Raw genomic sequence first — 57,671 nt, forward strand, 5'->3', positions numbered from 1 at the left:
TTATAAGGCTACGGTGTACACACAAGTCGAATTACCCCCCTTAATCCCCCCTTGTTAAGGGGGGAAACAAGAGAATTTAGTTCCCTCCCCTTTACAAGGGGAGGGTTAGGGTGGGGTAAAAGGCTAGTTGCTATTTCAGACTTGTGTCTATACAGTAGGCCTCCTGCCTCAAAACCAGTGAATTTGTACCTCATGCACTTGAAATATGCTGTAGTTAATGTACGTGAGAAGAATTTACTGATTTACCAATTAGTATAAAATTGTTTTGGCAGTAGCGATCGCCCGCTCTACACTCTCCACAATATAAACATTTTCTGGCGACAATTTTTTAAAGAAAAGTTTACTTTCTTCATCATTAGTCAACAAAATTACTTGCTTATTTGCTTTCAAAGCTAGAGCAATTTCTGAAGCAGTTCCTGCACCTATACCGCAAGCAATCACCAAATCGCTGCTAAGAACATTAATATTGTTTCTAGAATTACCCATGTCTGTGAAAATAGCAATATCTACCCAAGAGGACATACCATCCTGATTCTTACCTGGAAGAATACCAATAGTTAAACCATCAGCAGATTTTGCACCTTTACTTACTGCATCCATTACCCCTACATTTCTACCACCAGTGAGTAAAATCCATCCTTGTTTGGCAATAAGTTGACCTAATATATAAGCATTTTGTAAATCATTTGCTGTCGCATTTTCTCCCCTACCCATAACCCCAATAATAATTCTTCGCATAAAATTTCGGATGATACTGGTTTTCAACCACAGTTGAAAGCGGTTTCCCTGAAAAGGCGATTGCCTCTTTTGATAATGTCAGAGTTCATCATCTGTAACATCTGCGATTCAACACTCACCGAAGGAGCTACTTTTTCCTGAAACTGCAAGCGTCTCCAGTTCCTCTGCACTCTTTCGATCCTGTATTGCCTCACTTTAATAGTTTTTTGCCTGCTCATCCAAAAAACACCATAACCACTGTTCTCCTAACTCAGCCGAGCTAATTACTGAATGTCCAGTTTCTTCATAATGCCGTCGGGCATGTTGATGAAGAGAAGAATCACAGCACAGCATCTTACCGCAACTTTGACAAATACGGAGATGTACCCAGCGACCGTTTATTTTAATACACTCTTCACAACGAAATACTAGGTAGTTTGCTTTAGAAATCAGAGTCTCCGCAGTCAGATTATCTAAATGTTCGCAGCTCATAGGAGTTTGAATGAGAGGTTAATCAGAGTATATATTAGTGCAGCGAAACACAGCTAATTTTGTCAGTTAAGTAATAAACCTGACAACCTTCGATATCACCAGCCAAAATTCGGTCATGCGCTTTGTAGTCGCAGTAGTACTCAGTCGCTTCGAGTATATTAACAAAAATTAGTATTGTACAAATGGTCGAAGAAAGAAAAATTTTGTCAGAGTAGAAGTAAGGCTTTTGATATTTACTTGTGTGTAAATTAAATGACTCAAATATTTAAAGAAACGACCAAGAAAGACAATTATACCCGTGTTGCTCAACTTACAGATGTTCAGGCAGCAGGCAGTTTGGTAATCCGCAAAGAAAAGCATACTATTGTCTTGTTTTACTCAGACAATAAAGTTTATGCAATTGATAACCGTTGTCCCCACATGGGTTTTCCCCTACAAGGTAGCACTTGCAAAGATGGTATTGTTACCTGCCCTTGGCATTATGCCCGCTTTGATATAGCTAGTGGTGGAACCTTTGACTCTTGGGCAGATGATGTGCCGGCATTTCCTGTAGAAATCCGTGATGGTGAAGTTTGGGTGAATTTAGCACCGCCAGCTAATTTTCATGCCCACCACCGCCAACGCCTTGAAGATGGTTTAGAGCAGAGTATTTCCTTGGTGATTGCCAAATCAACGATCGCACTGTTAGATATAGGAGTAAATCCGGCTGAACCATTTCAAATCGGGCTACAATTTGGCACTCGTTATAACAAAACAGGTTGGAGTGCAGGTTTAACTATCCATACCTGCACGATCAATCTCTTACCTTATCTCGATGAGGAAGACAAACCTCGTGCTTTATTTCACGGACTTTCGGCAGTCGCTAATGATAGTGCAGGTGCGCCGCCTCTGTTTGTCGTTCAGCCGTTGCCCAACTCTACAGTTGATTTTCCGACTCTTAAAAGCTGGTTTTGCCAGTTTATTGAGGTACGGGATGCTGAAGCCGCACAAAGATGTCTGGTATCTGCGATTCGCTTAGGGGCTAATTTAGAGCAAGTTGCGGATATGCTGTTTTCATCGGCTACAGATCATCGTTATCTCGACATCGGGCATACCCTTGATTTTATTAACAAAGCACTGGAAGCACTTGATATTGTTGGTTGGCAAGCTGCGGAATCTGTTCTACCTAGCTTAGTTTCGGGTTTAGCTAGTGCATCCCGGATGGAAGAATCTAATTCCTGGCGCTACCCTGTAGATTTGGTAGCAATATTAGAGTCGGCTTTTGAGCAATTACCCAATATTTTAAATGCGGGAAAATCTCAACGAGGAACTTGGGCAAACTCAGAGCAATTAATACCAATTTTATTAGGTGAAGACCCACAAGCGATCGCCGACTCTCTACTGAATGCCCTAGAAGCTGGTTGTACAGAAGAACAATTAGCAAGTGTAGTTACTTATACGGCAGCACTGCGTGTAGCTCGTTTTAATACTAACAATGACTTTGGAGATTGGAATTCCGCACATCATCCATTCACTTTTGCAAACGCTGTGCATCAAGGTTTACGACGAGTGCCAACAGTAGAACTACTCAGAGGCGTGTTTGATGCGGCGATGAGTGTTTATTTGAATCGTTTTTTGAATGTACCACCAGCACGACTTCCAGAACCCAAAGACTCCGTTGCAAATCCCGAAGAATTGCTCCAGCAGCTACCCGATTTATTAAATCGTCAACAGCAAGTTAACCAGACAGGTCAATTAGTGGCTAATTATTTATATAGTGGTGGCAAGCCTGAAAGACTGATGGCGATGCTAGGGAAAATGATGCTCAGAGAAAACCGTGATTTTCATGTTATTCAAGAAATAGAAGCCGCTTTTCGTCAGTATTCTTTATTAGGTGACACTCCTGCTGGGGTTCATGTATTAGTTGCTGCTGCTCGGTATTTAGCAGCCCATTCTCCCACAATGCGATCGCAAGCACAAACCTATCAAATCGCTTATCGTTTACATAAAGGCGATCGTTTATTTGAGGAATGATGAGTAGAAAATATCGAAAACCATTGATTGGGATTACAACTTACGGTCGCCTTGCACCATTACCATTTTCTCTGCCAAGTGAATATATAGATGCAGTCCGTAAAGCAGGTGGCATTCCCATATTATTACCACCAGGAGAAATTGAACTTGGAATACTTTTAGATTCTTTGGATGGTTTAATCATTTCTGGTGGTGGAGATATTCACCCTGCTTGCTACAATGGTTTTGCTCATCCGACTATTTATTCTGTCGATCGCGAACGTGATGCTTTTGAATTGCAGCTTGGCAAGTTAGCTCTTGAACGTCATCTGCCGATATTAGGTATTTGTCGGGGTTTACAAATTCTTATCGTTGCCAGTGGAGGTACTCTAATTCCTCACATTCCAGATGTTTACGGTACATCTGCATTACATCGTCTAGAGCCTGAACCTGGACGACGTTTACATACAGAACATCTCGTCACGATAGATGGAGAAAGCCTTTTAGCTGAGTGTTTACAAAATTCTCGCATATCTGTAGTTTCTTGGCATCATCAAGCAGTAGATAAAGTACCGCCTGGTTGGCGGGTTGTTGCTCATGCCTGGGATGATGGAGTCATTGAAGCTGTGGAGCACGAACATCATCCTTGGGCAATCGGTGTACAATGGCATCCTGAGCTTTCAATTCTCGATCCCAGTAATCAAAAACTTTTTCTAGCTCTCGTTCAGGCTGCACATATAAGACAGGAATGCCACTAAGATATTCAAAACCAATACCTTTTCCCTTTCCCCTTTCCCCTTTAACCGAACCGTATTGAGTGTTGTTCTTCTTCGGTTGATACTTTCAAGTAATATCATGTCCGCCAAATTACCCATAATAAAAGAACCCCACCCCCAACCCCTCCCCGCCTGCGGGGAGGGGAGACAAAGCACAGCTTTGGCGGGGTGGGGTTCTTCGGCTTTAATAAGCAATCAAGCGGACATGATATAACACCGCCAAGAATTAAATCTCTACTGGCTCCTGATCGAATTTCCGCATCAATTCTACAAGAGCATTTCGGTCTTGAGTCTGTCCTTCCTTGAGCAGTTCGGCTAACCCTTCAAAATACTTTTCGCGTTCTCCTGCTGGACAAAACATGATTAATAATTTTGCAGGCTGAGTTCCTCGGTTAGCGAATGTATGAGGCGTATTACGTGGAACTAATACAAATGCCCCTGGTTGTCCCTGCACTATCTGATTACCAACTTGAATTTCTACTTCTCCTTCTAATACATAAAACATTTCTTCCATTTGTCGATGAATATGCAGTACCGGGGCAGTTCCACCTGGTTGTATTAAGTTTTCAAACAATCCCAAGTGACCATGAGTATCAGCACCAACTACTTTAAATGTTATTTCGCTATTACCAGTAGTTAGATGATTACCTTCTCCTGGCATTAACACAATTTCTTGAACTGGTAAACTCATCAATACTCCTAGTTATAAAAAGTTATTTTTAAATCTTTAATTTAGAGGCTTAAGCGTTTCTTCAATCAATCACTACTAGATTATATTTGTATTCTGTAAGAATTTATAAACTCAAACATCCCTCAATAGATAAGTTTTTTACAATACAATCGTAGTCTCGCCATACGTGTCAACTTAAGCTAGAAATGGCTTCACTGTTGGCTTCATCACCCGCCTAGAACTAAAGTTCCAGGCTAACAGCTCAAGTCATCTAAAGATGACTAAAGATTTTCCGGGATATTTAGTCATCTTTTAGATGACTTTTGCTATGAGCAAGGAACTTCAGTTCCTTGCGGGACATCGGTTTTACGTTAAGTTGACACCAATGGCGTCTCGCCCGCCCAATATATGCAAGTTAAATGTGGAACAGCTTATTTGCCAAAACTAGAACTGCTCCTCCATCATAAGAAAAGTATGACAGTGCTTTTAACCCAATAAGGGCTTTTGATAAACTAAAAGCACCGCCATACATTTTGCTGAGGATCTTGTTATATTTGAAATTATTCAATGCGCTCAAAAAAACCAAAACTTCCTACTTTAATAAATCGGATTAAAACCGAATAAGTCCGTAATAAGCACTTGCAGCAACTAGAACAATTGTTAATACTCCCAAAGTTATGCTAAGTACAAATTGGATAGAGGTTTTTTGATTTAGAGCTTCTTTGCTTCCACCTTCAAGTGTTGTCCGTTCGGTGTTGTTAGAATTGTTTATGTTGTCAGTTTTCATGGTTTTATCCTGTTTGATTATTTATTACAATTTTGCCTTGAATCCGAAAAATTACATCTAACTTTAGGATTAACAAAAAAGGTAGAAATAACTAGATGGAATTGAACCTAATACCAATTCAAAATTAAAAATTCATGTATTAAGAAAGTCAGACAGAACAAAGGTATGTCCGTATGTATCTGTCGCATTCTTTTTTCAAATTGGTATAACTTTCATGGGCCTGATTTCAAATCGGCATCTCAAGCATCTCGCAAATTCCTTCTCACATCTGTTTTTCTTCGAGCCAATAGATCGTACCTAAGAGGATGTTTGAAATGTTTGAAAAAAAGCGCTAATTTGCCCCACCATTTGAAGCCTGCGGGGAATTATAAACGCCCCAATATTCAATACCCCGATCGCGTAATATGGGTTCAACGCGATGAATTTCTTCTTCTGAGCCTTCTAGTATGAGCAAATAATAACTCTGCTGGAGGCGATCGCTATAAACTCTGGCTCTTTCTTCAGGGATGCCTAAATCACCTAATGCCTTCAGTAAATTCTGATTTGCTGCGGCTCCCACAGCAACACCTGCGACGCTACTAACCAATGCTACACCTACAGAACCTGCTGCGAGTACTGCTCCTAAACCGGGAAGTGCTAAACTACTCAAACCAACTAACACGCTACCCCAAGTAGCTGCTGTCAGTGTGTCTCCTACGGCTCCAGTTGTATCGACATCTCGATCGCCAATGCGATCGCTTATCTGCGCCTCACCTAAGTTTTCACCTTGCTCTACATCTTTAGCAATAACAGAAACTTTTTCCATAGGAAAATTTGCAGTTTTCAATTCATTAATTGCCTGCTCTATTCCTTGAGAATTCGCAAATACTCCTAATGCATGTATTGTGTTTTTAGTTATCATATTTTTCTCCTTTAGATTATTGTATTCGTGCGTCCATATATAACCTCGGCATTAGACTCTAATTCACGAGTAAGTTTATTACAACGCTTCTAACTAAATTGTTATTTCTTGAATTATTTCCCCAAGGGGGGATAAATCATTAGTGAAGAATTAGCGAACCAAGTGGAGTACGTCACGCACTAAGCTATAACCAGCTAAATCCCAAAGTACGTAAGAAATAAAGCCAATCATCGCTAAACGCCCGTTCCACAACTCTTGTTGCGGATTCCATCCAAAAATCCAAGCATTGCGATCGACACCGTTATAGGCTTTAGCTTCAGTAGATAATTCAACCACTTTGTTAGTTTCAGTTGCCATTGCAAATATTCTTTAATAACTTTCCTACATCCACATGTTAGTTACTATTACGGTTTCAGTTCTCTGTCTATTGGGGAATCTGAAAGCGTCACGGGAAGTATCTCAGGGCATTGTCTAGACTTTTGATAGTTTTGACTAAAAAGCATTAGTAACTTGCATCAAAAAGCTTACCAAACCTTATCTGTAGCCGTTTCACTACTTCAGAATCAACTTTCAAATGACGCAATCTCCTAATGCTATTTACTTTTTTTATCAACAGTCTCTTAGTCTGATTCACTCCTTAAGACAGATGTAAGAGCAGATTTGATTGAACCTCCGGCTTCCTTGATTTTCTGGGCAATGGGTTGCTCATTATGCAAAAATACACGCGCACAATTGCGTCCCGGCAAACCGGAAATCGAACCACCCGGATGAGTTCCAGCACCAGTAAGATACAAGTTATCAATTGGTGTTTTATAGTTAGCTAATTCCGGCAACGGACGGAAGCAAAGCATCTGCTCTAAAGTCATATCGATGTGGTAATAATTACCTTTGTAAGTCCCTAACCGTTCTCCCAACTCAGCCGGACTTTCTACATGACGGGCGATGATTGAATGTTGCAGATTGGGCGAATATTGCGCCAGTTTATTAATCACTTTGTCTGCAACTTTGTTTTTCAGTTCATCCGTCCAACCCGTACCTTTTAACCCTGTACCGTCTGCACCAGCAATTTGATAAGGAGCAAAAAACTCTATCCATAATGTGTGCTTGCCTTCCGGTGCCATCGATGGATCGAGTCCGGTAGGCATTACCACATACATCGATGGGTCTTCATCAGGAATTTTACCCAGAGTAATCAGACTATGAGCTTGTTCTACATGATTGACAGAATCAGCAATCAGAATAGAACCCATCAGATAATTATCTTGATGATTGTGGTGGACAAAGCGCAACGGTTCAGATAAAGCACAATCAATTTTGAGGATAGTTTCATTGTTGTTGACGATGCGGCGGTCTAACCTTTCGCGCAAGTTGCGATCGCTATTATCGACATCGCTACTATCCATTAGTTGCAAGAATAGGCGCTTGGCATCAATACTTGAAATTACACCTTTATTCGCACGATATTCCTTGCCACCAGCAACCCGCACACCAACTGCTTTACCATTATCTACCAATACTTTTTCTACCTTTTGGTCGGTGAGAATCGTACCACCTTCACTTTTTACCATTTTCACCAAAGCTTCCACAAGTCCACCACTACCACCACGCGGTCTTGCCATACCGGGATTATGACGTAACATCATCATCATCGCCCCAAAGGACATAGCTTTTTGTGAGGGAGGGGAACTCAGTTCCGCTGAGAGTCTAGCCAGAGGTGCTTTGACAAACTCAGAATCGAAGTACTCGTTAATATTATCTGTGGCACTGCTGAGTAAGGTACGGAGTAAATCAAGGGTTGTGTTAGAGCCACCTAGAAGGGAAAATAAGTCTTGCAGACTATTGAGATTGTAATTACCAGCAATATCAACAATTGATTTGGGTGGTGCATTGAACAAAGGAGCAATCCCTGTGATAAAGCGCTGCCAAAAATCGGCATATTCAGCGTATTTTTGGGCATCACGCTGACTGTAACGGGCAATTTCCGCACAAGTCTTTTCCACGGATTTGTGAGCTAAGAAGTACTTCCCATCTGGATGAGGGCAAAAGGCAACTGGATCGCAGCTAAGATATTCCAAGCCGTACTTATGTAGTTCCAACTCTTGGATGACTGGCCCTAAGAAAATAAACAGATGGTTAATGGCGCAAGGACTAAATTTAAAACCAGGTGCTTCATCAGGCATAAGTTCTTCAGTTGTAGAACCGCCGCCGGGGAGCGATCGCCCTTCCAATAACAGAACGCTGTAACCAGCTTTTAGTAAGTAGCCAGCACAAACTAAGCCATTATGACCAGCGCCAATAATTACAACGTCATACGATTCCATGAGTGCAATGGGGGGATTAAAGTATATTCCCTGATATTAGAAAGTGCTGAAGATATCTAAATCTTTCGTGGGTTATAAAATATTTATATATCTAGTAGTAGTGTTTTGATCGCCAAGAAGTAAATTTATTTTTAACCCACTTTATTGTACGCAACCAAGAAACACTATAAATAAATCCAGAGTTCATATTATTTATAGCTAGTATCAGTTTTTACCTATATTCTTGTAGTCATTTCTTCTAGTTCTTTAAGGTGCTGTGCGTTCACAAGCCATTTCTCTTCATAGTTAGATTTATCTGTACCATATTGACTTTGTTGCTCTTTTAGTATTGCAATTTCATGATTAATTATTGGTAACGCTTTCCCTTGGGTAATTACTTTTTTTAGCAACTCAAACCGTGATGTTTCATTAATTTGACGCAAGAGTTGAGAGATACAACGACTAATAATAACTTCATTGCTAAAAGCAAGAATGCTATGAGATTCATCATCTTGAGATAATAATTGCTCGCTGACATCAAACAAAGCTTCTACAACTGAAGGGATGTAATTTACAGGAATTTCTTCAGTGGAATTTTCTAGCTGTTCTATAAACACCCTGGCTTGCGTTGTGCCGTTTGGAAGCTTTTGTTTAGTAAGTTCTATCAAAGAATTTCTAAACTTCTCTCTATTTTCAACCAAACCAAGGATAATTTTTATCTGAATATTAGACAATTCACTTGCTGATAACGACAGACGAAAATAAATAGGAAATATTTCTAAACTACACACACGTAGCTGTTCGCGCCATTCCAATTGCTTTTCATCTAAAGAAGTATTACCCAAAATGAATTTTAATTTAGGAAAAAGGTGCATTAGCAGGTTTTTAATAGGCTGCTTGTCTTCATCTCGCAGTTGAGCAATCCAGGTATTCAGAAGATTCTTGAGTTCGTCTATTGAAAGGTTTATCTCTCCTACAAAAATATGAGGATTTTGATGGATTATACTATAAATTTTTGGACAAAAGACTCGCAAAGACTCAATGGCAAGGAAATCAACAGGATTTACTTCATCTTTTACTGCTGGATACGTCACCATTAAAGTATTAATAAAACGAGTAATATCGCGAATGTTAGTAATAAAGTGTTCTATTCCTTGAAAGTAAATATCACCCCAGCGACTTTGGTTTATTTGTTGTTTTGGAGTTTCCGCAAATATATGATCGAGCTTTTCAAAAAGCAGCCTGCGAAGTGAGGTTTTATCAGCAATAGGTAACTCAAAACTAACTTGAATAATTTTTTCTAAGTATGTTTCTTCAGATATTTCTTTAGTATCTGCAATTTTTCTCATGATAATTTCTTTATCAAAAACCAGAAGATAGACAAGATTAGTAAAATTTCGCATTGCTTTAAAAATACGAAATAACTGCTTGATATCTTCCGCAGCCAACCGATCGATATCATCAATTGTTACAACTATTCGCCTCTGCTGCTGTACTAGCGTGTCTTCTACTTCTTCTTTTAATTCGCCAGCTTCTTTGTCCCTATCGTCCAATAATGCTGCTAATGCCTTGCCAGTTTGAGCATAAGGTAGAGGAATATCTGAAATAATGGCGGCAAAATCAGCTACTCTCTCCCTCAAACCTTTTGGCACAGATGACTCTTTGCTTAAAACGTTTTTTAATTGGTCAAAAAAGCGCCTTGTAATATTTTCGTGTCCAGAGAATAACCACGGATTAAAAGGAATGATGATTGGTTTCTCCTCCTCTGGCTTTTGCTGAAGATAGTGAACTACAAAGTTTAATAATGTAGATTTGCCAGAGTTCCAAGAACCGTAAACTGCAATAATGAAACCTTCAGGAAAGCTCATTTTACAAATGCTGTCTGCTAGATGCTTGGCAAAGTTCGCATTTCCTAGCAGGTCTTTTTCAGGATCGACTAAGGAGCTATCTGCCGATATATCGTTAATTTCTGTCTGTGCCATAAAAGAGTTTTTGATTCATGTTGCGATCGCCTCTATCGGGGCGTAGCTCATCGTGACACATTCAGTAGCATGAGCAATGATACCTTAGGATAGAAATTTTCAGTGAAATAATTTCCTCAAGACTTATGCAATTGGTTTTAGATTACTTATTTGGCATCACTGAAATTAAAAGGTTAAATAGACAAACAGCGTATATGGTAAATTTTATCTCCACATTATCTAAAAAGAGTACTTAAATAATTTGAATTTAACCCCAATCATAACTATTGGCTAGATAAATCAGCATTCTTTATGTCTATGTGTACTCGTAGAAGCTAAATTTTTATATCTTTCTGTAAAGGTATTAATCCTCAAGAATGATTTTGAAAATATCCTATTATTTTGTCCTCACAAAATAATAATTAACTGCTAAATTTACTACACTAAAGCTTATATAGCAATCCGAATTGAAACGTGAGAAAACACTGAGATTAAAAGTGGGTGTTTTAAAGCCTTTCAGCGATTTTCTCTCTCACGAATGATTTAGGATTGCTATAGGAAAATCGTATTAACTTTAGGCCAAAGAATTTACTTGTGAGATAGAAGCCTAACCACAGTTATATAGCAAAGTGCTGTTAGCGTCAGCGGGGCGTTTAGCCCGTGGTGAGTAAAAACCCAGTCAATTTAAGGCTTTGAGCAATTAACACTGTCCTAACCTATATGACTACGGCTATATGTTAGTTATTTCTGTTCAAGCAGTTTATAGTCAACACTTACTATAGACTAGTTCTTCAGGATAAGTAAGCAATTGCAATGCTTTAGAACTTATTGATTAAATCTTATATAAATTTTACTAATTGTGGGTAATAGTAGCTATAACAATTTAATTCTTTAAATATTGACTAAATAATATGGTTCAGCCCCAAGAAGATGACATTTCAGTAGAAGCTAGTTCTCTTCCCCCTGTCCCCATTCAAGAAATCTCAGAGGATAGGGCATTAACAGAGACGGTACTTTTCCCAACTCCAAAACTGTTTCTAAAAATTCCTAAGCCAAAAATTCGCCAAAGTCTCAAGGCGTTAACTTTTGAAAGTGTCTTTGCTGCGGTTCTTTATAGTATCATCGGCGGCGCGTTGCTCAGTAATTTCTTGCTAGAGTTAGGCGCTGGGGCAGCCGAAATTGGTCTACTCGCGGCTATCCCTCAGATGGTGAATCTACTCCAACCACTGGGAGCGTATTTGATAAATCGAAGTACCAGCTTCCGTTGGTATTTCATGTGTATTTTCATCCCGTCGCGGCTGCTATGGTTGATTCTTCTACCAGCGATTTGGTTGGTTAGTTCATCTCGTATTACTGGATACCAAGTAGTACAGTTGACATTGGCAATTCTCTTAGTAGCTAATATCATCGAAGCTTTTGGTCGTGCGCCTTGGCTTGGGTGGTCAGCTGTGTTAGTACCTCAACGGTTGCGGGGGCGATATTTCGGCTTTCGCAATAGTATTCTCGGCTTGACTAACCTTGTTGGTGTGCCTCTGCTAGGTTTAGCGGTATCAGCTTGGCCTGGTGGAACCCTTCAAGGTTATGGTGCAGTCTTGATTCTAGGAATCATTTTAGGGCTAATCAGTGTGGGCTGCCAGTTGTGGATGACTGATATAAACCCGCAGCTTTTAAAAGTTGGAGATTCAGACACATCACACCCACAGCCCCAAGGAATAGATTTGAGCTTGTTTAAAGATGCTAATTTTTTGAAGTTTGTGCTTTACCTGAGCATCTGGTGCTTTGCTGTTAACATCAGCAATCCTTTCTTTAACCTCTATATGCTGGATAATCTGGATATAGATATTAGTATAGTAACGATTTATCACGGCTTAGGAACTGGCGCGAATATGCTAATGCTGCTTTTGTGGGGCAAACTAGCCGACCGAATTGGGAATCGTCCACTACTACTATTAGTGGGAATCTTAGTGGCGGTGACACCTCTGCTGTGGCTTTTGGTTGGAAGCGATCGCATTTCTTTTTGGATCTGGCTACCCTTGTTACACATACTAGCTGGCGCAACGTGGGCAGCAATTGATTTGTGTACCAACAATTTGATGATGGGAATAGCACCGTTGGGTCATCAGTCGAGTTATTTTGCGATCGCAGCTGCAATTGCTGGTATCACTGGAGCAATGGGTATTACTGTCGGTAGCTTTTTAGCAACTCTGCCCGGTATTGCGGGTTTGCTGGGGTTATTTGTTCTCTCAGGCTTACTACGCATGGCTGCACTTGTACCCTTAGTTTTTGTTCAGGAGCAACGCTCTATACCACTAGGCCAGCTAATGCGATTCTTATTCCCAATGAAGCAGTCAACCGATCTGATAGAAGTGGAATAATAAGTTTTCAATTATGTATTTCAACAACATCCCAGCAAACTATAGAGTCGTTGAGCATCACGAATAGCGTTTCCATCGGGGTCGTTGTTGAAATACATGTAAACGTCAATCTCCTGCATTAGAAATAAATGGATACGTTCAACCCATGTAGATAATTCTTCATCGGTATAACCTACGTTCCATTGCCCACTGTGCATACGGATATAAGTCCAAGGGGCAGTCAAACAGATATCAAGAGGAACTGTTGGGCTGACAGGTAGACAAAGAGCTACACCTGCACTTTCTAATAGTTGGTAAATTTGTGGAATCAGCCAACTTGAATGACGAAATTCAACTGTAAATCTTTGTTGAGGGTAGGTTTGCAGTAATTCTAAAAAGGGCTGAAGACGTTCAATATTAATCTGCCAAGTATGAGGAAATTGAAATAAAATAGGGCCGAGCTTTTCTTGCAATCCAGATGCGCGTTCCATTAGGCGAGATAGCGGCTCTATCGGGTCTTTTAATTTCTTCATGTGGGTGAGATAGCGGCTACCTTTAACAGCAAAAATAAAGTTAGATGGTGTTTGCTTGCACCAAGTTTCAAAGACAGACCGTTCTGGCAAACGATAAAAGGAAAAGTTAATTTCTACAGTGGAAAAATGTTGAGCATAAAATGATAATTGCCGATCGCTAGGCAAATGTGGTGGATAGAAAATATCCATCCAATGCTTATAAACCCAACCACTAGTACCAATTTGTAGCTTACTCATTCAGTTATATTATTCTTTTGATGTTATACAATGTAAAATTAATTAAATTTGTTCGTAATAAGCGGCTACAGCCATATTTTAAAGGCTACAGCCGCTTACTATAAAAATTTGATATCCTTAAAATAATTTTCAAGTTAGTAGTTGATGGCTGAATTTTTGGAGTTGAAGTTGAACCCAATCACCACCTTTACTTATACATTGATGGCATATATCTCCATAACCTTCGCCTTGGTCATTGCATACAATTAACCTGGCTCGATCTGTCTGAGAACTTTGCTGGCAAATTAAACATATTTTACTAGTTTTTCCTGTATTACATTCTATTTGGAATTTCATGTCTATTTTCCTAATTAAATATATTTAAATAAAGTCTAAATTATGTATTTTATATTTATACTTTTTGAATACTTTTTTATAGGAAAAAGTGCATTAAAAATAAATTTTATGCTTTATTAGTTTGTTTTAACTGTGTGACCAATGTAGCGACTAGAAGTATCATTATTGATTTTTATCTCAAATAATTCTGCTTTTTAACCTTTAATTTGATTATTTAAACCCTGAAACAGGATATTTTGAAATATTTTATAGCCGTAGTCACACAAGTTAGGACATTTGGAAAGAGTGAATGCTAGAGTTAGCAATAGTTTTACCTCCTGCCCTCTGCCTCCTGCTATAAAGCTACTCCCAAATTTCTACGATAAATGAAAATTGATAATGCCAGATATCAACAGAGGCGGTGTTTAAGGGAGCCATTGTAATCCCTTATCCTGTAATTTCTGCTCGATATGCTGCATTTCCTGGATAGTTTCTCCAGTCACGATCGCATAAATATCTGTGTAGATTTTTCCGTATTTGATTTTCTCTAAAGCCGACAGAACGATTAAGTCTTTGCGATCTAGTTCTGGTTTTAAAGTGGCTAAAATTGAATCCAACGCTCCTTCCATGCGGTAGTCACTGGAATATTTAGCTACTCCCTTTCCTAGCCCCAGTAGGGTATTACGCTGCAAGCACAATGGAGTCGAGCCATTGACTCGGAAATTGGCATCGATCGCATAAAATTGTCCGTCTCGATCTTCCAGCACATCAAAGCCAATCACGCCGAAATAACCCTGTTTGTGAGCATACTGACCAACGTTAGCAATCATCTCAAAGAACTTGCTCATGTCAGTGTTGCGGTAGTCAATCAGTCCACCTAAATAGTTACCTTCTGGAGTGACGAGTTGGCCGGTAGTGCCAATAAGGGTTATCTCTCCTAGCTTGTTGACATAGAATTGTACGCAGTAATTTTGCACCTCATTCTTGACGAACTCCGAGACAATAATCGTATTGAGCAACTTAATATCAAGATACTTCCTAATTTCTTCAAGGCAGTAGTTCAAATCGCTGGGACTTTTGATGATATAAGTGCCTTCTCCTGAGAGTCCGTGGGATGTTTTAATTAAGTAGGGATATTGTGGTAACTGAATGTCTTCAATATTTACTTGGTGCAGATTGTAGCTTTCGTATTTTGGACATTGCACCCCCAATTCGGCTAGGGTTACTTTGCTGAGTAAGCGGTAATGAGTGTCTGGATCAACAGCGTGTTTTTCAGGTTTGAGGCGATCGAAGGGAAATAGACTAATGAGTTTGTCAAAGCGTTCGCTGTGGCTAAGATCATCCAGATAAGTCGAGCAATCCATCATTTCAATATTGGACTGGCTGAAGCCGAAATGCTCTTGCCAGTATTCAAGCAGCGACTTTGGCGGCGGAATAATCACAATTCCAGGAATGCGATCGCCTAATACAGCCAGATTTTTCCACGGTTCCTTCTGACAAATCTTGTCGAAGGAGGTTTTGGTGGCTTCACTACTGCCATCTTGAATAAAATATTTTTTTCGGTTAGGATAAGCAGCCCAACTGGCAGTTGCAGGGTAATTTAAAATAAACCCATAAGATGCATCTGTGATATCTTGAGCAAACAAGTCAGAAAGAGAATTCCCTTGAAAGTATTGAAAGTTATATTTTGAATTCATTTAGTCCTCCGAGAAACCGCATCCCCAAAGGGGATGCGGTTGTTTATAGAAAACGATTCTCCTGCATTTCCAAATAATACCAACTTTAAAAAATAAAGCTGTATATTTAAACTTGAAAACTCAGATGTAATTTGGCTTCATTAATTACGCATTACCTGAGCGTAGCCCATTCCGAATTGGTATGAGTTATTTCTTAGTAAAGGCAGCCACCTTATCTTGTCCTACAGTCATATAAGCACAAGCCATGTGTGATGAGTTATACGCCCAGCCAACGCGTCCTTGACGGTCTATGAGGATGCACCCCGCTTCACCTTTAACCTTAGAAACCAAAGCGTCAATTGCCATTTGTGCAGCTTCATCTGGATGGCGATCGCCACTCAAAAAATCGATCGCAGTTTTAGCCAAAACCACCGGGATAATCGACTCGCCATCACCTGTTGTTGAGCAACCGCCGATTTTATTATCAGCATACAAGCCACAACCAACAAGTGCAGTATCACCGACGCGACCTTGTTGCTGCTTGGTAGTGCCGCCAGTTGAAGTGCCAGCAGCTAGGATGCCGCTAGCATCCAAAGCTACACAACCTACGGTGTTGGGGCGATCGATTACTTCTCGATCTTCCTTCCACTGCTCCAACTGTTCCTCAGCTATTAAGTCTTCTTTTTTGCACATTTCAGCCCCGGAATCTATGGCGAAGCGTTCTGCACCCCGCGCTACTAGTAGTCTGGGTTTATCATCCATAATGTTCCGTGCAACCGAAATTGGATGACGGATGCCCTGAGCTGCTGCAACTGCTCCCCAACTTAATGAGCCTTCCATAATCGCCGCGTCTAATTCCACTTCTCCATCACTATTGAGAGTTGCACCGAGGCTAGCGTTAAATGTCCGATCGGATTCCAGAACTCGAATCGCTGCTTCTACAGCTTCTGCGGCCGTACCTCCACTGATTAGCACTGCCCAACCAGCCTCTACTGCTGCTGTACAGCCTGCATTGTTGGCTGCAACCTTGTCGTCCGTGATGGTTTTTGCTCCACCGTGAACAATGATAGTCGGTGTCATATAATTCCTTCTTGTTTAGTATGAATTTTGTGGGACTGCAACTGCTTCAACTCTTTCGTCAATTAGTTGCAGCGATCGCATTTTGAAAGTCTCTAAACCCAAGCGCTGGGTTGCTGATATAAACACAGCTTCGGGATACTCTTGTTGAACTCTAGCCAAGGTTTCGCTATCTACTTGGTCAACTTTGTTAAAAGCAATCAAACTTTTTTCTGGAATCTCAGGCATTTCTTCGAGTATTTCCAGCACACTTGCAATATGACTTTCCCAAGCTGGATGGGACAAATCCACGACATGAATCATCGCATCAGCCTCAACTACTTCCTCCAATGTGGCGCGAAACGCATCCATCAGTGGTGGTGGAAGTTCGTGAATAAACCCTACAGTATCCGTGAGCAAAATCGATCTGCGTTCGTGTGTTTCTGGTTCTGTAATTACCACCTTGCGGGTTGTTGGGTCGAGGGTAGCAAATAGTTGATCTGCGGTGAAAACCTCCGCATTGGTTAACACATTCAGCAAAGTAGATTTACCAGCATTGGTATAGCCAACTAATGCCAGAACCGGAATTTCTTGCTGTTGTCGTTGTTGTCTAATTCGGGCGCGATGTGCTTGTAATTGATTTACTTCTTCCTGTAGTTGAGCAATTCGTCGTTGAATTGTTCGCCGTTCCGTCTCTAGTTTTGTTTCACCAGGGCCTCGCGTACCAATCCCCGCACCTAATCGAGACATTTCCTGACCGCGACCGCGCAACCGAGGTAACATATATTCGAGTTGCGCCAGTTCTACTTGTAATTTACCTTCTTGAGTACGAGCGCGTTGAGCGAAAATATCCAGAATTACTTCTGTGCGGTCTACAACTCGGATGCCAATCTCTTGTTCTAAATTACGGGCTTGAGATGCAGAAATATCTCGGTCAAAAACGATTAGATTAGCTCTTAGTTTGTGAGCTAAAAGGGTGATTTCTTCAATTTTTCCCTTACCGACCACTGTTTGGGGATGGGCGCGCTCGCGCTTTTGCCGCATTGTATCAAGTACAATTCCTCCAGCACTTTCAACCAAACGCATTAGTTCTGCAAGTCCATCTTCAAATCGTTGAACTGAGACATCTTCTGTCTGCACTCCTACCAGCAGCACTCTATCTTGGTCGGAGACAATTTCTTGAGATAAGAATATTCCATCCCCTGCGTCAACAATTTCTCTTTCCCATTCTTCAACTAGTTCATCAAATTCCTGTTCGGTTATATCGTCCAAACTTAAAGGAGGTGAAATTACCCAAGGACTTTCTGAGTCAGGGAAAAGGTAAGCTAAAAAAGCTTCTTTTACTTCACCATCAATTGCGGTTAACATGACAAGAGCATCTAAGCGCTGACGTATCATTGCAACCAACGCGGCTTCATCAAGTGAATTTGATTTAAGTTGAGTAGCAACACAACGGATTCCGCTCAAACGTTCTGCACTGCGGCGGGGTAATTCTTCAGGTGGAATTTGAGTTTGACTGGGTGTTCCGACAGCAATTCGGATAATTTGCCCACGCCGATTGATATAACAACAAATCGGGTGATGAATTTGTTGACTAATTGTAGCTAAGGCTTGAGCAAATTCTGGCGTAAGAAATCTATCTGCTGGTTGATTTTGCTCATAAAGCTCTTGCAGTCGTTTAATCTGACTAGCTTTTATTCCCTGAACATTGCCATAAATTTTTTGCATAAAACTAATAATTTACAGGTTATTTTTATCTCTGTATATTTTCATTTTGGTCTTTTTAAATTTTGATTTAATCTACCAATAGAAATAAGCAATTTAGCTATAGATAATCACATCAAAATCAAGCTTCTATAAAATGGTTTATAGACCAATTAAGTGAGGTATTAACCATAAATGAGGCTGTAAACGTGTAAGAGATTGTTTGAAAAGTGGTTATGTGATATTTAGGCACTAACTGATCCCCCTAGCCCCTCTTTTTAAGGCTACGGTGTACACACAAGTCTCTTGATCTGCACCTTTGTTGCATCGTCTTGCACCTTTGTTGCATTGACCTGCACCTTTGTTGCATCGTCCTGCACCTTTGTTGCATCGTCCTGCACCTTTGTTGCATCGTCCTGCATCTTTGTTGCATCGTCCTACATTTTTGTTGCATCGTCCTGCATTTTTGTTGCATCGACCTACAAAAATTAACCCACCCTACGTTACATAGCAACTTTAAAAGACTTGTGTGTATACTGTAGCTTTTTAAGGGGGAACCGGAATCAAACTCCCCCAATTTATTGGGGGATTTAGGGGAATCTAGAACGTTTTGTTACCGAGAATAAAACTTTTCAAACATCCTCTAAGTTTCACTGTGGTTAACCCAGACACAACACCAGAGGTGCAGACAACATAGACTAGATGTCTCTAATTTATGTACAATTATTGTTCATTAGCCACCCAGAACGCAAAAGTGCGATCGCTTCTTCTTTTTGTTTGGCTTCGACTTCGATCCACGGTGCTTGGTAGTAAACGTTAGGCATATCGGTAATCAAATCGCTGTGTTTTCGGTCATTGAAAGCTTGCTCACCATTGGAAATATGCACTAATTGCCAATCTGGATTTTTCCAAGTTTCTCGCGCTGCGTAAAACATGGATGCTACACTCGGATGATCGTAGCTATCCAAATTTTCGTGGCAAATATGGTGATGGGCATCAAATACCATCGGCACACTAGCTTGCTGACATACTGCTAAAATTTCATCGGCACTATAGGCGTATTCATCGTTTTCTAAAGTCAAGCGGCTTTTGATATTTTCTGGTAGTTCGGAAATTACTTTTACTAGTTGTTCAGTCCGTTGAGATTTGCCACCATGAATATTCATCAATGACCAAGACGATCGCGGTAATCCCAGTAAGTCAAGTATACGTGCATGTCCTGCTAGATTATTAATACTTGCCTGTACTACTTCAGGGGAATCAGAACTTAGCACTACAAATTGATCTGGATGCAACACCATTCTGATGTTCAATGCATTTGCTCGTTGACCAATTGCTGCTAAATCAGCGCTCATTGCTTCTAATATATTTGCGCCGATTTCGTCTTCTAAGTCACTTAGGGGAAATAAATTAGAAGACATCCGATAAAGCTGAATTTTATTTTGCTGACAAAAGGAGAGGGCATCATGTAAGCGTTGTAAATTATGGCGATACAGTTCACTCAGGGCACTTTCGCGATCGCTAAGGGAAAGTTTTAAGTATCGGGTGCGTGTCATTGTCCGAAAGCGCACTTGTTTGTCTGAGGTGATGCAAACTAGCCCTAAAGAGGGCAGTGTACTTTTTTGGCACTGCTGTGCATTAGGTAAATTTTGAAACTCGATTACGCTCATTAACTAATACTGACTGATACTTGTTTTAAGCCATTCTTTAATTTAAACAAGTTCTTTCATTAGCTTACGAGTACCGAAAGAATGAATTTCTAATCCTTACAGGATGTTTTAAATTATAGGACTCATATTTGATTGCGTGAAAAAAACTCAGTACACCTTTATTCCTTCTTCCCAGTCCCCAGTCCCCAGTCCCTAGTCCCTAATCTCTACGAGTAATTCTCCGAATCAAATCGGATTGCTATAGTCTTTACTTATGTCGTTGTTGATGCCATTGCCAAGCATGGGCGATAATTTCGTTCAAATTAGGATACTCTGGATGCCAACCTAAAACTTTAGTTGCTTTGTCACTGCTGCCAACTAAAATAGGAGGATCGCCTGGTCTGCGATCGCGTTCTTCTATTTTAATTTCTTTGCCTGTTATCTCTTTAGCAGTTTCTATCACTTCTCTGACTGAAAAACCACTGCCATTTCCTAGATTAAATACTTCGCTCTCTCCCCCTTTGAGCAGATATTCCAAACCTAAAATATGAGCTTGTGCCAAGTCAGTCACATGAATATAATCGCGGATACAAGTACCATCTGGGGTAGGATAATCAGTGCCGAAAATCAAAATCGATTCGCGCTTACCAAAAGCAGTTAGCAGTACTAATGGGATGAGATGAGTTTCAGGTTCGTGGTCTTCACCCAACAACCCATTAGGGTCAGCACCTGCGGCGTTAAAGTAACGGAAACGTACAGACTTTAAATTGTAGGCTGTATCAAAATCAGATAAAATTCTTTCTACCATCCACTTGCTAGTAGCATAGGGACTAATGGGATCTTGCGGATGGTCTTCGGTAAGCGGAACAAACTTTGGTACACCATAAAGAGCGCAAGTAGAAGAAAAGATAAATTTATTAACTGATGCAGCAATCATTGCTTCTAAAAGCGTCAGAGTACCTGCAACATTATTATGGTAATATTTGGCTGGATTTGTGACAGATTCACCGACTGCGATATAAGCAGCAAAATGCATAACCGCAGCTATTTTGTGAGTTGAAAATATGTCATCAAGAAGAGTGCGATCGCTCATATCTCCAATAATCAAATTTACCTGCAAAACTTCTTCTACAAGTTCTCTATGTCCGTTCGATAGATTATCTAAAACGATTACTTTATAACCTGCGTTTTTCAGAGCTAATACAGCATGGGAGCCAATATATCCGGCTCCTCCCGTGACTAAAATAGTTGCCATAATTTTCCAATCGAGAATTGGGAACTTGTACTGAGCGCAGTCGAAGTATGGGGAATGGGGCATTGAGAAGAGGCAGAGGCGCAGGGGGAAGGGTGCAGAGGAGAGGACTTTTTCCCCTGCTCCCCTTAAAATTAACGTGAGTTCAACAGACCTCTCACTCCCAGCCTCCCTTTCTTAAAAGGCGAACGCGTTGCGTCTGGGTAAGGAGAGGGAGGAGTAACGGAGTAAGGAGGGTTTTTGCTCCCCTCTCCTACCAGGAGAGGGGCTGGGGGAGAGGTCAAAATAGCACTCGTCGAACTCACGTTAAAATTAGATTGCCAGCCAACTAATTTCTTTCTTCCAAGTAGCGAGAAATTGCACTGTCAAGGTTTGGCATTAATTCACCTCGATTGCTACCGAGAACGCTGTAAGCTGGGCGGGGAGCAATTAAACCAAGCTCTTGCGTCGGACGAGCAATTAGACTGCTGACACTCACACCTGCTTTTTTCGCTGCTAATCGGGCTAAGTCAGCCCAAGCTACAGCACTTTTGTTAGCCAAGTGCCACAAACCTTTCTCGCCATCAATCAATAAATCAAGACTGGCATGAACAAGATCGGGTACATAAGTAGGCGAAACGATCGCATCTTCGGCAGCAACAAAAGTATTTCCAGCAGCTAATTGCCGCAGGGCGATCGTCACAAAGTTGTAATCATCCCACGGGCCGAAAAATGCACTGGTGCGAATTATTAGTGATGCCGGATGAGCCTGTAATACTAGCTTTTCTGCCAAAACTTTGCTGCACCCATATATATTGAGGGGCGCAACGGTATCAGTTTCGACATAAGGATTAGACTCAGCACCATCGAATACCAAATCTGAAGAGAAAGTTACCAGCGCCACATTATGTTGAGCGCAAGCAGCAGCTAAAATCGCTGCCCCTTCAGCGTTTACCTTTAAACAAACATCGGGTTCGCGTTCGGCATCGTCTACTCGCACGTATCCCGCAGCGTTCACAACTGCCCACGGTTGCAATTCGGTAAGTACTTTATTGACGGAAGCAGGATTGGCAATATCCATATCTTGGCGTCTTAGCAGACAATATGAAATTCCTCGGACTTCACACAACCGAGCAAAAGCCTTGCCTAGAGTTCCTGTGGCTCCGACGATCGCCAAGGGACGTACCAATTTTGGATTTTGGATACTTCGACTTCGCTCAGTACAAGTTTTGGATTTTAGATTATTGCTTGACTCATCAGTTTCCGATATTTTGTAATTATTGCTACGACAACTGACTGCTGGATAGACCAAACGCTCTTGTCGATGCCACCATCCTGGTGTATCAAGTAGTGGATGGTTGGGTTTATGCCCAGTGGCTAAATCTCGCACCATTTTAGCGATCGCAGTCTGTCTAGGCTGTGGAGAGCGCAAATCAAATACGCCTGACTCGTAGTATCCTGCCGAGCGAGTCACTAAACTATTCCAATCGTAGCTGCCCAAAAGTGCCCAAGCAGTCACAGCCCGAACATCTGCGCCTTGGTCTCGTAATTCTTGGGCTGCATTCCACACTTCATTGAGCCAACGTAGCTGTTCCTCACGGGTACAACTCAAGTGAACTTCAGTGACAGCAAAAGGTAGTTTGTAGCGTTCCCATGTCTCTTTGAGCAATGTCCGGGGGCCTGCCAAACCCTCAGCACAAACTCGCACTGCCTCTACATCTACATACTTGTCCCGACCATTACCACCATGCGTCCAAGCTGGATAGTTTTCTAGGTTTTCATCTAAAAAGCGTTCGCTTGTCAGGTAATGGTTAATGCCGATAATGTCAGGTGGACAGGTATATTGTAAAAATTCTTCAAGTTCAGTCTCGCTGATACCACAGTCGCGCAAGTAATCCCACATGGGATGAGTTGGGTTGATTCGGCCGCATAATAAATCCAAACTCAACCAGCGACGTTCATTCTCAAATTCTGCTTGATAAGCCAGCTTTGGCGTACTATGAGTTTTACCCAAATCCTCAGTTTGTAGGAGTTGGGCGTTGGGATTGACTTCTCTGATTGCCTGCATTGAAAGAGCGATCGCTTTGCACTCTCCTAACAAAGCACGAGCGAAGGTTAAATCGTCCCGTCCGTGAGGATACCAGTGACCATACATCCCACTAAATCGTGCTGTTGTCAATGGCTCGTTGATGGGTGTGTAATGTGTTACCCAAGGATAGCGTTCTGCAACCGCACGAGCAAACACTGCTAGTTTCTCAGGAAATTCTGGATCTACTAAGCTGGTATCACGCGGCCCACTACCATGATGCACTAGCCCCACAATCGGACGGATGCCGAGTTCGCGCAAGCGTCCCAGCCGTTCATCCGCCCACGACCAATCAGCATTTTTCAAACCATTGGGCGCTATCCTTTCCCAAAGTACTGGATAGCGGATGGCGTGTATGCCAAGTTCAGCGAATAAATCTAGGTCATCTAAGCGGGTTGCATGACCATTGCGTTCTAATTGATCGAAATACTCTTCACCCACACGATTAACCGTACACTCTACACCAGCCCACACTTCTAGAGGAAGTTGTGCTTTGTTAGTGTTGAGTGTCGAGTTGAAAGCAGAAGTCATAATTTACAACTCAAGCTGATATTTTATTTGATGCGTTCTTTTTCAGTTGTGTAAGGTGTGTTATGCCAGAGGCTAACGCACCGCACCATCCTAGATTTTTAGTGCGTTAGGGTAACGCACCTTATTAAATACAGTGCAGTCCTAATTACGAATTAACGCGAGGTGCAACTTCTTCTTAGAATCCCGCTTCCATACCTCTCCTCCACAGGGAGCTACGATCAACACACAAGTCTGAAATAGCTGAAAAACCCAAGAACCTATCCCACTAATAATATTTGTGCTACAAAGCTTAAGTTAATTGAGAACTGAAAACGAAAAATCAAGGTTTTACCCCACCCTAACCCTCCCCTTGCAAAGGGGAGGGAACCGGATTTTTCTTTTTTCCCCCCTTTATAAGAGGGAGGATTAAGGGGGGTAATTTGACTTGTGTATACACGGTAGCCCAATATATCGGGGGGATTAAGGGGGGTAATTCGACTTGTCTGTACACTGTAGTCCTCTACGGGGAGAGAGGCTTTGATTCTTGCTCCCCTTCCCTACAAGGGAAGGGGCTGGGGGTTAGGTTTGAAAGAAAGTTGTACGCGGACGGCGTGAATTACGAATTATTTAAGCCTTAACCGCAATTTGTTTGTACACAGCTAGAGCCTGAGCAACACATTGATCCATGTTGTAGTACTTGTAGGTCGCTAATCGTCCGACAAAATAGATCCCTGGAGTTTCATCTGCCAGCACCTTGTATTTCTTGTAAATTTCCTGATTCTCAGAACGCGGTACAGGATAATAAGGGTCTCCTTCAGCTTTGGGAAACTCATAAACAATACTTGTTTTAGAGTGTTCCTGACCAGTTAAGTATTTAAACTCTGTCACACGAGTATAAAGCTGTTCATTGGGATAGTTGATGACTGGCGCTGATTGAAACACACTCGTGTTATGCGTCTCATGCTTGAAATCAAGCGAACGATATGGTAGTTTGCCGTAGCGATAATCAAAGAATTCGTCAACTGGCCCGGAATATACCATCTCGCGGCAAGGTATAGCTTTTTGAATTTCCTGATAATCAGTGTTAAGCATTACCTTGATGTTCGGATGATTTAGCATATTGTCAAACATCCGGGTAAAGCCGTGTAGCGGCATCGCTTGGTAGCTATCGGTAAAATAGCGATCGTCACGATTGGTACGGGTGGGAATTCTGGCAATTACTGATTTGTCAAGTTCTGATGGGTCGAGTCCCCATTGCTTACGGGTATAATTACGGAAAAACTTTTCATACAGTACTCGACCAACTTTGCTGACCACCACATCTTCACTAGTGCGGATGGATTCTACGGGTTCAGCAAGCGATTTGTAAAACTCTTCCACCTCAAATGAATTGAGATTCATCCCATACAGCTTGTTGATGGTGTCGAGGTTGATCGGAATCGGGACAAGTTGCCCGTCTACACTGGCAAGGACACGATGTTCGTAAGACCGCCACTGAGTAAAGCGCGAGAGGTATTCAAAGACTTCGCGGGAGTTGGTGTGAAAGATATGGGGGCCATATTTGTGTACAAGAATGCCATCATCGTTGTAATGATCGTAGGCATTGCCGCCTATGTGGTTGCGCTTGTCTACAACCAGCACTTTTTTACCTTGAGTTGCCAAACGTTCTGCAATGACGCTACCAGAAAAACCAGCGCCGACGACTAAGTAATCGAAGACAAAATCTCTGGTAATGACATTTGGTGCTTGTTTACCAGCCGCACCTGTGGAGTTAGCTTTGTCTTCACCATCACGCGCTGCAATGGCAGAGTCAATTAGCTTCATCATGGATGCCCAAGTGCGATCCCAAGAAATTTTTTCTAAAAAGGCATCTACTCGACTCAGCCATTCTGAAGTTGGAGTATCCTCTTGCATTGCAAGTTCTGCGGCGGTGACGAACTCAGAAATTGTGTCTGCAATTCGCACCAGTTTTGACTCTCCATAAGGACGTACCACATCTCGAATCGAAGTAGATACTACAGGTCTACCTGCGGCAAGATACTCTGGAGTTTTGGTAGGGCTAATAAAGCGTGTTGACTCATTACGCGCAAATGGCAACATTGCTAAATCCCACCCTGCTAAATAAGCAGGTAGCTGTTTATAGTCTCTGCCACCGAGATAATGGATATTTTCATGCTGTGGCAAAGCTGCGGGATCGATTTTGACAACTGGCCCAATAATTACTAAATGCCAGTCGGGACGGGCTTCGGCAATACCAGCAAGCAGTTCAATATCCATCCGTTCGTCAATTACGCCAAAGAATCCAAGGCGAGGATGGGGAATATGAGCTTGATCTTCTGGTTCTTGAAGATTTCTCGCCTGGCCAAAGTGGGGGACATCTACACTACTGGGAAAGGCATAAACGTTGGGATGCTGGTTCACTTTACTTTCGTAAAGGCTTTGTCCCCCTGTAAATACTAAGTCTGCACGCTTGAATAGTTCGGCTTCGTAATTCTTTAAAGTAGGTGACGCGCCGTGGAATGCAGACAATTCATCCATGCAATCGTACACCACGGCTTGGGGTTGCAAGTGGCGCGTGAAAGCGATCGCCATTGGTGTGTAATACCAACAAATGTATTTGTTGATATTATGCTCTGCAAATAAATTATTAATTAGTACTTGTAAATCTGCGTTGATTGCTTCTTCGCTTAAACCTTGTTGTAGGTGTGGCACAACCACAACTACTCCATTAGAATCTTGGTTTACATCTAACCTTGCCAACGGTTCTTCAGAGAAAATTGCCTCCTCAATAAAGAAGACTCGCTTTCCTTGAGCGCAGCGACTAAGAAGATGTTGTGGCCTTTGATAGACGAAATTCCAACGTAAATGAGATAAGCAAACTATATCAGGTGTATCTTTAAAAGTTTCTGTTGATTGAACTTTTTTATTAGACGAAGTTAAATCCAACAGTGATGTACTCGATGATTGCGTTTGGGCTAGCTGCGATCGCTTTGTTTTACGCTGCTTCGACGAAATAACATTGCTGACACCGTTGTTTTTGACTTGAGATTTTTCACTTGCCATAGTTTGTCTCGTTATTTAAATTATTAATTCTGACTAGCTAAACGCTAATACCTTTTCTTTGTAAGGCAGCATCAAGCTTACTTTCAGGCAAAAGCTTGCAATATATTTTGCTGCTTTTCAATATCGAATCGGTATAATCAATACTTGGCTTGACTGGTTCACTACTTAAGAAAATACTGTTTTATGTCTAATTTTTTCATCTACCAAAATAAATATAAAATTACTTTCTTGATTAAGTCTTAAGCACTATATTTTTATTTTATCTAAAATAGATTATTAACTTATGTAACACAAATAAATATTTATATTGAAAACCATGCAAATATAGTTGTTTTTGTCTGTTCGGTTTCGTACACAAGATAATTAAAATAATTATTAATACTATTAAAATTAATCAATTCAGCTTATTTGGTAACTTAGAGTAAATATTTAACGCTAAATTTATATAACAATTGCCTGGTTTTAAGTATTAAAACAGTATTTTTCTAAAACAAAATATTAATTTGTTATTTAGAATACATATTATTGTAACAACTATTTTATAAATCATAGTAGCAGAACTAATTTCTTTGATTGTTAGTTTTGGTAAATAAGTATTATAAATTTCACTCTGATGATATAGATATTATCTCAACCTTGGGTAGGATAAAAGCTTTTTGATTATGTGTAAGATTGATAATAATTCAATTCATAAACCTCACGCGATCGCTTTTAATGATGGAGCGATCGCGTTTTCTATCTCAGAGTTTTTCCAATAAAATAGGTAGTGCGATAAGTGTAGGCATTGGAAATAAATTAAGTAGTAAAGTTTCTGATTTTGAAAGTTTTTTTTGAAAAATTTAATAGATTTAATGAAAATTCCGACTTTAGATATAAAAAGTCAAACTTACTATTAAAACGACTGACAGAGAATACATTGAAACCTGTGACGGATAACCACAAGTTTTATATTAGCTATAAGGTTATTTATTACTCTATTAGTCGAAGGAATTACGAGTAATGAATGCAAGTCTTTTATCACTACCTAAGTTTCATAGCGGTCAAAAGGTAGAGTTTATCGGCAAAGAAGGCATCATCAAAAATTACCAGCCTCAGTCAGGTAGCTGGGTTTATTTACTAGAGATGCCTATGGGTTTAGAGCCAGAAATCGGTCGGGTTGGTTATGAAACTATGATTTGGCTATCCGAGGTAGATATCTATTCGCCCTTCAATAATTCTTTTCATAATAAAACTATAAATCCTGAACGAAAAATGCCATTTCTACAAGTAGCTAAAGCAACGGAATATCACAGCAATGAAAAGAATTAGTTAGTAAATATTTTTTAATGAAGATCAAACCCATAAGCCTAAAATTCAATTTAAATTATAAGCCTTTTTAAGATAGCGCTTCTTACCTTTGATAGAGTGAAATATATGAAATACGAAGTTGAATTAAAAATATTATGTTGAGATAGTTAACTAGCTAGAGACGATCTATTTATATCTATTAAGAAATTAGATTTTGATGATTTATCAGCTAGGAGTTACTATTTCCTAAACATCTACACACTTACCAAGAGAAACAAGATGGAAAACATTAACCAGGCAAAAATGATCGAGCGTTACATTGCTTTGGCTATCGGAATCAGTTATTTACTTTTAGGTTTAGCTGGATTTGTACCAGCTTTGGTTTCATTACCAGGATCGAGCGAATCTTTTGTTCCACTCGATCAATCTGCTGGTGCTTATTCTGCGGGTTTTGGTTATATCTTTGGTGCAATTCCCACCAATTTTTTGCATAATCTTGTTCGCTGTGCCGTCGGATTGTTAGGAATTACTTCTTACAACAATACTACCACAGCGCGTCTATTCAATCGTGGTTTTGCAGTTTCTTATGCCTTGCTGGCCATCATCGGATTGTTGCCTTTGGGTAAGACATTTTTTGGTTTAATGCCATTGTTCGGTGCTAATGTTTTGCTTAATGCATTAGCAGCGATCGCAGCTGGCTACTATAGCGTTGTTATACCAGCCAAAGTTAGCGGTGTTAATGTATCGCAAAATCTTTAATAGTTGCTGATAGTCTGCGGTGTCCAAGTAGGGCCATTGCAAGATGGCCCTTCTGGTTTCCAGATCAGCATATCTAAACAGATTTGCCGCATATCCATGTTTTTCGTCCAAGCATGGTAGACAACATACTCAGTCTTACCATCTGGCCCAAGAACAATAGAATTATGTCCCGGCCCGATAACAAAATTAGGAACAGACTTTAGCACCCGTGGCCCAGTTTCGTTACCTGCATCAGAATAAGGCCCCATCACGTTGTCAGCAACGCCATAATCTACGCCGTAGTTTTCAGTTTCCCAGCGTCCACCACTATAAAAGCAATAGTATTTACCTTCATGCTTACGAACGCAGGGGCCTTCTAAAGTATGCCAATCATAAATTTCACCATACATCAAACGATTGGCTAAAAACCGTTGCCAATCGGATCGCGCACGTAAAACCACTTTCCCTTCACCAGCAAGCTTAGTCATGGTTTGGAGTTTGTCTACAACTAATGCTGTGCCAGCACGTACTCCATTCGATGTATCCAGAAAGTCACGGGCGTAAAATAAATACCACTGTCCATCGTCATCCTGAAATGGGTGTGGATCGATCGCAAAAGGACAGGACTTTGGATCTACAAGTGTTTCACCAACATCTTGATATGGCCCTAACGGAGTATCGCTTGTAGCTACACGTAACTGATGATTCTTGTCTTCATGTCCTACAGAGTAGTAGAGATAAAATTGGCGATCGCAATAAGCAACTTCGGGGGCCCAAAAATTATCGCCAAGGGCGGGATCTGGCCGTTGTAGCGCGTTACCAACATAATCCCAATTTACAAAATCGAAGGAGCGTAACAGAGGAAAGACACGCGATTTGTTATCGGAGTTAACATTTGGTGCGTCCGCTATTTCGTCTACCGTTCCTTCTGCTTCTGCTGCACCAGTACCGATCGCATAATATACGCCTTCGTGTTGCCAAACAAAAGGATCGGCAAAATAACCTTTGTAGACTGGATTAGTATAGGTTTGCATCTTAATTATCTATGGAATGACAAAAATCCTTCTTCCACTAGTGGTTAGTCAAGTTAAGTTTGCCGGGTTTGTAGTGAGGGCTTTAACGCTTAAATCAAGGACTAAAGTCCTGACTACAAACTTATTTACCAAGCATTGTTGCCTTGAAAAACTACTAGTATTTGAAATTCACGTAAGTCTCGACTTTGTTCTTAGGTAAGCTTTCTACTAGCTGACACCGTAGCATCTGCTTTAGTTTTTCTGGGAGACTATCATAATAGTCTTGTGGGAGAGTCAAATCTACCTTTGGTGTGTGCAACCAATGCATGGCATACCCCATGACTACCATCGGCCTTGGATGGTTTGTCCGATTTGGGGAACCCCGATGTAGTGCTAAAGGCGATCGCACCATCACGTCACCAGGCTGCATATAAAAAGATTCCATCGGAATTTCACCACTGGCAACTTTTTCTAATCCTTCTTCACGCGGTATAACATGGGTTCCACGCGCCATTTGGAACGGGCCGTTTTCTGCGGTTACTTCCACAAGGGGAAAGTTAACTGCTAGGGCGTAAAGTGGGGTAACAATGCGATCGCTAAACAATGGGCGAAAATCCCGATGGGTTTCCTGATAATCTGAACCTTGGAATGGAACATCAACTCCCATCTGAACCATCACGTATTCTTGGTAAAACACGCGATCTAAAATACCCATAATCACTGGATTGGCAAAAACTAACTCATTAGCAAATGGGTAAATCCAAGGCAAGGTTAGATAGTAGCGGGAAACTTCACGAGGAGCCAACCCACCTGGTTGATTTTGACGCTCGTGAAATAATTTTTCAAAAGCTTGTGCCCACTCGTCAATTAATTTTTGCTCAAAAACACCGGGAATTACACAAATTCCGTCTTGATTCAGTTTTTGAGCAAATCGGTCTAGGTCGGTAGCTGAATATTTCGCTATACCGCCTATACTTTGAACCATCTTTTTTATCCTCTTCAACTTATAACTAGAGGCGTATTAATATCAGACCTCTAGGAGATTTTTTATTGCTTGTCGATAGTAGCGCACTATTTTTAAAATTGGTGGCTTATGCCAATCCTCTGTAACAATTAATTTATATTAATTATAACGAATTACTTAACATAACCAAACTCTTTGACACTCCAGACAATGCAACGCGATCGCCTGGCTTTGAAGGGCATCTAACAGTCGCAATGCAGTTGAACTCAGCAAACCATCAATAGACACACCTGCATACATCAGCACATCGGCAGCTTCACGGGCGAAGGTAAGTGCGACTACCCGCTCAATTCCAGAGTTACCACTTGTGAGTATGGCGGTTTTGCCTTGCAGTTTTCCAGAACCGCGATCGGAATTTTTGCTATTGCTGTTAGTTCTTGTCAAAAAATTGTCATAAATTTTCTCGATCTGTACTTGAGTGAATAGCTTTGTTCAAATCCCGCAGCAATTCTTCTTCTGCATCCCGCTCTTGTTTGAGTTCTCGAATCATTTCTTGACTAGAACCAATCAGCAAGCCAGCAACTGCACCAACGACCGCATATTTTTGCTCTAAATCTTTATACATTTGACTTGTGTAAGGACAAGGAAGTAAATTAGCAATAATAAAGCCAATTCCTGCACCTACAAATGCTGTCACAAAGGCAGAAAAAACGATTAATTTAGCGTTCATTTGCTTCGCTCCAATGCTTATAGCTTTGCTAAATTATCAGGAGATACTCTACATTGTGTCAGTGGTTCCCAAAGTTACAGCTTAATCTTTACCTCTTGTAATAATACCGATTCTGGGTTGAGTTGGTACTGAACCCCACCCCCAACCCCCTCCCCGCTCTTCGAGAGTCCAGGGTGGTTTCATACAAGCAGAGGAAAAATGAAACTATAGCAAGGGACTGGGGACTAGGGACTGGGGACTGGGTGAAAAGCCTTTTTGTGTCTAAATTTTATCATCTGTTAATGTTCTAACCATTTTGGCTGTTGCTATAGCTTTCTAAGTACAGCTTTGCGTAAAAGCGTAGTGTTTTTAATACAAGCCGATGTATTAACAAGGCCGCGGCCGCATTCACAATACAAGCCGATGCATTAACAAGGCCGCGGCCGCATTCACAATACAAGCCGATGTATTAACAAGGCCGCGACCGCATTCACAATACAAGCCAATGTATTAACAAGGCCGCGGCCGCATTCACAATACAAGCCGATGTATTAACAAGGCCGCGGCCGCATTCACAATAGACCTCTTGCAAAAAGCAATGAAAGCAAGAGGTCTATTGTGAATGGCACGCTTGTTAACGGCAAACCCATTATATATAAGGCTTTTGGGTGTGGGGTGTGGCTGAGTGGGTGTAGTAAGTCAGAAATTTATTTGTATCCCCACTCATATTTACTTTTCTTGATTTTTCCCTACACCCAACACCCTACCCCCAACACCCTGCCCAAACGAGCTTTCAGCTTTACAAGCGTGCCATTCGATGCAGTAACCAATCTTTTGTCTTGACGGCGATTCATCGCGTTTCTTGCCTTAACCCTATTCCTTTTTTACTTACTCGAATCATTACGTTTGTTATCATCAGCATTCTGCTTGATAATTACAGATGAATGTTGATGAGCGTTCGTCGTTCGCGCAGCGTCTCCGACTGGAGTTGGCATCGCTCTTGATTGTCCATCTTCGTTTCCATCTGGGGATGGCGGTTGGGAAGGTTTAGCAGGTTTTTTCTTCAAGAAGCGTTCTTCCAAAGTCTTGATGATTACGTACAGGACTGGAACAATCAGCAAACTCAAAATCGTTGCTACGAGTAGCCCGCCAAATAAGGCTGTTCCTAACGACCAACGCGAGGCAGAACCGGCTCCGGTGGCAATTACCAGGGGGAAAAATCCCAGCAAGGAAGCGCTTGAAGTCATTACAATCGGTCGAAATCTTTCTTGCGCTGCGGTTACGGCTGCTTGTCGAATTGTCATACCTTGTTCAAGACCTTGATTGGCAAACTCGACAATCAAAATCGCGTTCTTTGACGCTAATCCAATCAGCATCACTAACGCCACGTTTGCGTAGACATCATTCACCAAACCGCGCAAAGATAAGGCACTCAATGCGCCTAACAACGCTAACGGTACAGTTAACAAAATAATCGCCGGATCGATATAACTTTCATACTGAGCAGCCAGCGTCAGAAACACCATAATGATCCCGAAGCCAAAAATCAAAATCCCCAAGTTACCTGCACTTAATTCTTCGCGGGCAGTTCCAATCCAATCACTGCCAACACCTGGCGTTGCTGCTTCAGTCACCGCTTGTTGCATTGCTTGAATCGCCTGTCCACTACTGTAGCCCGACGCTTCTCTACCTTGTAAATCGATCGCTCGGAAACCGTTGTAATGGGAAATTACAGATGGCCCTGTAGTAGGTGTAATCTTTGCAACCTCACTCAATGGCACCATTTGGTTATTTGCCGATCGCACATAAAGCCGTTGAATATCATCTGGCGATCGCCGATAGTTAGCATCTGCCTGAACATATACGCGGTAGCTACGCTGTCCCAAAGTAAAATCGTTGACATACTGGGAGCCAATTGCAGCTCCGAGTGTGTTCACAGCTTCTTGAAAATCGATGTTGAGTGCTTCTAAACGAGTGCGATCGAAGTCAATTTGAAACTGTGGTGTACTAGCAGTAAACTGTGTAAAAACGCCGCCTTTGAGCGCTGGTTTTTGATTTGCTTGGGCTAGCACCGCTTGAGCATTCGCAAAAAAATCATTGATTGTTAATCTGCCGTTGGTACGGTCTTCTAGCTGTAACTCAAATCCACCTAATGTACTAAAGCCTTGAATCGGTGGGGGACTGACTGCGGTAATAATAGCTTCTGGAATCGTTGCAAATTCTTTATTGATTCGGGCTAAGATTCCAGAGGCACTTTGATCGGGTTGACTGCGCTCCTCCCACGGCTTGAGTTTTGCAAAGAAGACACCGCGATTTGAGCCACTACCTGCAAAGCCAAATCCCGAAGTGGCGAAAACGTTACTCACCTCTGGTTCTTTTTCGAGAATTTGTTCGAGTTTTGTAATTACTTGGTCGGTATAGTTGAGGGCAACTCCATCTGGCCCTTGAATAATACCTAAGACAATTCCCTGGTCTTCACTCGGAACAAATCCGGTGGGAACATGGGTAAACATAAAATAAGTTGCAGCTAAACCAACCACAAATAGTCCGATTACCGCATAACGAACGCGAATCAGAAAATTCACCGTCGCTAAATACTTGTCAATAATCCATTGTAAAATTTGATTGAAACGACCAAAAAACCAACCAAGCGGGCCGCGTGCAGGCCGAGGCGGGCGGAGTAAAATTGCCGCTATACTCGGGCTAAAGGAAAGGGCATTAAACGTTGATATGGCGATGGAAAAAGCAATAATCAACGCGAACTGTTGATACATTTTTCCTGTTGAACCTGGGAAAAATGCCACCGGGATAAACACCGCCATCAATACCAGCGACGTTGAAACTACCGCTCCGGTAAGTTCATCCATTGCCTCGACTGATGCTTGCAGTGGCCGGATTCCCTGTTCAACTTTGCGGGCGATCGCTTCAACAACGATAATGGCATCATCTACAACTAATCCTGTTGCCAAAATTAAGCCGAATAACGTCAAATTATTCAACGAAAATTTAAATATATAAGCGAATGCTAACGCCCCAATCAGTGAAACAGGAATGGAAACCAGGGGAATAATTGTGGCTCGCCAGTTTTGCAGAAACAGAAAAATCACCAGTACGACAAGAGCGATCGCTTCAACTAGTGTTTTCAATACTTCTTCGAGTGACGCTTGCACAAATCCTACGGTATCGTAGACAATCTCAGCTTTTAAGCCTGGTGGAAAGTCTTTCATCAACTCATCCATCTGAGCCTGAACGTTTTTCGCCACATCCAGGGCGTTACTACCAGGTAATTGATAAATTGCGATCCCAATCGACGGCTTACCATTATTTCTAGCGTTGCTGCTGTAAGTTTCTGAGCCGAGTTCTGCACGACCCACATCTTGGAGTTTAATTAAATTGCCATTACTTCCGGCTTGAATAACTAGATTTTCAAACTCTGACGCATTTTTAAATTGACCATTGACTCGCAACGGAATTTCATAACTTTGACCTGGAGGGATAGGCGATTGACCTAATGTTCCGGCTCCGGCGAGAATGTTTTGCGATCGCAATGCCGTAGCAACATCTGTCACAGTTAAGCCTCGACTTGCCAGCGCATTCGGATCGAGCCACAACCGCATTGCATATTGCTTTTCACCAAAAATTGTTAAATCCCCAACTCCTGGCGTTCTCAGCAGTTGGTCTCGCAAATTCAGATCGATATAGTTACTAATAAACAGCGCGTCATACTCATTATTTTCGGGATAAAGAGCATAGACTAACAAAATACTTGTAGAAGATGTTTGTGCTGTCACACCGAATTGTTGCACCGTTGTTGGTAAGCGAGGTGTAGCACGGGCGAGGCGGTTCTGGACGTTAACTTGAGCAATATTTTTATCTACCTGCGACCCAAAATATACTGAAATTTGGCTACTACCTGCTGAACTGTTCGAGGTCATGTACTGCATTCCCTCAACGCCGTTAATTTGTCGCTCCAGCGTAGTTGTCACCGCAGTTTCAACAGTTTCCACATCCGCCCCAGTATAGGAAGCTGAAACTTGAACGCGAATCGGTGCAATATCTGGCAAGTAATTAAGCGGCAGCAACGGAATACACACACCACCGACAATCAGAATCAGTAGAGTGCAAACGGTAGTTAATACCGGGCGTTTAATGAAGGTATTCGCGATCGAAAAAATCATAAATTATCGATCCTGGATTTATGACACTGGTTGGATTGGTGCGCCTTCTCTAAGTTTGAGAATGCCAGAAGTTACAATCGTTTCGCCGGATTTAAGCCCATCGATAACTTGATAATTGGGCCCTTGAATATCTCCCAGGCGCACTAAACGCTGATGCACAACTTGCTGCTGTTGTCCATTGACGGTTTTGTTTTCGGTGACAAACACAAAACTTTGTCCACCAATGCGAGAAATTGCAACGGTGGGAATCAAGATACCTGGTTGTCGATTCCAAATCACGCGAGCTCTAACGTATTGTCCATCGCGTAATCGCCCTTGTGAATTTCGAAAGCGGGCTTTACTCAAAACTGACTGTTGATTTGAACTTACATTTGGAGAAATGTAGCTAATCGCACCTGTACCAATCACTTGCTGGGTGGTAGGATCGATTAGCTGCACGGGTAAGTTCGTTCGTAATTGGCGCGATCGATTTGAGGGTATAGAAAGATTGAGATCCAGTGAATCGTTTTGTGTGAGTGTGGTGATTGTTTGTCCGATGTTGACATAATCTCCAACCTTGACCGGAAATTCACCAACTACGCCAGTAATGGGTGCTACCACTTGCTTGAAATTGAGGCTGACTCGTGCCGCAGCCGTGCTTGCTTGAGCTTGGCGGATGTTTGCCTGTGCTTGGCGGACGGCTGCCCTAGCTGCTGCGACTTGCTTTTCGGATGTTTGCAGGTCTGCTTGAGCAGTTTGTAAATTATTTCGGCCAATGTCTGACTCTTGCCTAGCTACGGCTCCTTCGCCGACTAACTGTTGGGTACGATTAAATTGTGTCTGTTGCAGTTGAACATTTGCAGCCGCTTTGGTGCGTTGGGCTTCGGCTTGTTGTTGCTCTGCTTGAGCAGTAGCCAATGCTGCTTGCACCGAATTAGCAGCTGCGATCAAACTGGCGACATTAGCCTGAGCCTGATCTAAACTCAAAGATGCGATCGGCGTACCCTGCTGCACTCGCTGACCGCTCGACACGAGAATTGATTCGATTCGTCCTTGAGTTTGGGGCTGTAGTATAACTTTTTGTTGCGCTTCCAACGACCCCACAAACTCGGAACTTTCTTCGATTGTGCCTGCGTCAATTCTCTGAAGTTTTACTGGCAATGCTGGCGGGCTTTGAGCATTTGCTGCCGGATCGTTTTTTTGACAACCACTCGTCAATGCTGTGAGCATTAGTACGATAACTAATACTGGATTTGCGAGTAAAAAGTTTAAGTGTTTAAGTAGATAATTACGTTTTAGCATGAAACCAAATGCTGATTAGTTAAATCTAGGACTTACGCACGAGTTACGGAATAACGTAGACGCTTCGGCTTGCCGCAGGCTACCGCAGAGGCACAGAGAAGCCAGTGCGCCCTTGCGGTTCCCCGACTTGTTCGCTTTTAGCGTTCCCGCAGGGTAGCAACTGGCGTGGCACGGAGAAATCAGAGTTTGAGAGATATTTTGCGTAAGTTCTAAAATCTATACACTGTATAATTTTTCCGTCTCAATCTAAGGGATTAAGAAAGCCTCCAGCTTTGCTGCAAGACAGCAGAATTCAGGAGTCAGAATTCAGAAGTAATCGATTACTTATTAAACCCGAATCACCCCACCCCCAACCCCTCCGCAGGCGGGGAGGGGAGACAAAGCACAGCTTTGGCGGGGTGGGGTTCTTTTATTATGGGTAATTTAGCGGACATGATATAAAACAGGTTTTATACCTGGCTTTGAAACTTAGCTTGTGTACTTCACTAACTTGAAATCCGCAATAAACTTTCTATATGTCTAGATATTTTATCGATTCGCATTAGATGCATCTTTCATCGCATCACAGCTTTACGTCAAACAAACTTATCTCCAAAAAATCTTTAGCTTAATACTACGTGAGTTCGACGGATTAAAAAAAATACCAAAGATAGAGATAATTAAGTTTGTAGGGTAGATATCAAAGATTTTTGAAAATGATAAATAAGTAAGTTGGCACAATAAAAGCAAACTATGTAAAGAAAAGTAAAGAAGGCTTAAACTCTTTTTCCTTCTGCTTCTGCCCGATCGCAACGAGAATTATTTCAGCCAACCTACTTAAGTATCTGACTTTGTATCTTAAATCTGATATTGACAAGCAAAGTAGTCCTGACAAATGAAGGAGCATCGAACCTAATTAAAATTAATTATGCTCAATTACTTAGCAAACTAAGGCTTTGACACTCCAGCCAATTCAACACTATCTCCTGGCTTTGAAGGCCATCTGACAGTCAAAATAGTGCAGTCGGACTCAGCAATCCACCAATGGGACACACCCGCACACCAAAGAACATAATCACCTTCACGAGATAATAAAATTTCTCTATCTTCAAATTGCAGGCGAAATTCTCCGTGAATGAGAATTGAAAGCGTTGCAGCTTGGTTATTTACCGCCCATTCAGTTCTACTTTCACCTGCTTTGTGAACAGCCCATTTTACTTCTAGCATTTCCGTGGAACGTGGATCGTCTTCAGGGGTGATAAAGTGACCCATGAACCATCCCCAACGATTTACACCTTCAACGCCTGCGTTTCCATAAACAACTTTAGGCTGCATCACTTAACTCCAAAGAAGGAACCAAAATTTGTCCGGTGTAACCTGCTTGCTTGTATTGTTCAAGAACATGAGTTGCAATATTTCTTCCTTCACCAGCCGCAACCAAAGCGACACAAGCACCACCAAAACCAGCACCTGTCAGCCTTGCACCAAACACTCCCGGAGTTTTTTGCAACAATTCGACTAGAGTATCTAGTGCTGGTACGGACACTTCGTAATCGTCTCTCAAACTGGCGTGGGATGCGTTCATCAATTCGCCAAAGCGTTCAGATGTTACTCCCTGCAATACTTCCAAGACGCGGTTATCTTCTGTAACCACATGACGGGCACGACGGCGTAGAGGTTCGGGTAATTTTTCTGTTACCTCAACGTCAGTAATATCTCGTAGTGCATTAACTCCTAGCGATCGCGCCGCCTCTTCACACTCAGCCCGACGCTGGTTATAACCGCTACTTGCCAGGGTGCGAGGTACGCCGCTATCAATAACCAAAATCTCTGCATTCTCAGGTAAAGGCATCACCCGGCGTTCTAAAGTCCGAGTATCTAAAAACAAGATATGTTCAGTATCAGCCAAACTAGAAGCCATCTGATCCATGATGCCGCATTGCACGCCAGCATATTGAATTTCAGCTTGCTGGGCAAATTGGGCAATTTCAACGTCATCAATGGGAAGCTTCAGAAGTTGGCGTAATCCCCGCAGCGTTGCCACTTCCAAAGCCGCGCTACTAGACAAACCCGAACCCATCGGAACCGATGATTTGACGTATACAGAAAGCGATGGTATTGTGTGTCCTGCTTTTTGCAAAACCTCAATACAGCCAAAAATATAACTGGCAAATCCAGACGGGGTATGATTGTCTAAAATGCTCACTTGCTCGTTGAGATTTTCCGAGTAAAAGTGATGGTGGTCATCGCTACTCAAACCTAGCTCTACCGTCGTAGATTGAGGAATCGCAGTTGGCAGAACGAAGCCATCGTTATAGTCGGTATGTTCGCCTAGTAAATTTACTCTTCCTGGCGCACTGGCTTCAGTTTCAGGTGGTTTACCAAATACTTGTTGAAAGTCCATAATTTTTAATTGTACAAAGGTACAGGGCGTAACCTTCCTTCTACCTCAACATTAGGAAAATTTGGATCGAAAGTTAAATTTTCCAATTTTCCATCCTTGAGAATCACAAAAGTATCTTCAATCTTTGCCCCTGCTAAACTAGGGTTCCAAGCAACAGCAATGCCTTCTGTCAAAGTATCAGTAGTAGTTGGATTGGCGACGATTTCTCGCGCCAGATATCCAGTGGTTCCTCCTTGGTGGTGTTCGCGGATGGCATTAGGAAATCCATGCTGCTCATAAGCCTGAGTTAGGGCGTGATAAACTGCATCGAGACTGGTTCCGGGTTGGCACAAATTCAAAACTACTGCTTCTATTTCGCGCACATGGGAATGTAATTCGGCTCGTTCGTCTGAAAGCTTACCAAAACAAACAAATCGCGTTAGATTTGCATACAAACCGTAACCTCTTGCGCAAAACACCAGCATCGCTTGCTGTCCAATCTGTTCTGCGGTGGCTGTTGCATGACGGTATAGCGGTAAACGTCTTTCACCCGCTACCAGTGTCAGCGCTGGATGCAACCCTTTCGCCCATAAAGCCTCTGCACCTGCACCCGCTAACTGATATTCTGTCCAAGTTGGCTTGGCGGCTTTGAGTACCTCTGTCATTGCCTGACTAGCTTTTTGCCCGACTTGACGATATCGCTCTAATTCACTTGACATCATTACCCGTTTATGATTTTGCAGAGTTGGGGGTAACGGTTTTTCTAAATTGGAGATGGGGCGATCGCTAATTGTTTTTCCACCACCAGTTACATCACGAACAAAAGACTCACGGGCAGCATAATCAGCCCAAGGGTTCACATATACCCTAAAATTAGCTGGCAGTTCTTCATCCTGAAGACGCTGCGCTTCAATTTCATCCGTCAATACCCAGGCATCTTCAGTAGTTACTAATACTTCTGCTACACCAGTTTCAGCAGTCAGCAGCACGGTATTAGAAGCGCCAGCCGTCACCCAGGCAAACCAGTCTGTACCACGCAAACGCAGGCCTTGCACTTCGGATTCATGCAAGGTTTGTCTGATTAATTCGAGCTTTTTGGAGACTTCCTCATTCATACAAAATTAGTAACTACATGATGAATACAGACAATTATGAGATTCATCTGTGTTTATATGCGTATGTCTATGGTTTGAAAAAAACGTGAGTACGGTATTATATCGAGTTTGGCATTTCAATATTTACAACTAGTACTTATAATCCCTTGGCCTTTTTCTCTGTAAAGCATCACTAGTAAATATACTCACTTCGCCGAATTAGTAATTTTCTAAAAACTCAAAAATTTAAATTTCATCCAGTTGCTTAGAAAAGTGTATTTGTCATTACAGATCGACTTTACATTGACTAACCCCTTTAGGCGAACCGCACATCAAGCCAAGGTAGTTCTCAAGAACGATGTAAGCGTTAGCCAATATTTGAAACTATGAAAGCACAAAAGCTAGAAGGACACGAAAAAAAGCCCATGAAATCCCAAGAGACTGAAAACAAAATAACAGAAAATAATATTCCTCTGCCAGAGAACACAGCTAGCGATATGAATCCTCAAGAAACCGAGAAATCTGAGCCTATTACTCAGGCACAAAGGGATAGTGTAATCACCAATCAGGACTTACCTAATCCACTAGTTCGCTATGGTTTTACGCTGGTTATATTGGCTACTTTCTTATTTGTTGTCGCCATTTACTACGGAATTGTTAACCCCTAATTAATTTAACTGACTTAGGTTTCATAATAAGTACAAACTACTAGGATTACAGCTTACTAACTACTTCTATAGCAATCCTAAATCATTCGTGAGGGAGAAAATCGCTGAAAGGCTTTAAAACACCCACTTTTAATCTCAGTGTTTTCTCACGTTTCAATTCGGATTGCTATAGATAAAGTTGAGCTTAATTTTTTGTTTTATTTTGCTAAAAAATCATTATTCTTATGCCACATACTTACAAAATCTTAAGCTCATTTTAATAAAAAATTTGGTAAGCTTTGGAGCTTTGACACTGTATTTAAGATTACAAGTTCATTTAATACAAATATACTCCAATAGTTAGATGGAAATGGCAGTCATTAATTAGTTGATTACTTCTAGGGAAATGAATTGCATCATACCGTCTAATGATGTAAGTCTAAGAATTAAACCTGTTTTATCCTCAATACTCATCACCATTTAGCGATCGCAGTCATCTTTATCGTTGCCGGTCACCAGTACCGGACTAACTTCGGCATTGGTCACAGCATCTGACCTTAGCTATCTCCCCCTCTATCCCGTCCGGTTAAAGGGGGATTTTTGTATATTCAATACCTTCGCCAAAAAAAAGAAATTGATTATATCAGGTGCGCTAGCAAAGCGTAATACCAATTCACTAAAGTTATGAAACAGATGTAAACCCTGAAAAACTTGATCTCTCTAAGTTTTTTAATTGTGTTAGCGTAGCGGGGCAAAGTTAGACGTAGTAGCGTGACATGCTTAAAATGTTGGGTTTAAAAAACTCACAAAGACTAAAATCTAATCATTAACAGAATTATTCAACCCAATAAATTCAACTTGCCGCGCTTGTAGATTGGGTTGCGCTCCGCTCCACCCAACCTACAATTTTTTTGCAACATTTTAGCCTTGCCATGCCACTACGCATATTTCAAAAATCAAATATGAGTACTATAGTTACTTCAGGTACTAGTATTTGATTTTTCACTTGGACGTTCGGTAGCAGGAGGAAACTTAACACTTTCTTCGACTCTATGGACTTCTGTGTTAGTTTGCTCTTTCGACAGGAGATCATCAGGGTTTAATGATTTATCAGCAGCATCATCAATTACTCCATTGGCATTAACATTGGGTTTATCAGAAGTTCCTTTATGGCTAGCATGTCCACTGGGCATAACTATTACCTCTCATTTTTATAACTAAACATCCCCAGACTAAACTTTTTTGTTTAGAGAAATACACTATCAGAAGGCTTATAGCAAAACTATCAGAATCCAGTCTAGAGTTATATATGATTTCTCGTAAGGGTAGAGCAATACTCATTGATGTCAACTTAAGCAAAAAGGTTGCAGAAGATGTCATCTAAGAACATCAAACCAGATGTTCTTAGTGATACATCATGAATAAAAAACGTCCAGCGCGACTCGGCAACCCAGACCTGCGTCAACAAAAACCTTTTACCTCTGTTGTTAATAATCAAAAATTGCTATAAGTTGGCTTCAACTTCCCCAGAAAATTGAGTATGGCTGAAACTACAGCATCCGGCGACTCAATCAAGAAGCCGTGACCCCCGCGTTCGATGACTACAAGTTCAGCATTGGGAATACCTTGAGCAAGTTGTTGAGAAAACTTTAGCGGAGTGAGAATATCTTGTTTACCAACCAGAACTAAGGTAGGACAATGAATTTCTTGGAGGCGGTCTATTGTGTTACTACTAAGGATGGCTTGGCTGTGATGATAAAGTGAATGAGTTGCAGGCGGGAAAGGATATCTGATAGCAAATTCAATCAGACCTTCGATCGTGTCAGGAATTGAGTAGAACGTATCTGTAAATATCCAGGGCAAGATAACTTTTTCATAAAGTTTTAGGTCTACATTGCTAGGAAGTTCGCCCCAAGTCTCAATGATGCTGTTGAATAATGCATCACCTTTTGCCAAAGATGAAAGTAGTATCAGACTTTTTACCTTTTCAGGGTGTGCTAACACTAGCTCTTGAGCTATCTGACTACCCATTGAATGACCTGCTAAATGCACCCTATCGATGCCGATGCGATCGAGCAATGCTGCAACGTCACTAGCCATCTGCTTCAGACTATAGGGGTTTTCGGGAGCAGAACTTCTCCCCATACCTCGGTTATCCAAGCGAATGACTTGATACTGCGAAACCAGCGATGGCATAATCAGCGACCAATAAGCATGATCGCAAAGAAAGCCAGCTATTAATAGCAAAGGCTCACCTGTTCCCTTAATGTCGTAGAACAAATCAATCCCGTTAATCTGAACCTTGGGCATAGTAAATGATTTTGCTAAACCTTATTTTTAAGTAGGGATAGACAAGGCTAAATTCCTACGTCTTGAATTTCTCGTCCACCGGAATTTGATAGCCATTGGCGAGGCGATTGGTCATATTAGCAGTAGCTGCGATCGCCATTAGTTCCCCAAACATAGTATCATTCATACCCTTGGCACGTGCTGCCGCTGTGTGCGAGGCGATGCAATACTCACAGCCATTCGTTGCACTCACAGCAATATAAATCAGTTCGCGCATCAGTGGATCGATCTCACCAGGGCTAACCATCACTTCCTTCAACGCTTGCCACGTTCGTTGCAGGGTGGGAGGATGGTTGGCTATGGCTTTCCAAAAGTTATTGATGTAGTCATTCTGACGTGTAACGCGGATGTCGTCATACACTGCACGTACTTCGTCGCTGGCTTCTTCGTATTCAATCAGCTTAGTCATGTTTTGATTCCATATAGTTTCCCCAGCGAGTGGGAACCCCTAGATTGTAATACTGAGTTGCAATTAAAGATAGTAATATCATGTCCTCTAGGCGTCCATAGGTGAAAATTCTACATCGTCTACAAACGACTTGGCATAGACTAGCATTTCTTGGGTGTTCTAATAGAACAGACTAAACAGGAAATTTACACTATCTTGTCAGATAAATAGGTGGGGTAGTCTATGAAAAAATTCCTACAGCGTATTAAAGCATTACTCAAACGTATCCTCAAGAGGTCTGCATCCAATTCTCAGCAACTACCACCTCTAATAAATACTCGATTAGAAACTTCTATTTCAACTGTTTCTCCCCGATGGGAATCTGGTTTGGTGCTTGTGTGTTCGCAATGTGCAAACGAGCGGTTAGGCTCAACCGCTTCCGAAGATTTAGAGAATTGGTTGAAATCTCGTTTAAAGTTTGAGGGATTATGGGGTGATTTTCGGGTAGTTAGCACCAGTTGTTTAGGAGTTTGTCCCCGGATGGGCATTACTGTAGTTATTGTAAGTAATGGAAGCAACGGAAATAGTCCATGCTTAATTATAAACTCTCCAAGCGATCGCGAACTTCTCTATTCATATATCAAACAGAATAAACACTGACTGCAAAAGTTGTTTATCTTGCACTATATTTTACTCAAGTGGCAAATAAAAAAGGGGATGAATATTTGAATTCACCCCTTTTTCCAGTCATCAGGGAGGTAAAGAATACTTATCCAACCCGTGTTCGTGTTATTCCAATCTCAAGAATTATTCTTTTAAACGAGGTATATTTGGTCTGACAAAGGTAGCTGAAGAATTAGTACTTCGAGCATTAGCGTTTGAAGAAGTAGTTGGCGAACTGAGATTCAAGAAATCGATGAGTTTAAGGGTACGATTACGAATTTTCCAGCGTCCATTTCTGTTAACGACTTGATCTTCATAAGTGCCATTAGCGACATCAATGCTGGTTTCCGAGCGTTTGTGAGTCGCATGGAGATAAGAAGTCATCGTTGCTTGATTATTTTGAATTGAAATGTTTATTGTACCCATCAAGTGTTGAGTAGCCGTGTAACCATTTCCTTGAAATACTGAATAGACAAAATCTGCCCAAGAATCTGTCCCATAATTTGTTTGAGTTGCCCCATCAGGAAAAATGGCGGTAAGGACTGAATCTTGAGTAAAACAATCCCGATAAATATTTTTTCCTTCTTGGAGATTTCCTCTACCAATAGCGTCAGTTCCCAGGGCGTAACAGGATGTTAATTTTTGAATTTCTAATTCTGCATTAGGTTGAGTTGCACTTGCTACCTCAAACTTACCTCCAACAAACAGCACAAGAATAACTGCAAGCGCAATTAAAGTTATACGATTTAACAGGAACGAAATAGCTTTTGAAACTATTCCCCCATTTTCTCTTCTTTTTTCCACAAGATGATTCCCTTAATTATTTACGATTTTTGCATCTTGTACTTTACTACAAACTAAAGTTTGGGCTAATATTTTTAGCCTATCAAAACTGTCTAATATGCTTGTAGACTTCACTAGTAATTGAGTTTTATATCTACTAAAAATCTTTTTTCTAGTAAATGATAAAGCTAGTATATACAAGAGTTGATGTATACAATTAGTTATAACAGTTAATTAATAAGTTACAAGTGCTAATTGTAACTAACTTTGTATTGATTTGATTAAGTAATAAAGTCACTACTTACATACAGGACTTACGCAACCATCACTCTTGAGAAACAGTAAATTTATCGGAAATTCACTTTATCAAAATTGCCAATGCAGATATAAACTAATTTAATCAAGAATACTGCAAAGCATCCGCACCCATACCGAAATTTAAGGAAAACTATTAAAAATTCCTTATCCCCCCAAAATTGGAATAGAAATTATAAATTGTGTTCCTTGTCCCAAGACTGATTCGCAAATCAAATTTCCACCATGATTTTCAACTATAATTTGCCGACTAATGGATAATCCTAATCCCGTACCTTTTCCTACACATTTGGTGGTAAATAAATGTTCAAAAATGCATTTTTTAACTGCTTCAGGCATTCCTTTAGCATTATCTTGAATCTTAATTACCACCTTGTTATTATCTACTTCTAGAGAAGTCTCAATAGTAATAATATTAGGATACTTTTCTTGAATTTCTAAAAAATCACGACCGATATTTGCTTCTTCTAAAGCATCGATTGCATTTGCAATAATATTCATAAACACCTGATTCAATTGTCCCAAATAGCATTTTACTGATGGAATATCTGCATAATTTTTAATGATTTTAATTGCTGGACGATTATGATCGGCTTTTAAACGATGTTGTAAAATCATCAAAGTACTATCAATACCTTCATGGATATTAGCTAACACTTTAGAGGTAGTATCAGCACGAGAAAAAGTACGAAGAGATGTACTAATATTGCGAATACGCTGTGTTCCCACTGTCATACCATCAATCATTTTTGGTAAATCTTTTAGCAGAAAATCTATATCTATCTCTTCAGCTTTTTCTTCAATTTCAGCACCAGGATTGGGGAATTTTTCTCGGTACAGTTGCAGATAGTCTATTAAATCTTTAACAATATCTTTTGCTTGGGCAATACTACCTGTAATAAAACCAATGGGATTGTTTATTTCGTGTGCTACACCTGCAACTAAATTACCCAAAGAAGACATTTTTTCACTTTGGATAAGCTGTAGTTGCGCCTCTTGTAAATCTTTTATCGATTGTTCTAACTCTTTAGATTTATCTTGCGCCTTTGTGTACAAACTGGCATTTTCTATTGCAATAGCCATTTGAGAAACTAAGACTTTTAATACCTCTACCCTTTCTGGAACAAAAGCCCCTGATGATAACTGGTTTTCTAAATAAATAATACCAGTAAGCTGTGATTGGTACATAATCGGCAAACAAAAGATTGATTTTGTTCGAGATTTTTGGATATAGATATCAAAATTAAAAGGCTCTGTAACTATTGCATCATTTAATACAATATATTGCTGAGTTCGGAGAACGTAATTAATCACAGACAGTGGTAAATCTTGATAGGTTTCAACCGGAATAGAACGTAAAACCGTCACCACATCATCAGTAGCATTTCCAGAAGCTTCAATATACAAATGATTATCTTTAAGTAAGAGTAGTGCTGCTTTTTGGGCAGCAGCATTTTCTAGTAAAATTTGGATTAGCTTACCCAATAAATTTTCTAAAACAATTTCATTAGTAATCGCTTGTGAAAATTTGATGAATGCATTAAAATCTAGAAAATCGCTTAAGCTGTTATTGGTAGTAGTGTTAGTGGTAATATGAGTTGTGTCAAGTTTTGAACTAGTGTTTTCTATGGTAGTAGTTTGTCCTACTAGAAAAACATACTTTGATTCTAGGTGTTTAACTTTGGCGATCGCACCCCAACGAATATAGGCATAATAGGCTTTAGTTATATAAGTTTGATGAATTAATTCTTTACCTAGAGATTGATAAAATTTTCCAGCTAACTCATAGGCTAAAGCTTCTTCTTGGAGAAAACCGTTTGCTTGAGATTTGGCAATCGAGTTTTCATAATAGTCCATTGCTTCTAGCTTTTGACCCAAAACCTGACACCGTTCTGCCTCTACGAGATAAAATCTATGTAAGTGATTGGTGGGAGCATGAGTAGCCCAGAGTTCCATCTTTTGCTGATTAGCTTGAACTTTTTCTAGAATAGCTTGCTTCTCAGACTCTTTAGCAGTATGATATATTGCCAAGTGGGCTAAAGAATCGTAGAAATAAAACACTGGGACAACAAACAACCCTGTAACACCACCTAAAGAGTTTTCTGCGATCGCAGCATTTTCTACAGCTTTAAAATACTCTCCAAATATGTAAGAGAGCATTAGCTTATTAACAAATAAATGGTTAATTGTGTAAAGGTCATTTACTTGCTGATGAATTGGCAGCATACTTTGCTCGTTGTAGGCTTCTCCAATTAAACAGTCCGCATTTTCAAAACTTCCTTTCAAGTTCAAAACTGTTTGCAAATACACTGAGTTCCAAGTGAAAGCTACTTGTTGATTGATTTTTTTCAGCGAATCACAATAAGCTATCAGTTCTTTTTCTAGAACCCAAAGTTCTTTACCCAGCCAAAATGAATGATAGGGATAAATATAGCCACAATAACCAGCATATTCTAAATCCCCAGTCTCCAGACCACTAGAATATCCTGACATTGATGATGTTAATGTCTCTCTAACATGCTCTTTCCAATGCATAACATGGGCACTAACAACCGTCAGAATTTTCGCCTTGAGTTCTTCAGCATTAAATTGTGACACTAGGTGAGAAGCTAGTTTCCCAAATTCATAGCCAGAATCAATTTCTCCTTGAATTCCACAAAGAAGTAATCCATAAAGACTATAACCATAAGCAGATACAGCTGTATTTCCATACCTTAAAGACAAATTAACCATTTTACAGACAATAATTGGCATCATTGCCGGAGCAGTTTGAAAAGCCGCAGGAAGAACTCCCATTAAGATTCTCATCGCTGCAATCTTGTTAGGATCGGTCATTAATGGTAAATTAATTAAATCTGCAATGGCTTTCCCTTTCAAAGAAACAGCAATTTCATCCATCCCCTGCTGAATATCAGTTGATGTCGGTTCGTCTGGAAAATTTATTCCTAATAATTGCAGAATTGATACTGCTATTTGAATGGCTTCCAATTGCCTGCTTTGAATGATAGAAGCGATAATCTGTACTTCATAGACTTTCACTTTATCTAAAAGAATTTTGGCTTCTTGCTGCACCACCTTAGCCCATGTTTGCATCTGCTCAAAATCACCGCCCAGATAGGCTGCCTCTGCGGCTCCTTCATATAAACCGATAGTTAAGGTATATTCCGTTTGCCAAGCATCTATATTTAAAAGTTCTATCCCATTTGTGAAGTATTTAAGAGCAGCTTCGTAAGCTGTAGAAGCTTTAGCTTTTCGTCCTGCAGTTAAATTTAATCGTGCCAATTCAGTTTTTTCAGATTGCTCTATCAGGTTAACAATACCTACATTTAACTGATTGACGATATCAAAAATGTTAGCTTCTATTTCCTCTTTAGGTATATTTTGAAGAAGCAATTGCCCAATTTTCAGGTGAGTAGATTTCTTAAGTTCTTCTGGAATTAAGGAATATGCTGCTTGTTGTACTCTGTCATGCAAAAACTTGTAACCCACCCGTGAAGTGTCGAAATTTAAATTAACCGCTTCTTCTTGATTAAAAACTAAAGGGATGCGGTAAGCTTCATTTAAAGGCAGAATTAATCCTGCTTGCAAAGCTGAGTGTAAATCATTTGCTGTCAAAGAAGGTGATTTTTCATTTACTATCGATAAAACATCCAAACTAAATCTGTCACCCACACATGCTGCTAATTTTAAAACATCTTGGGTGAACCGTGGTAGTTTTTCAACTCGGCTGGCAACTAATTCAACTACATTCTTATCGGTAATTCCAATTGCTTGAATATCTTCTATACTCCATTGCCATTTAGCATTAGCAAAGTCAAATTTTAACAGTTTTTCTTGATGAAGTGCTTGAATTAGTTGTGTTATAAAAAATGGATTTCCACCGGTTTTATTACAAATCAACTCAGCTAGTTTAATAATGTCTTGGTTAAAGACTGCTGTTTCTTCATCCTGCTTCACTTCTAATTTTTGAAGAGTTTCGGCAACTAGCTGAGTTACATTGCCTAAATTTAAGGGTTGTAATACAAGATTATTAACAACCGTCCCACTATTCTTAATCTCTTCTATCTTTTGGATTAAAGGATGCGCTGAATTAACTTCATTATCTCTATATGCACCAATAAATAAAAAGTATTTGCTATCGGTATCAGTTACGATCAGTTGAATTAGATTTAAAGTAGCTGAATCTGCCCATTGTAAATCATCTAAAAATATGACTAATGGGTGTTCTTTTTGAGTAAAAACTTGGATAAATTCTTTAAAAACATGATTGAAACGATTTTGTGATTCTGTTGCACCAATTTGGGCAACTTCCGGCTGTATACCGATGATTAATTCTACTTCTGGAATTACGTCAGTAATAACTTTTCCATTTGTTCCTAAAGCTGCTAATATTTTACTACGCCATCTTTCTATTTTTTCATTATTCTCGGTCAGCAAATATCGCATTAAGTAAGCAAAGGCTTGAATTAAAGAAGCATAAGGTATATTCCGTTTTAACTGGTCAAATTTACCAGAAATAAAGTACCCTTGTCTGCGAGTAATTGGTTTATTAACTTCATTGACTAAAACTGATTTGCCAATCCCAGAATAACCAGAAACTAGCATCATTTCACTAGTTCCAGATGAAACTCGCTCAAATGCAGCTAAAAGTTCATTAACTTGTTCTTCACGACCATATAATTTTTGAGGAATTAATAACTGGCTCAATATATCTAAACGGCCTGGCACAAAATCAGTAATGATTCCTTTTGTTTCTAACTGCTTGAGACATGATTCTAAATCTGCCAATAATCCTGTAGCACTTTGATATCTGTCTTCTGCATTTTTTGCCATCAACTTCATTACAATTTTAGAGATGGCGGCAGGAATTTTTGAATTTAATAATTGCGGGTTTCTCGCTTGAACTGCAATGTGACTATAAACTACTTCTAAGGGATCTTGGCTAACAAATGGTGTTTTCTCAGTGAGCATTTCATATAAAGTCACACCAAGAGAATAAAAGTCAGTGCGATAATCAAGAATGCGATTCATTCTCCCAGTTTGTTCGGGAGACATATAGGCAAGTGTGCCTTCAACGCAGTTAGGGTTATTAAATTGGGGATTTTCCTTATTGAGACGGGAGGCTATACCGAAGTCAGCGAGTTTAACAATACCTGTCTGGGAGTTAATTATGATGTTATTAGGTTTGATATCTTTATGAATAATCTGATTATTATGCAAATAATCTAAAGCTTTAGTCAGTTGAATAGCAATTTTTAAATGGTTAATTAAGTCAAGTTTTTTGGTTTGGAGCAGTTGAGATAAAGACTGACCGCCAAAGTCTTCTAGCAATAATCCCACACGGTTTTCAAAAGTTTCTAGACTGATAGCTTTAATTATATTGGGATGGTCTAAACCTTGCTGAATTTGATACTCATTTTTAAGGCGAGTAAAGGCTTCAAGGGTCGGATATTCATTTTTAAGCAGCTTGAGGATAACTCGCTGTTGCGCCTTTGGCGTTTGTGCTTGATAAATAATTGTTTGGATTCCTTCGTGGAGAGTGGAGTTAATTTGGTATCCAGTACGATTTGGCATTGGTTTTTGACTATAAAGTTATAAAATTAGCATCATCCCTGTTCTATTGTGAAAGGGGTTCTAGTTTAATTATTCCCAGTACGTAGAAAATTATTAACATTGCGCTTCAGTATCCAAAGATTGTAAATTAAAAAGCGATTATTTCTTTGTCACGGAAATTAGCGGCTAAAATCTGACTGTAAGCTTTACGCCAACCGCAGATAAGGACACTTCTGTAAAAATCCAGATGCTTTTTTATGGGCATCTAAGTTATAAGTATGCGTTGGCGTAGGTCGAATAATGCCACCAAATAGGTCATCCAACCCGTAGGGTGTGAAAAATTGCCATTGTCCCTGGGTATCTAGTCGAACTCCCACAGCAGTAGCGGTGTGCAGCCAATTTGTGATGCCATCCTCTGTACTAGTGTAAGGTCTGCTACCAAGCCGCCAACGAGCAAAACTGGCTTGATTTTTGACATCAAACTCGTCATCAGGAAATTGTTTTGTGAGAATCGCCTTTGCTGCTAGTTCTTGGGAACGGTTTCCCTCTATATCAAAGAATGCAATATCAAAATCTTTAATACCTAACCCACAGTCATTGCCAAAAATTGAAGACCAAACGGTGTTTCGGACTGCACCCCCGGCTAACCACCAGTTAGGTAGATTTAGTTGAGCGATCGCAGGTAATACTGTATTAATGCGTGTATCAGCTAAAATCATCTGTAGGCGAGTGTTACTATTCATATCAAATTCCTGGGATTAGTCAAGTAGAAGGTGAAAATATTATCATTCGCATTTCATTAAACTTACGGTATTGATAGTCCTGTTGTGACACTTGGCACGTCAATGTTTATCATGAGAAATTCTGTATTAATAGTATAAATAAAACACGTTGCACAGAAGGTTAAATTGTGAATTTAGAATTTAGATTTATATCTAGAACCGGGTGGTAAAATGACCTATCTTTATGATTTTGGTGAAAACTGGAAATTTGATGTCCAGTTAGAAGCAATTAATCCCCTTGATAGCAAAATCCAAAAACCGAAGATTTTAGAAGTTCACGGAAATGCACCTCAACAGTATTGGAGTTAGGATGAGTGATGAAAAGGATTTAGGAAAGTGCAGAGAATGAAAATATATTCATGTTCAGATGTCTTCTATTTGTGTCTAATAAAATCCGCTTTTATACTGAAGTAGTTTTAGTTACAATAAAACAATACAAATTCTTAGGAGATAAAAACTGTGAGTCTTCCATATACTGGAGGTTGTCAATGTGGACAGATTCGTTATGAAATTCATGCCGAACCATTAACACTTTACCTATGTCATTGTAAGGAGTGTCAAAAACAATCGTCTAGTGCCTTTGGTATGTCTCTTACAGTACTACGAGATACTGTTGTAATTATTCAAGGAAAACCGAAAGCTTGGACTCGGAAAAATGATACCGGACGTGAAGTAAATAACCTGTTTTGTGGCGACTGCGGAACGCGATTGTTCCATGAACGGACTTACAATTCAAATACTATCAATGTCAAAGCTGGAACCTTAGATGATACAAGTTGGTTACGCCCAGTGGGTAACATTTGGACACGCAGTGCCCAGTCATGGGTGATAATTTCAGACCAATTGCTCAACTATGACGCTCAACCAGAGGATACACAGCCTTTATGGGAAAAATGGAAACAACAACATCCATAGATGCATAACTTATGATATTAGACATCATACTTATGATACTTAAAGTATCTAACTCATCACTGTACTAAAGAAGATAATAATAAAATTTTACTGGTAAAGTGCTTTAATAAACATATTAAATTATTTAAAACAGTAATAGTAAACTCAAATTATAAGTTCAGTTTGTGTATTATATATAGTTCCACTTGTCTCAAATCATTGATAAAGCTAATACACTATTAATATTTCACATGAAAACTTACTGGACATTTGCCATCAAGTAATGTAAATGAAATTGGATAAGTAAGGCGATTTTGGTTCATTTTCAACACTTTTAACAGTTATTTCTAGACAAGCTTGATGAAAAACGATACACCACCAGAATTGAACCCAGACCAAGAAATTGGGCGCTTAATTGATGAGGTAATGTCTTCATCTCTGACTGATGAACAGTACCGGAAAAAAATGCAGCGACGCAAAGAAGTGCAAGACAAGCGCATAGCAGAAGCTGTACCAGAAAAAGGATTAATTATTGTAAATACTGGGAACGGTAAGGGTAAAACCACTGCGGCTTTGGGGATGGTGTTGCGATCGCTCGGTCATGGGTATAAAGTAGCGATCGTCCAATTCATCAAAGGTAGCTGGGAACCTTCCGAAAAAAGGGTTTTCAGCTATTGGGAAGACCAAATAGAATTTCACGCAATGGGCGAAGGCTTTACCTGGGAAACTCAAGACCGCGATCGCGATCTTGACAAAGCTAGCGCCGCCTGGGAAAAATCGTTAGAATACATTCGCAACCCAGACTTTCATCTAGTGTTGTTAGACGAAATCAATATCGCCCTCAAAATGGCTTACTTACCAGTAGAAGACGTTTTAGCAGGTTTGGCGCAAAAACCCGCTAACAAACACGTTATTCTCACAGGTAGAGGCGCACCACCTGCTTTAATTGAGCGTGCTGACTTAGTAACTGAAATGACTCTAGTTAAGCACCCTTTCCGCGATCAAGGTGTAAAAGCACAACCGGGAATTGAATATTAAATCAGAATTCAGAATTGTTAAAAAACAGGTTTCCTACTCAGCAGAGATTAGAAACCTGGTTTTTAATTCTCGGATTTCATACCAATTTGAAAAAAGAATGCAACACATAGATAATATATATCACCAACCCTGCCCTTACTAAAGGGTGCGCGTCAGCGTGGGTGGGCTTATCTGTCGTAAACATTTTTTGAATTGGTATCAGATGTAAAAAAGCAGATTTCAAGTTGATGAGGTACACAAGCTAAGTCTGTTATCTAGGTAGAAAGCGTATTTTGCTTCTGTTAGCGCAGCAAGGCGTAGCCCATTCTGAATTCTGAATTGAGACTTCTGCTATCAGTCCCATTTGTTACTTCTTATTCCAAAGGCTTAAAAATGCTTGAGAGATGGCTGGGGTAATCTGACTTTGTAAGTGATTTAGTGCATCACGATGATTTGCATTATTGTCATCATAATAAGTAAACAGATTCGTCAGCTTGACAATCTCAGGATTTTGATCGTTTGTCCCCCTCCATTTGTTAGTAACTTTGTGTAAAACGTCCTTGGGTAGATTTTGTTGTAAGTTATTTAACGCTGCAATGTAAGAAGGATTTTGAGGATTCTTTTGGAATTGAAAGCATAAATCTCTCAGCTTTAGTTGTGACTGAGGCGGAGTCTGGGGCTTATCTGTCAGACTAGATTGCTGTAGAATTTGACGCTGTTCAATAGTAGCAATACCATTTTCAGTTAAACCCTGAGATTTCTGAAATTTTTTGACTGCTGTATAAGTAGCCGGCCCATAAAAAGGCTTGTTTGGAGGGATTTCAGCATTGGTTGCAAAACCATGAAACTTCAATCTGTTTTGAAGCCCGATGACTGTTTCTTCCATGACAGTTCGAGTCTCTGCATCAGCATTACCATTAACCACAAGTTTTTGTGAGTACTGTTTCTGAAACTTTTTAATAGCTTCTTCAGTAGGATCGTCAGTCAAGGAGTTGTTATTTCGCTTCCAGGGAGCAAATTTAGTGAGATCCGGCTTAGGATCAATCTCAGGAGCTAAATATCCCAATCCAATCAATATGTGACGGATGACTTCAGGGCTACTAACGGCCATGCTTTTTGGTTCCTTTGCGATTAAACTACCATTTAATGTATCTTGTTTTACAAAAATTAGGTAAGTAGAAATAAACAAATCTAACATTTCTTGTTTGCAAGGCGTTCCAAAGGATAAGCAAAGTGTGACGACAAGCTGCAACTCTTTGAGACGTTAGACGTGTGCGACTACAGATAGTGAAAAAGAAAGACGACTTGCTTGAGCGTAGCGTCTCGTAGAGAAGTCGAAAGGAGCCGAAGTGCTGCCTCCTCTCCTGCCTTCTTCACTGGCATTTACCAAAACCACCGCCACCAGGAGTTTCTATCACAAAAACATCCCCAGTTTTCATTTCTACCGTTGCTGTGCTGTCTAAATTCTCTTCAATTCCATTCTGACGCTGTATCCAGTTTCGTCCTACTTTTCCTGCCTCCCCATCATTTAATCCAAAGGGAGAAACAACCCGATGGCCAGAGAGAATATTAGCTGTCATCGGTTCAAGAAATCGAATGCGGCGGACAACTCCATTACCACCCGAATATTTTCCTTTGCCACCGCTATCGGGACGAAGACTAAAGCTTTCTAAAAGTACAGGATAACGAGTTTCTAAAACTTCTGGATCGGTCAAACGAGAGTTAGTCATGTGAGAATGAACACCATCAGTACCATTAAAATTAATCCCCGCGCCAGAGCCACCGCAGATAGTTTCATAATATTGATATTGCTCATTACCAAAAGTAAAATTATTCATCGTTCCTTGAGAAGCAGCCATAACACCCAAAGCACCATATAAAGCATCCACAATAGTTTGAGAAGTTTCGACATTACCCGCGACTACTGCGGCTGGATAGGTTGGGTTGAGCATACAGCCAACTGGGATAATAATTTCTAAAGGATTAAGACACCCAGCATTCAGAGGAATATTATCATCAACTAAAGTACGGAAAACATATAAAACTGCTGCTTGAGTTACAGCTTTAGGAGCATTAAAATTACTATTTAGCTGCCAAGAAGTTCCAGTAAAATCAATAGTAGCACTACGGTTTTCTGGGTAGATGGTTACTTTAACTTTAATTTGCACCCCATCATCCATTTTATAAGTAAATGAGCCATCCTTGAGAACTGCGATCGCACGCCTAACAGACTCCTCAGCATTAGCTTGCACAAATGTCATATAAGCTTGAACAGTGTCAATTCCGTATTGTAAAACCATTTTACAAAGTTCTTGAACTCCCCGTTCATTTGCAGCAATTTGGGCTTTAAAATCAGCGATGTTTTGGTCAGGGTTACGAGCAGGATAAGTATGATTTGCAAGGTGCTGTCTGACTGTGGTTTCTTGAAAATTTCCCTCTTCGACCAAGAGGAAATTATCAAAGAGAATTCCTTCTTCTTCTACTGTGGTACTGTGGGGAGGCATAGAACCGGGAGTAATTCCACCAATATCTGCTTGATGTCCGCGAGAAGCAACAAAAAATAAAGGCATTGGGCATTGGTCATTGGGCATGGGGCATGGATTATTTTCACTATTTTCCAAAAAAACAGGGGTAATTGCAGTGACATCAGGAAGGTGGGTTCCGCCGTTATAGGGGTTATTAGATAGATAAACATTTCCCGGTTTTAGGGTGTCGCCTTTATCGTTAATTAAACTGCGGACACTTTCACTCATTGAGCCTAAATGTACAGGAATATGTGGGGCATTTGCTACTAATAATCCCGATGAGTCAAAAATTGCGCAGGAGAAATCCAGCCTTTCTTTGATATTCACTGATGTAGCAGTGTTTTGCAACACAATTCCCATTTGTTCGGCGATAAATTGATAGAGATTTTTAAAGATTTCTAAGCGAACAGGATCGGGTTGAGATGTTCTGTGCATTTTTAATTCGTGTTTGTTTAAATTCAATGAATTACTTAACATTTGCTGATGTAAGTTGAGTTAAGAAAAGTGCAACCCAACACAAAAATTGATTGATGTTGGGTGTCACTTCACACATTATGTTCTCGACCTATAAACCTCATACATTAAGAGGCTACCTGCTACAGCAAGATTGAGGGAGTCAACCGCACCTACCATCGGAATCCGAACAAGATACTGGCATAAGTCTCGCTGTTCTGGGGTTAGACCTTGGCGCTCCTCGCCCAGGAAAAGAAGAGTAGAATTGGGATAATTAAACTGATGAAATTCAGACATCCCATCTGGTGAAGCACCAATAACAGGACAGTGGTGGTTCTGTACCCAGTGACGGAGCGCAGAAAAGCTTGTGCGTACAAACTTCTGGTTAAAGAGCGAACCCATAGATGCCCGAATAACATCGGGAGCAAAGGGATCTATGCTATCTTTGATAAAAATAAACCCAGCACCGCCAACAGCTTCTGATGTGCGAATCAAGGTTCCGAGGTTTCCTGGTGAGCGAACAGTTTCAAGAGCCACCCAGCACAAATCAGGTTGTGGCGAGATATCACGCAGCTTGAACCAGCGCTGACGAACAATTGCACCAACTCCAGAAGCACGTTCACTCTGGGAAATACGTCGAAACTGTTCGGGTGTAAGGCTGATGCA

General features: G+C 40.6%; 45 protein-coding genes and 2 pseudogenes (1 of these 47 cut by a window edge). 12 read left to right on the top strand and 35 right to left on the bottom strand.

Going from position 1 to position 57,671, the window contains the following annotated elements; genetic code table 11:
- Positions 1 to 249: 249 nt before the first annotated feature.
- On the bottom strand, positions 250 to 738 hold the full coding sequence (locus RMY64_RS09780; protein ID WP_322686062.1) for a TIGR00725 family protein: 489 nt from the start codon (positions 736 to 738) through the stop codon (positions 250 to 252).
- Between the two features lie 195 nt (positions 739 to 933).
- On the bottom strand, positions 934 to 1,209 hold the full coding sequence (locus tag RMY64_RS09785) for a UBP-type zinc finger domain-containing protein (protein WP_322699903.1): 276 nt from the start codon (positions 1,207 to 1,209) through the stop codon (positions 934 to 936).
- Between the two features lie 252 nt (positions 1,210 to 1,461).
- On the opposite strand from RMY64_RS09785, the gene RMY64_RS09790 reads away from it, so the two are divergent.
- Both RMY64_RS09790 and RMY64_RS09795 read left to right on the top strand, forming a co-directional pair.
- A complete protein-coding gene (locus tag RMY64_RS09790) occupies positions 1,462 to 3,222 on the top strand; it encodes a Rieske (2Fe-2S) protein (protein ID WP_322686060.1) in 1,761 nt (586 codons plus the stop codon).
- The gene (locus RMY64_RS09795) at positions 3,219 to 3,959 is read left to right on the top strand and encodes a gamma-glutamyl-gamma-aminobutyrate hydrolase family protein (RefSeq protein WP_322699904.1); all 741 of its coding nucleotides are present in this window, start codon (positions 3,219 to 3,221) and stop codon (positions 3,957 to 3,959) included. The genes RMY64_RS09790 and RMY64_RS09795 overlap by 4 nt, the downstream gene beginning before the upstream one ends.
- Before the next feature lie 244 nt (positions 3,960 to 4,203).
- Here the strand turns inward: RMY64_RS09795 and RMY64_RS09800 are convergent, their stop codons facing one another.
- The 6 genes from RMY64_RS09800 to RMY64_RS09825 form a co-directional block, all read right to left on the bottom strand.
- Positions 4,204 to 4,668, bottom strand: coding sequence for a cupin domain-containing protein (locus RMY64_RS09800; RefSeq protein ID WP_322699905.1), 465 nt, complete (start codon positions 4,666 to 4,668; stop codon positions 4,204 to 4,206).
- Between the two features lie 589 nt (positions 4,669 to 5,257).
- Entirely contained in the window at positions 5,258 to 5,434 is a 177-nt protein-coding gene (locus RMY64_RS09805) for a hypothetical protein (RefSeq protein WP_322686057.1), read from the bottom strand.
- 331 nt (positions 5,435 to 5,765) lie between these two features.
- The gene (locus RMY64_RS09810) at positions 5,766 to 6,335 is read right to left on the bottom strand and encodes a hypothetical protein (protein WP_322699906.1); all 570 of its coding nucleotides are present in this window, start codon (positions 6,333 to 6,335) and stop codon (positions 5,766 to 5,768) included.
- Positions 6,336 to 6,485: 150 nt separating this feature from the next.
- On the bottom strand, positions 6,486 to 6,692 hold the full coding sequence (locus RMY64_RS09815; RefSeq protein WP_322673011.1) for a high light inducible protein: 207 nt from the start codon (positions 6,690 to 6,692) through the stop codon (positions 6,486 to 6,488).
- A gap of 263 nt (positions 6,693 to 6,955) precedes the next feature.
- Entirely contained in the window at positions 6,956 to 8,656 is a 1,701-nt protein-coding gene (gene crtO / locus RMY64_RS09820) for a beta-carotene ketolase CrtO (RefSeq protein WP_322699907.1), read from the bottom strand.
- 215 nt (positions 8,657 to 8,871) lie between these two features.
- The gene (locus tag RMY64_RS09825) at positions 8,872 to 10,617 is read right to left on the bottom strand and encodes a KAP family NTPase (RefSeq protein WP_322699908.1); all 1,746 of its coding nucleotides are present in this window, start codon (positions 10,615 to 10,617) and stop codon (positions 8,872 to 8,874) included.
- Positions 10,618 to 11,507: 890 nt separating this feature from the next.
- On the opposite strand from RMY64_RS09825, the gene RMY64_RS09830 reads away from it, so the two are divergent.
- Entirely contained in the window at positions 11,508 to 12,971 is a 1,464-nt protein-coding gene (locus tag RMY64_RS09830) for an MFS transporter (RefSeq protein ID WP_322699909.1), read from the top strand.
- 20 nt (positions 12,972 to 12,991) lie between these two features.
- On the opposite strand, the gene RMY64_RS09835 is transcribed toward RMY64_RS09830, so the two are convergent.
- The 5 genes from RMY64_RS09835 to hflX form a co-directional block, all read right to left on the bottom strand.
- Positions 12,992 to 13,720 (bottom strand): DUF72 domain-containing protein, encoded by a 729-nt coding sequence (locus RMY64_RS09835; RefSeq protein ID WP_322699910.1) that lies wholly within the window; start codon positions 13,718 to 13,720, stop codon positions 12,992 to 12,994.
- Positions 13,721 to 13,849: 129 nt separating this feature from the next.
- Positions 13,850 to 14,056, bottom strand: a complete 207-nt coding sequence (locus tag RMY64_RS09840; protein WP_322673016.1) for a hypothetical protein — start codon at positions 14,054 to 14,056, stop codon at positions 13,850 to 13,852.
- A gap of 404 nt (positions 14,057 to 14,460) precedes the next feature.
- Complete coding sequence (locus RMY64_RS09845) at positions 14,461 to 15,732, bottom strand: ATP-grasp domain-containing protein (protein WP_322699911.1); 1,272 nt, start codon at positions 15,730 to 15,732, stop codon at positions 14,461 to 14,463.
- Between the two features lie 186 nt (positions 15,733 to 15,918).
- On the bottom strand, positions 15,919 to 16,791 hold the full coding sequence (locus RMY64_RS09850; protein ID WP_322699912.1) for an isoaspartyl peptidase/L-asparaginase family protein: 873 nt from the start codon (positions 16,789 to 16,791) through the stop codon (positions 15,919 to 15,921).
- Between the two features lie 15 nt (positions 16,792 to 16,806).
- Positions 16,807 to 18,495 carry a GTPase HflX gene (hflX, locus tag RMY64_RS09855; RefSeq protein ID WP_322699913.1) on the bottom strand — a complete coding sequence of 563 codons (1,689 nt, stop codon included), beginning with the start codon at positions 18,493 to 18,495 and terminating at the stop codon, positions 16,807 to 16,809.
- Between the two features lie 337 nt (positions 18,496 to 18,832).
- Here hflX and RMY64_RS09860 point away from each other — a divergent pair, with 337 nt between their 5' ends.
- Positions 18,833 to 18,982 (top strand): hypothetical protein, encoded by a 150-nt coding sequence (locus RMY64_RS09860; RefSeq protein ID WP_322673020.1) that lies wholly within the window; start codon positions 18,833 to 18,835, stop codon positions 18,980 to 18,982.
- Between the two features lie 202 nt (positions 18,983 to 19,184).
- On the opposite strand, the gene uvsE is transcribed toward RMY64_RS09860, so the two are convergent.
- From uvsE to glf, 4 genes are all read right to left on the bottom strand, one after another.
- Positions 19,185 to 20,141, bottom strand: coding sequence for a UV DNA damage repair endonuclease UvsE (gene uvsE, locus RMY64_RS09865; protein WP_322699914.1), 957 nt, complete (start codon positions 20,139 to 20,141; stop codon positions 19,185 to 19,187).
- 247 nt (positions 20,142 to 20,388) lie between these two features.
- Positions 20,389 to 21,375, bottom strand: a complete 987-nt coding sequence (galE, locus tag RMY64_RS09870; protein ID WP_322699915.1) for a UDP-glucose 4-epimerase GalE — start codon at positions 21,373 to 21,375, stop codon at positions 20,389 to 20,391.
- A 325-nt stretch (positions 21,376 to 21,700) separates the two neighbouring features.
- Complete coding sequence (locus RMY64_RS09875) at positions 21,701 to 23,968, bottom strand: family 1 glycosylhydrolase (protein WP_322699916.1); 2,268 nt, start codon at positions 23,966 to 23,968, stop codon at positions 21,701 to 21,703.
- Between the two features lie 606 nt (positions 23,969 to 24,574).
- Positions 24,575 to 27,010 carry a UDP-galactopyranose mutase gene (glf, locus tag RMY64_RS09880; protein WP_322699917.1) on the bottom strand — a complete coding sequence of 812 codons (2,436 nt, stop codon included), beginning with the start codon at positions 27,008 to 27,010 and terminating at the stop codon, positions 24,575 to 24,577.
- Between the two features lie 999 nt (positions 27,011 to 28,009).
- On the opposite strand from glf, the gene RMY64_RS09885 reads away from it, so the two are divergent.
- Positions 28,010 to 28,318, top strand: a complete 309-nt coding sequence (locus RMY64_RS09885) for a hypothetical protein (RefSeq protein ID WP_322699918.1) — start codon at positions 28,010 to 28,012, stop codon at positions 28,316 to 28,318.
- 258 nt (positions 28,319 to 28,576) lie between these two features.
- On the top strand, positions 28,577 to 29,056 hold the full coding sequence (locus tag RMY64_RS09890) for a DUF4383 domain-containing protein (RefSeq protein WP_322686045.1): 480 nt from the start codon (positions 28,577 to 28,579) through the stop codon (positions 29,054 to 29,056).
- On the opposite strand, the gene RMY64_RS09895 is transcribed toward RMY64_RS09890, so the two are convergent.
- The 9 genes from RMY64_RS09895 to RMY64_RS09935 form a co-directional block, all read right to left on the bottom strand.
- Positions 29,053 to 30,069 carry a glycoside hydrolase family 43 protein gene (locus RMY64_RS09895; RefSeq protein WP_322699919.1) on the bottom strand — a complete coding sequence of 339 codons (1,017 nt, stop codon included), beginning with the start codon at positions 30,067 to 30,069 and terminating at the stop codon, positions 29,053 to 29,055. The genes RMY64_RS09890 and RMY64_RS09895 overlap by 4 nt on opposite strands.
- Before the next feature lie 154 nt (positions 30,070 to 30,223).
- Complete coding sequence (locus tag RMY64_RS09900; protein ID WP_322660974.1) at positions 30,224 to 31,033, bottom strand: phytanoyl-CoA dioxygenase family protein; 810 nt, start codon at positions 31,031 to 31,033, stop codon at positions 30,224 to 30,226.
- Positions 31,034 to 31,189: 156 nt separating this feature from the next.
- A complete protein-coding gene (locus tag RMY64_RS09905; RefSeq protein ID WP_322699920.1) occupies positions 31,190 to 31,456 on the bottom strand; it encodes a hypothetical protein in 267 nt (88 codons plus the stop codon).
- A gap of 7 nt (positions 31,457 to 31,463) precedes the next feature.
- On the bottom strand, positions 31,464 to 31,742 hold the full coding sequence (locus RMY64_RS09910; protein WP_322699921.1) for a hypothetical protein: 279 nt from the start codon (positions 31,740 to 31,742) through the stop codon (positions 31,464 to 31,466).
- An 863-nt stretch (positions 31,743 to 32,605) separates the two neighbouring features.
- Positions 32,606 to 35,899, bottom strand: a complete 3,294-nt coding sequence (locus RMY64_RS09915) for an efflux RND transporter permease subunit (RefSeq protein WP_322699922.1) — start codon at positions 35,897 to 35,899, stop codon at positions 32,606 to 32,608.
- An 18-nt stretch (positions 35,900 to 35,917) separates the two neighbouring features.
- Positions 35,918 to 37,180, bottom strand: a complete 1,263-nt coding sequence (locus RMY64_RS09920; protein WP_322699923.1) for an efflux RND transporter periplasmic adaptor subunit — start codon at positions 37,178 to 37,180, stop codon at positions 35,918 to 35,920.
- A 927-nt stretch (positions 37,181 to 38,107) separates the two neighbouring features.
- Entirely contained in the window at positions 38,108 to 38,494 is a 387-nt protein-coding gene (locus RMY64_RS09925) for a signal peptidase I (protein WP_322691445.1), read from the bottom strand.
- Positions 38,484 to 39,563, bottom strand: coding sequence for a galactokinase (gene galK, locus RMY64_RS09930; RefSeq protein WP_322699924.1), 1,080 nt, complete (start codon positions 39,561 to 39,563; stop codon positions 38,484 to 38,486). Before galK ends, RMY64_RS09925 begins: the two co-directional genes overlap by 11 nt.
- A 5-nt stretch (positions 39,564 to 39,568) precedes the next feature.
- The gene (locus RMY64_RS09935; RefSeq protein WP_322699925.1) at positions 39,569 to 40,657 is read right to left on the bottom strand and encodes a M24 family metallopeptidase; all 1,089 of its coding nucleotides are present in this window, start codon (positions 40,655 to 40,657) and stop codon (positions 39,569 to 39,571) included.
- A gap of 404 nt (positions 40,658 to 41,061) precedes the next feature.
- On the opposite strand from RMY64_RS09935, the gene RMY64_RS09940 reads away from it, so the two are divergent.
- Both RMY64_RS09940 and RMY64_RS36785 read left to right on the top strand, forming a co-directional pair.
- Positions 41,062 to 41,304: a hypothetical protein gene (locus tag RMY64_RS09940; protein WP_322686036.1), complete on the top strand. Its 243-nt coding sequence runs from the start codon at positions 41,062 to 41,064 to the stop codon at positions 41,302 to 41,304.
- A 450-nt stretch (positions 41,305 to 41,754) separates the two neighbouring features.
- A pseudogene (locus RMY64_RS36785) lies at positions 41,755 to 41,835 on the top strand (hypothetical protein); the annotation flags it as partial.
- A 428-nt stretch (positions 41,836 to 42,263) separates the two neighbouring features.
- Here RMY64_RS36785 and RMY64_RS09945 read toward each other — a convergent pair.
- The 3 genes from RMY64_RS09945 to RMY64_RS09955 form a co-directional block, all read right to left on the bottom strand.
- Entirely contained in the window at positions 42,264 to 42,476 is a 213-nt protein-coding gene (locus RMY64_RS09945) for a hypothetical protein (RefSeq protein WP_322699926.1), read from the bottom strand.
- Between the two features lie 301 nt (positions 42,477 to 42,777).
- A complete protein-coding gene (locus RMY64_RS09950) occupies positions 42,778 to 43,593 on the bottom strand; it encodes an alpha/beta hydrolase (RefSeq protein WP_322672766.1) in 816 nt (271 codons plus the stop codon).
- A 55-nt stretch (positions 43,594 to 43,648) separates the two neighbouring features.
- Positions 43,649 to 44,041, bottom strand: a complete 393-nt coding sequence (locus tag RMY64_RS09955; RefSeq protein WP_094350326.1) for a carboxymuconolactone decarboxylase family protein — start codon at positions 44,039 to 44,041, stop codon at positions 43,649 to 43,651.
- Positions 44,042 to 44,263: 222 nt separating this feature from the next.
- Between RMY64_RS09955 and RMY64_RS09960 the strand changes: the two genes are divergently transcribed.
- A complete protein-coding gene (locus RMY64_RS09960; protein ID WP_322672765.1) occupies positions 44,264 to 44,680 on the top strand; it encodes a (2Fe-2S) ferredoxin domain-containing protein in 417 nt (138 codons plus the stop codon).
- A 147-nt stretch (positions 44,681 to 44,827) separates the two neighbouring features.
- On the opposite strand, the gene RMY64_RS09965 is transcribed toward RMY64_RS09960, so the two are convergent.
- The 3 genes from RMY64_RS09965 to RMY64_RS09975 all read right to left on the bottom strand — a co-directional run bounded on the left by RMY64_RS09965 (position 44,828) and on the right by RMY64_RS09975 (position 52,077).
- Positions 44,828 to 45,394 carry a nuclear transport factor 2 family protein gene (locus RMY64_RS09965; protein WP_322699927.1) on the bottom strand — a complete coding sequence of 189 codons (567 nt, stop codon included), beginning with the start codon at positions 45,392 to 45,394 and terminating at the stop codon, positions 44,828 to 44,830.
- A 534-nt stretch (positions 45,395 to 45,928) separates the two neighbouring features.
- The gene (locus tag RMY64_RS09970; protein WP_322672763.1) at positions 45,929 to 51,355 is read right to left on the bottom strand and encodes an AAA family ATPase; all 5,427 of its coding nucleotides are present in this window, start codon (positions 51,353 to 51,355) and stop codon (positions 45,929 to 45,931) included.
- Positions 51,356 to 51,540: 185 nt separating this feature from the next.
- Positions 51,541 to 52,077 (bottom strand): nucleotidyltransferase family protein, encoded by a 537-nt coding sequence (locus tag RMY64_RS09975; RefSeq protein ID WP_322672762.1) that lies wholly within the window; start codon positions 52,075 to 52,077, stop codon positions 51,541 to 51,543.
- 195 nt (positions 52,078 to 52,272) lie between these two features.
- On the opposite strand from RMY64_RS09975, the pseudogene RMY64_RS09980 reads away from it, so the two are divergent.
- The 3 genes and pseudogenes from RMY64_RS09980 to cobO all read left to right on the top strand — a co-directional run.
- Positions 52,273 to 52,425, top strand: a pseudogene (locus RMY64_RS09980) (IS1096 element passenger TnpR family protein); the annotation flags it as partial.
- Positions 52,426 to 52,575: 150 nt separating this feature from the next.
- On the top strand, positions 52,576 to 53,031 hold the full coding sequence (locus RMY64_RS09985; RefSeq protein ID WP_322672761.1) for a GFA family protein: 456 nt from the start codon (positions 52,576 to 52,578) through the stop codon (positions 53,029 to 53,031).
- A 339-nt stretch (positions 53,032 to 53,370) separates the two neighbouring features.
- A complete protein-coding gene (cobO, locus tag RMY64_RS09990; protein WP_322672760.1) occupies positions 53,371 to 54,048 on the top strand; it encodes a cob(I)yrinic acid a,c-diamide adenosyltransferase in 678 nt (225 codons plus the stop codon).
- A 346-nt stretch (positions 54,049 to 54,394) separates the two neighbouring features.
- Here the strand turns inward: cobO and RMY64_RS09995 are convergent, their stop codons facing one another.
- The 3 genes from RMY64_RS09995 to RMY64_RS10005 all read right to left on the bottom strand — a co-directional run.
- The gene (locus RMY64_RS09995; RefSeq protein ID WP_322686029.1) at positions 54,395 to 55,225 is read right to left on the bottom strand and encodes a peptidoglycan-binding domain-containing protein; all 831 of its coding nucleotides are present in this window, start codon (positions 55,223 to 55,225) and stop codon (positions 54,395 to 54,397) included.
- 175 nt (positions 55,226 to 55,400) lie between these two features.
- Positions 55,401 to 56,987, bottom strand: coding sequence for a hydantoinase B/oxoprolinase family protein (locus RMY64_RS10000; protein WP_322672758.1), 1,587 nt, complete (start codon positions 56,985 to 56,987; stop codon positions 55,401 to 55,403).
- Positions 56,988 to 57,104: 117 nt separating this feature from the next.
- Positions 57,105 to 57,671, bottom strand: the 3' portion of a protein-coding gene (locus RMY64_RS10005; RefSeq protein WP_322699928.1) for an RNA methyltransferase. 249 nt of this gene lie beyond the right edge of the window; the window shows 567 of its 816 coding nt (coding positions 250-816); the start codon falls outside the window, past its right edge; it ends in the stop codon at positions 57,105 to 57,107.

The organism is Nostoc sp. DedQUE08 (genome assembly GCF_034530895.1).
In the GTDB taxonomy this organism is placed as follows: Bacteria; Cyanobacteriota; Cyanobacteriia; order Cyanobacteriales; family Nostocaceae; genus Nostoc.

Bases quoted from the DNA above. Each gene is read 5' to 3' on its own strand.
- RMY64_RS09950 (WP_322672766.1), bottom strand. From the start codon at position 43,593: ATGCCCAAGGTTCAGATTAACGGGATTGATTTGTTCTACGACATTAAG.
- RMY64_RS09790 (WP_322686060.1), top strand. From the start codon at position 1,462: ATGACTCAAATATTTAAAGAAACGACCAAGAAAGACAATTATACCCGT.
- RMY64_RS09785 (WP_322699903.1), bottom strand. From the start codon at position 1,209: ATGAGCTGCGAACATTTAGATAATCTGACTGCGGAGACTCTGATTTCT.
- galE (WP_322699915.1), bottom strand. From the start codon at position 21,375: ATGGCAACTATTTTAGTCACGGGAGGAGCCGGATATATTGGCTCCCAT.
- RMY64_RS09920 (WP_322699923.1), bottom strand. From the start codon at position 37,180: ATGCTAAAACGTAATTATCTACTTAAACACTTAAACTTTTTACTCGCA.
- RMY64_RS09895 (WP_322699919.1), bottom strand. From the start codon at position 30,069: ATGCAAACCTATACTAATCCAGTCTACAAAGGTTATTTTGCCGATCCT.
- RMY64_RS09825 (WP_322699908.1), bottom strand. From the start codon at position 10,617: ATGGCACAGACAGAAATTAACGATATATCGGCAGATAGCTCCTTAGTC.
- RMY64_RS09835 (WP_322699910.1), bottom strand. From the start codon at position 13,720: ATGAGTAAGCTACAAATTGGTACTAGTGGTTGGGTTTATAAGCATTGG.
- RMY64_RS09970 (WP_322672763.1), bottom strand. From the start codon at position 51,355: ATGCCAAATCGTACTGGATACCAAATTAACTCCACTCTCCACGAAGGA.
- RMY64_RS09800 (WP_322699905.1), bottom strand. From the start codon at position 4,668: ATGAGTTTACCAGTTCAAGAAATTGTGTTAATGCCAGGAGAAGGTAAT.
- galK (WP_322699924.1), bottom strand. From the start codon at position 39,563: ATGGACTTTCAACAAGTATTTGGTAAACCACCTGAAACTGAAGCCAGT.
- RMY64_RS09910 (WP_322699921.1), bottom strand. From the start codon at position 31,742: ATGAACGCTAAATTAATCGTTTTTTCTGCCTTTGTGACAGCATTTGTA.
- hflX (WP_322699913.1), bottom strand. From the start codon at position 18,495: ATGCAAAAAATTTATGGCAATGTTCAGGGAATAAAAGCTAGTCAGATT.
- RMY64_RS09995 (WP_322686029.1), bottom strand. From the start codon at position 55,225: ATGTTAGATTTGTTTATTTCTACTTACCTAATTTTTGTAAAACAAGAT.
- RMY64_RS09915 (WP_322699922.1), bottom strand. From the start codon at position 35,899: ATGATTTTTTCGATCGCGAATACCTTCATTAAACGCCCGGTATTAACT.
- RMY64_RS09780 (WP_322686062.1), bottom strand. From the start codon at position 738: ATGCGAAGAATTATTATTGGGGTTATGGGTAGGGGAGAAAATGCGACA.
- RMY64_RS09885 (WP_322699918.1), top strand. From the start codon at position 28,010: ATGAATGCAAGTCTTTTATCACTACCTAAGTTTCATAGCGGTCAAAAG.
- RMY64_RS09975 (WP_322672762.1), bottom strand. From the start codon at position 52,077: ATGAATAGTAACACTCGCCTACAGATGATTTTAGCTGATACACGCATT.
- glf (WP_322699917.1), bottom strand. From the start codon at position 27,010: ATGGCAAGTGAAAAATCTCAAGTCAAAAACAACGGTGTCAGCAATGTT.
- RMY64_RS09795 (WP_322699904.1), top strand. From the start codon at position 3,219: ATGATGAGTAGAAAATATCGAAAACCATTGATTGGGATTACAACTTAC.
- crtO (WP_322699907.1), bottom strand. From the start codon at position 8,656: ATGGAATCGTATGACGTTGTAATTATTGGCGCTGGTCATAATGGCTTA.
- RMY64_RS09845 (WP_322699911.1), bottom strand. From the start codon at position 15,732: ATGAATTCAAAATATAACTTTCAATACTTTCAAGGGAATTCTCTTTCT.
- RMY64_RS09960 (WP_322672765.1), top strand. From the start codon at position 44,264: ATGAAAAAATTCCTACAGCGTATTAAAGCATTACTCAAACGTATCCTC.
- RMY64_RS09830 (WP_322699909.1), top strand. From the start codon at position 11,508: ATGGTTCAGCCCCAAGAAGATGACATTTCAGTAGAAGCTAGTTCTCTT.
- RMY64_RS09810 (WP_322699906.1), bottom strand. From the start codon at position 6,335: ATGATAACTAAAAACACAATACATGCATTAGGAGTATTTGCGAATTCT.
- RMY64_RS09925 (WP_322691445.1), bottom strand. From the start codon at position 38,494: ATGCAGCCTAAAGTTGTTTATGGAAACGCAGGCGTTGAAGGTGTAAAT.
- RMY64_RS09955 (WP_094350326.1), bottom strand. From the start codon at position 44,041: ATGACTAAGCTGATTGAATACGAAGAAGCCAGCGACGAAGTACGTGCA.
- RMY64_RS09850 (WP_322699912.1), bottom strand. From the start codon at position 16,791: ATGACACCGACTATCATTGTTCACGGTGGAGCAAAAACCATCACGGAC.
- RMY64_RS09935 (WP_322699925.1), bottom strand. From the start codon at position 40,657: ATGAATGAGGAAGTCTCCAAAAAGCTCGAATTAATCAGACAAACCTTG.
- RMY64_RS09840 (WP_322673016.1), bottom strand. From the start codon at position 14,056: ATGAAATTCCAAATAGAATGTAATACAGGAAAAACTAGTAAAATATGT.
- RMY64_RS09815 (WP_322673011.1), bottom strand. From the start codon at position 6,692: ATGGCAACTGAAACTAACAAAGTGGTTGAATTATCTACTGAAGCTAAA.
- RMY64_RS09940 (WP_322686036.1), top strand. From the start codon at position 41,062: ATGAAATCCCAAGAGACTGAAAACAAAATAACAGAAAATAATATTCCT.
- uvsE (WP_322699914.1), bottom strand. From the start codon at position 20,141: ATGAGCGTAATCGAGTTTCAAAATTTACCTAATGCACAGCAGTGCCAA.
- RMY64_RS09805 (WP_322686057.1), bottom strand. From the start codon at position 5,434: ATGAAAACTGACAACATAAACAATTCTAACAACACCGAACGGACAACA.
- cobO (WP_322672760.1), top strand. From the start codon at position 53,371: ATGAAAAACGATACACCACCAGAATTGAACCCAGACCAAGAAATTGGG.
- RMY64_RS09945 (WP_322699926.1), bottom strand. From the start codon at position 42,476: ATGCCCAGTGGACATGCTAGCCATAAAGGAACTTCTGATAAACCCAAT.
- RMY64_RS09900 (WP_322660974.1), bottom strand. From the start codon at position 31,033: ATGGTTCAAAGTATAGGCGGTATAGCGAAATATTCAGCTACCGACCTA.
- RMY64_RS09890 (WP_322686045.1), top strand. From the start codon at position 28,577: ATGGAAAACATTAACCAGGCAAAAATGATCGAGCGTTACATTGCTTTG.
- RMY64_RS10000 (WP_322672758.1), bottom strand. From the start codon at position 56,987: ATGCACAGAACATCTCAACCCGATCCTGTTCGCTTAGAAATCTTTAAA.
- RMY64_RS09875 (WP_322699916.1), bottom strand. From the start codon at position 23,968: ATGACTTCTGCTTTCAACTCGACACTCAACACTAACAAAGCACAACTT.